We start from the raw sequence: 57,671 nt of genomic DNA, 5'->3' as shown, positions 1-57,671 counted from the left end.
TTTAGAATATGTAGAGCTTCTTCACGACGGTTTTTACTCATTAACCAACGTGGGCTTTCAGGTGCTTTCAACATCCCAAACAATAAGCATAACGCAGGGACAGCTTGAACTAACAACATATAGCGCCAAACTTCGGGTAAATGCCCCCAAACATAACCAATAATGGCATTGATGGCGAAAGCCGCTAATTGGCCAATAACAATAGCAACTTCATTAAGCCCTGTTAACTTACCCCGCATTTCCGTCGGTGCAACTTCAGAAATAAAGGTTGGCGCAGTAACTGAAGCGCCACCGACAGCAAAGCCAAGTAAGAATCGAGCAATTAAAAGTATTTCGATATTCGGCGCGACAGCAGATAACAATGCACCTGCAAGAAAAATAAATGAGAGATATAACAAATAAGTACGACGGCCAAGATAATCAGAAAAACGACCACCACCGATACTACCTAGCGCAGCTCCCACCAACAGAACACTCATGACTAAGCCTTCAGTTGTTGGCGTTAGCCCCATATTTTCTTTTAATGAAGAAAAAGCACCATTAATGACACCAGTATCGTAACCAAAAAGCAATCCACCAAAAGTGGCAACTAGCGTAATTTGATGCAGTCTTTTTCTTTGCTGTTCATTGAGATTCATTATTAATGACATAATTTTTACCTTTTATCTGGATCACTCTGTCGTGCCAAAAGCGCCCTCTTGATTCATTCAAATTACATGTTGTGAAACTACGACGATATTTGGAATAACATCGATACCACGGCGATTTAACCAACCTGAATTATTCTTCTATATTTACATCGCAAACTATGTAAGTTTAAATTTGACGGGTACCGGCTATTTTTTCATTAAGTTAAATAATAAAAATATTATGACACGCTGATTTTAATCATTACCTAGGTAATTTCAGGCCTGAGATAAATAGCTTTTTGAAAGAGTTACACTATTTAGTTTATTAATGAATCCAAACGATACGAATAAAACATCCTGATTGGAGTATAAATGAAAACATGACTTATTCAGGGGCATAACGATAGATAATTTATCTGCATACCTTTGCATTAATTGTAAAGCCAGCATTATTCCTCCGGACTTCTTATTTTAATCATTGTAGAGTTATTAATATTTTTAGAGTTTTTATAAGAACGGGAACCGTAACTCCCGTTCTTTATTTTTATAATCGGATTTATTTTTTATTTTACAGCTGAACTTCTTTACCTGATTTTAATGACTCTAATGCTTTATCTGCCAGATAAAGTGCCAGCTCGCCATCAGTTCCTGTTGTTTCAGATTCTGCGCGTCCTGCAAGAATATCAACAAAGTGATTCCACTCAGCTTTATATGCTTCATGGTAACGTTGTAAAAAGAAGAACTCAGGTTTAGCGGATAAACAACCCACATCACTCAAAAACTCAACACTGTTTTCTTTGATATTGCCTGCGGTTAATAAACCTTTTTCACCATGTAGTTCGATACGCTGATCGTAGCCATATCCAGAACGACGACTATTCGAAATAGTTGCCATCGCACCAGATGGGAATTTTAAAATAATAAATGCGGTATCAATATCACCGGCTTGACCAATTGCTGGATCAACCACATTGCTACCTTGTGCGTAAACTGAACATGGATCTTCACCAATCATAAAGCGCGCCATGTCAAAATCGTGGATCGTCATATCTCTAAACATACCACCTGATACTTTAACGTATTCCGCAGGCGGTGGTGATGGATCCCGTGATGTAATAATTAAAGATTCAGCTTTACCAATTGCACCTTGTTCGAATAAATTTTTCAGGTGACGGAACTGAGGGTCGTAACGGCGATTAAAACCGATAAATAGTGGAACGTTATGTTCTTTGACGCTTTTTAAGCACTGCCTTACGCGCTCAAGATCTAAGTGCACAGGCTTCTCACAAAAAATGACTTTTTTATGTTTTGCTGCCAGCTCTATTAAATCTGCGTGAGTATCTGTTGCAGAAGCAATCAAGACGCCATGAACATTTGGATCTTTCATCGCTTCTTCTGTAGATTGAACTTTCGCTTGGTATTTTTCAGCCAGTGAAAGGGCATTGGGTTGGTATGGGTCAATCACAGAGTAAAGTGTGGTTTCTTTGTGGCCGGCAATATTGACAGCGTGAACCTGTCCGATACGTCCTGCGCCAAATAGTGCTATATTGAACATGTAAATGCTCCTTGAGGCTATAAATCCACTATTAGGATATGATGAAATATAGCAAATAAAACGTTCATTTCAATTTATAATTATTTGGAAATTATATTTTTGAGCGCTAGGTAACAAATGTTATAGGAAAGTGGGTTTTTAGTGTTATTTCGATCACAAAATAACAATGTAAATTAAAAACAATTCGAGGGAAATATAGGCAATACTTTGAGAGTATCTGAGGTGCATTGAAGGCTAGTTAATACAGTGAGTTCCTCGTTATCAGCCAATACGAGATTGAAGAATGAACAGCATAAGATCAATAGATTAAGCTCTCATGGCGCTAAGCCATTACCCGATGAAGGTTTTAAAATAATGTTAAGCAATCACAAACCCATAAATTGAAACATTCATTTCAATTTAACTATTTTTATAACGCTTTCTTAATATTAAAAGTGGTTATTATGAGCTGATAACAGGAATGAAACAGCTTATGTGGAAGTTGGTGTTTAATCTTTATCTAAAGCAGTCATCATTTTACCTATAAATTTTTCCTCATCACTCAAATCTAACTGATTAATCAGTTGAAATGAGATTAATTAAAATTCAAATTGAGTGGTAAGAAAATCATCAATATCAACGTTCTGATACCGATGATATCGCCAATTTATTCGCAAATAGAGCTGCAACGTAGCGTTATAATGCATATTTAATCGTTGTGACATGTCACGTTTTTTGATGCCTTATAGATTGTAAATAACACAAAATAATTCATTATCAATGAGTTATTAATAAAACAAAATCCCCAAGATAAAATATGATTCTATAATTATTAATATATATATAAAATAGTCTGAATGAGTTCCAAGTAATAAATGAGCAGGAACTCACTGTGCAATTTTTAGTCCGTTTTCGATTACCAACCACAGCAATTCATAAAGATAATCACTGCCTTCACCCGCCAAGCCAGACGAGTGATTATCCGGCTGGCTGAAGAAAGTAAGGTAGCCCAGTGATAAACTGGGCTCCTTCCTCAAGAGCTATTCTAAAGCTAATATTTGATAATTATATAGAGGTAACATGCATATAGTCTGACCATCTTTATCACAAAACTCTACTTCATACGCATCTTCAGGCTCAGAATATATATCAACTATAGCTCCAACCATACCCGCTTTAAGGTTGTGCTCTAAAATATCTTCATTTAAAACAATAACATCGAAAAGTTTATATTTCATAATATATTTTATTTCTTTATATAAAGTGTTGTTAATCTAAGCTGAAGTGGTCAATAAAAATTGGTCACCGTTTTAGAGTTTTCCCAATATAATCGTTCTGATTTTGTCCACTCCCCATTGATTGAGACACGCCCATTTTAGGGGAAGTGGATAGTAGATAAAAATCAAACATAGTGGTCATTTAGTGACCGCTATTGAGAATTAGGTTTTATTATGTAACTTTTTTAATTCTGTACTTACTTGAATAAAAAGGTCTTCATCATTGAATTCGTATTCTTCTTTATCTAACTCAGGATTATAAAGATCTACTATACAAAAAATACTAGAAAGATATTCACTCAGCTCTGCATTATCTTTTAGTAATAAATTCTGATCTCTTTCTATCCGGTAAAGCTCAATATAAGCTTCACTAAAAGTTTCAGGTTTAACCCTACCTTGAACATATGATTTTGTGAACTCTAATAGTATAAAACTCATCGTAACACTCCATTTTTCATATAATTATCGAACTGAGCTGTGCCTGATGTAAGCTTAAAACCCGTTACAAAATTACCCGAACTATCAAGCACAACAGCATTATTAGTGTTTGAATTAAAATAAACTTTAGAGTTTATTACAAAACCATAAGTACCTTTAGGGGGAGTTACTTTATCAGTCATATGATTATTAATCGCACTTTCGTATTGCCTAAGAGTTTCTGGGTTTTTCTTCGTTGTCGTTATTCCAAAATCAACAGCATGCTTGAATTTTTTATCGAGCTGTTTTTGTGTTATTCCAATTAATGGATTTGCAACAATATTTGTATTTTGATTATCAGGAAGCTTGTTTACATTATTTCCCTCTATAACCTTTTTATTAGCAGCGATCAGCCTCTGCTCTTTTTCTATAATTGGCGTTAGTGAAATCGTATTTAGCTTTCCACCTGACAACAGTGGCTTAGCGCTTTTTATCATTGAATCGGCTAAAGTTTTGGCAATCTCATCAGAACTTGCAATGACCTTATAGCCCGCACTCCCGATGGCAGTAGCCGCTTCTTCCCTAGCAGAGAACAGAACGAGTAAGACGGCTAAGGAGATCCCAGTATAAAAATGGAGTCTCCCTGCTTCTACTTAATTAAACTAATGGCCTTCCTTTCTATAATAAACACATATTCCAATGGGATGAACAATATCTATAGGATAATCGATTTGTTTAATTATTAAATCAATGTCAAATTCATCATCAAAATCCGCAATAATCTCTGAGGTTACAATAGAAGCATTTTCTTCATCATCATCTTGAATTTCCCCATCGTAATAAAAGTATATTTTAATTTTGTTTTTAATTAGTTCAGCAAGAATTGCTCTAATATTAGGTGTTATAGCCCCCAATAAGGCTCTTTGCATACATAACTGTAAACGATTAACTAATTGAGTATTTTTTTGCTGCATGTTTTTATTACTCCGATGGCCTTGATGGGATAATATGGACACCATTTCCCCATAATGGACAATACCGTTTTTTGTCGGTTTAGATTGACTAGTTTCACGATCTATATAGTTACCAATTACAGCAACGAATAAAGATAATCACTACCTTCACCCGCCAAGCCAGACGAGTGATTATCCGGCTGGCTAAAGCGTAATAAGCCTTCAAAAGAAGATACGAGTGTGGACTGAGATCATGTATAACGTTCTTTAAGCCTAGACATAGAGCGTTCTATTGAGTGTTTATTGCTCGGTTCAAAACTTACATAACTATCTGTTATTACCTGCATTAGCTCAACAAATTTAGGAGGGGATAATGTTGAGCTTTCATAGTCTCCAAGGATAAAACTGACTTCATCAAACTCGTTTGGATCATCTAAATCTTGGTCTAAGACATATTCTAGTCCTTCGGAAACAACACATCCAATCCCCCTCGATGCATCATAAATAAATTGCTGAAAATTCATTTTTTGCTCTTTATACATAACTTCTAATAAACAATATAAATCTCTTCCTCCATTTTCTAAGAGGGATTGTTCTACTTTTTTCAACCAAACTAAATTATTTATCATTTGCTATTCCTCGAGGGCATTGTAATAAAAGCATTGCTTATTTCACCTGTTTTCGAGTCTTTGGTAACTCTAAACCAATATCCATCAACTTTCACATCATATAGACCTTTTGATGGGTTAAACTGAAAGTAACTCTCTGCCTGTTTTGCTGCTTGATTTGACATATTAGTAACTTTTATGTCTGGTAGTACTGCAGGATCATAAGTTGTTTTTGACTCAACTTTCTTATACCCAATAACTTTACCTACACTTGGGCCATTACCTGCTATAGCTGGTAATTGATACTTATACTCTATTAATCCTGGAAAACTATTATCTGTTGTTTTCAAATTAATTTTTGCACCTGCTATTTCTACAGACTCCAAGAAAGCATCTTGTTTATGCGCCCCTGATATTCCTGTTTTTTTAGCATTTAAAACACCTAATTGGGTATTATGCGCTGTAATTTTAGAGATGAAATTTTCAGGAATAAGCTTATTCGCGACTATAGCCTTTTTATTAGCAGCGATCAGCCGCTGCTCTTTTTCTATAATTGGCGTTAATGAAGTCGTATTTAGCTTTCCACCTGCCAACAGTGGCTTAGCGCTTTTTATCATCGAATCGGCTAAAGCTTTTGCTACCTCATCAGAACTTGCAATGACCTTATAGCCCGCACCCCCGATGGCAGCACCTGAAATAGCCGCTTCTGGAACAACAATATCAGCGACACCAATTCCTATTTTGTTAACACAATAAACAAAACTGGCTTTACAACTAGTTAAAGCAACTTGAGCAGTCGCTAATAATTCAGGAGTTGCCGCGACGACAAGTTCACCACCAATAACAAGAACAGCTCCTCCCCCTGCGACTAAGCCAACAAGTGCAGCGGCTTCCTGTCTCGCCTCGACTCGTCGCGCTGCTGCTTTATCCCCTTTAGCGGCTGCAAACATATCTTTATTATTTTCTAATGCTATTTCCGTTAGCATATGATCTGTGTAGTTATAAGAGAAAACGAGCTCAGCACTATTCGCTGCTGAAAAAGCGCCTTCAGGCTTATGTGTTACTAATGCCCCCGCAAATGCGCCTAATACTTTCGTAAACTGTGTTTCCGCCTTATTTCCACTTAATGCATTCTGCATTAACGCAATTTGCTTTTCTTTTTCATTCAGATATGACGGTTTAAATAAATTACTGTCTAGTGTGATCGCAGCAAGCTCCGCAGCTAAAGCTCCCACAACCGCCCCTTTAGCATCACCACCCGATATTTCAGCACTTATCCCCGAAACAACAGCGTGGCTTAAAACTTTTCCTGTATGACCTAAAATCTCACCGTTATTACCAATCAGTTTTGCCCCTTCAGCGTTAATTTGATTGGCCACATTGCTCAGTAAAGCATTTCTAAAATTATCGCTAAAGCTTCCACCCTGAATCGTTGTGTTTAATGTAGAACCAATCACTGAATGAGAAGCAACTCGCTGTGCAACTTTAGTCCAGTCTCCATTACTGAGTAAGGGTAATTTAGCAGCGGCAGGGTTTCCTGATGTCCATCCCATTTTGACATCTAAACCATTTAATGCACCAGAGATAACCATTTGGGTAATAATGGTTTTGACTGTCTCACTTTTACCTAATGTATTAAGTGTTTTAGATAAATCACCTTTATTTTCTGCCAATGCGACGGCTGCTTGGCTCGTGAGCGCTGTCATTCCTGAATAGCCTGCACCCGCAATAACGTCTGCAGTCATTCCAGTCGCGCCCGTAGCAGAAACAGCGCCTTCACCTGCCCATGCCGCTAACCCTGAACCCGATGTTGCAGCCGCAACAACGATCATAATTAATGCTGAAGCTACGGGATCCAAACTTTGGCTTTTATAATCCCAACTATCATAGGCATCTTTTACTAAATTCCACTGCACATCTTTACGATCTTTTAGTCCTGCCAGCCATTTCGTACCTTTTGTTTCACCTAAAACATTCAATGCATTCTGCAAACTTTGATTATTTTTAGCCTTAACATCTGCAGTAATACCTTTTTTAGCGTTAACCGTCAGTTTTCCGCCAATATGAAGTACAGGTAACACCCACTTATCATCTTTATAGCCTTTATTACGCTGTGTAATATAAAAGCCTTTTGAGTTTGAGATGATTTGTTCAAATGTGGTATTTTTAACAGCTTTAAAATTAACTTTGCCAGTTTGACTAATAATTTTTACATTTTTACCCGTATTAATTTTTGTGGCTTCTAATGTCACATCATCTTTGGCGTATAAATTAATATCCTTACCTGCCGTAAATTCAGTGACCTTATTTTTTCTTTCGCTATATGTTTTATTAACACTGTTTTTGGTAATACAAAGTGTCCATTTATTGCATTTCTCTTCTTCTTCTTCATAGTGGCTAGTTTCTTCCATCGCTTGTGCATAGAGATAGCCACCTTTTGCAGCAATGTCCATCATACCTTTAGCGGCAAGGCGAGATGCTTGAAATAAAATACTGCCTTCTGAAACTATTGTTAGATTTTTAGCGCTATTAATATTAGAACCAATTTGACGGTATAAATCTTGTAGCTCGTTACCTTCTTGCTTGCGATAGTGTGTTTTAATTGATTCAAATCGAATATTACCGCCAGCAGAAATATTAATATCATTGAGTGACTTTAATGAGCTTCCCTGAGAGGTAATTGTACTATTAGAGGCCAATGTTAAGCCTTTATCACCAGAAATAGAGGTTGTCACATAACGAGTATCTTGCAAGTCTTCATGACTATCTGGAATAGCGGAATATAAGCTTGCAGTGAGCTTCATATCTCGACCAGATAATATAGTGGTGTTGTTCTTAGATAGAAGTAAGGCTGATTTTAAATCTATATCACGAGCGGCATTAAGCGTAATATTACCGTTTGCTATCAATTGGGATCGCAATTCAGGATAACGATTGGTTTGAAAGAGAGTATCAACATCCTTGATAGCTTTTGAAGCTAAGTTAATATCTTGACCTGCATTAAAAGTCAGAGATTGGCCACTTTTAAAAGTGATACCTTGGCTGAGAATACTTCCTCCAGCTGAAAAACTCATATCACCCAGACTTTCCCATATTCCCACTTTTTTTATTTGTTGATTAACAGTATCTTTTTTTTCTAATTGAGATTCGTTCAAAAACCGAGATTCCTCTCGGGAAATTTTCACATTACCATTTGCAGTAATATTTAACTTACTAAACTTACTTAAAATAATGTTATTTATAAGTATATTCTTACCTGCATTAAAATTAATTGTATCTGAGACATTAATAGCAGAACCTGACAACAAACCTTCTTTATATATATGGGGGGGATTCAATGTATAATTTACCCCTCCATTTTTAGACATAATTAAAGCATTTTTACCAGAAACGTTAACATTATTTAATTTAACATCACCATTTGACAATAGACTTACATTTTCATTTCCCGTTAAATATGAATAATTCAAGTTCATATCTTTACTCGTGATTAATGACAGTTCATTTAATGCATTAATCTTAGCCACTGCATAAATATCACTACTGCTTAATAAAATATTTTTCGCCCTTATATCATATGATTTATTTTCTATTTCATGTAGCTTTTTTATTGGCAAACTTGTTATTGGAGACTTTCTATTTATATTGATTTTGTTTTTAAAATCTAAAGCCAAACTTTTTCCAGCAGAAATAAAGGGGATATCATTTTGATAAACATTCCAAGATGAATATTTATCTACTAATTTGAAAAGTAACGGTTCACTAACATAAAAAATATCATACGTCCCTGTATCCTCTGTTTCATCCGCATAAACACCTAAATCTTGGTACGATGAATGATATTTATTCCATATATTTATCTCGCCAATACCTTGATGAAATAAATTAGCATTATTTCCTGTTAAAATTAAATCACCTTGTGATTCAATTCTGCCATTATCATTTATAAATTCATTGGCATTAACATAAATATTTTTTCCAGAACTAATCTCCCCCAGTTTTTTCGTTAATGAATAGACCTTCCGCTCAACATTAATTTGGTTTCCTTTTTCCATATCTATGGTTCCAAACCATTTTTTATAATTAAATTTCTCTAATTCAGGGTATAAAGTAATAATGGAAACAACTCCCTCCCTACTACCAAAAAATGACGCAACAACATTATTTTTACTTGTTGAGTTAGCAGGAATCACTAGTTCAGAAACTGGATTAGTCAATGTCATATTAGAGAGATTTTTGGTTCTAACAACTAAATCACCAGTATCGGTTTTTATCGTTGCCGATTTATTTTCAATTAGAGTGCTTAAATCCCCCTTTGCATTCTTTTGCATCCATAGATTGTCTTTTGCTTGAATAAGCGCTTTATCCCCTGAATTACTAATGGTATCAGCAAATACACGCATATCCTTTCCAGCGATCACTTGCCCATTATTATTTAAGGTGTTTGCCGCTAAAGTAATATCTTTCTGCCCACTTAATTTTGCATTATTACTGATTTGTAAATTTTTCGTGCTGATATTAATTTCATTTTTCGATTGAATATTGCCTGCTAACGTAATCTTTCCATCGACAGTTAACGTCAAATCATTTTGAGTCGTTTGAATATTACTGAGATTCACTCCTACACCATTTTCGGTGCTAACTAAACGTACTTGATCCGCGTACATCCCCCCAAGTGCTTTTGTATCAACCGAAATACTCGGCTTTTGTCCTTCACCTTTAGCTGGGATGACCGTGCCTTGTTGAATATCAACACGATTAGCCCCCTGCACTAGCATTAAATTTTTTGCTTTAATTTGACCGTTCAGTTCCGTTGCACGGCTGATAATATCGGCATAGCTTTGTGCTTGTACATCCATGCCTTTACCACCAACAATGACACTGCCTTTTTTAACTTCAATCGCGGATAATGCACCTTGTTTATCCATAATGGGCTTACCCGTTGTTAACGTAATGGCTGGGGTATTAATAAAACCACAGCCATTACAGGTAATCCCATTTGGGTTGGCAATTAAAACATTGGCTTGCTTTCCCGCTACCTCTAATATCCCTTGCAATTGTGAATGCCCACTACCTACAACTTCATTAATAATTAAATTAGCAGCGTGAACTTTTAAATTTGCATTCGCCTTAACTTGGCCTGCTAATTGAGAATTAATATTATTTATTGCGTTATTAAGAACAGCACCTTGTTTATCAACATTAAAATTTTGAAATTTATTGTGTGAAACACCAATATTATTCGGTGTTGCAATATTAATGATAGGAACATTATTTTGTTGTGTTATTTGCGTATTTTTATCTGCGGGTGTAATGCCTGCACTCCAAGCAGGATGAAGCGGATAGATAGCAGTGATAAACATAATTCCATAACCTAAAATCCTTTTAGGGAAAGAGGGAATATCATTGGGCATCAAAAAGCTCCTATAAAGTAATTATATCGATAATGAAACTGACCAATACATTGACCAATTGTCAGGGGTTAAATCTGATGGATAGTACAGAGGTTTACTCAGTAGAAATTGAGATGAAAGTTTTGAATTGCCAATGACAGATAATCCTATTGCACCACCCGCAAGTGTATTTTGGACAACATGATATCTATCACCCGCAATATAGCCGTAATCCAACGCAGCAATAAAATCCAATTGACCAATATCAGTACTGGCAATCTTGGTATTTATTTCATTACGCCAATACAAACCACGATTACCACTCAATGACTGCTCTTGATAGCCTCGAACCGAGTATTGACCACCAATGCTAACGCGCTCGATTCCATAAAGATTATCGGGGGAATATTGACCATAAAACGATGTTAAGTACGTCATACCATTAGTAAAATAGTATTGATAACTGCTGCTTAGGCTATATTTACGATAATGGGTACGCGGTGAATCTACCGCAATATAATCAGGCGACGATCCAAATACTGATAGACCCAATTCAAATGCTGGGTTGAACGTAAAATAACCTTGTCCTAGTATTGTGCTGTATTGTGGACTAAAACTGAATGAAGTCAGAGTTGGACTGCTGATGGTCAGTGTCTGCTGTGCTAGCTGTGTTAGTGCTTTTTTATGTTTTAAACTACTTTGTAATGTTAATCGTTGTTTGCCATCCCGATACATTAGCCGACTAACATCAAATTGTTGGTTGGTATTTTTACCTTCATAATCATATATATATACTGTTGATTGAAACGGTTGTCGTGTTTTATTGCGATAAAATTGATAACGATATGACCAATAACCATAAGGTACATTAACGCTGGCAACATAATAACGATTGTAATGTGAATGACTGAAATCAGTGTCCGTGTTAGCAGAAACCGACCACTGCTCACCTAAACCCAGTATAGAATCGAGCCAAAGACGACCTGTTATTAATGTTTTCCCAGTCGATTGAGTACCCGAGTTATCGATAGTGAATTGACTACTTAACGGAATTTTTGTTGATTTTCTACTAATAACAATTCTTGAATATCCATTTGTTTTTCCAGGTTGGATATCAATCGTATATTTTGATGTTGTCGAATGATTTAACTGTTCTAATCCTTGTTCAATATCCCGTAAATTTAATATCCTCCCAACTAAATCAGGGTATATCATCGTTGACAAGTTTGAGGACGAATTTTCAATATCTATAGATTCAATTCTCCCTTCAATAATTTCAATTACCAACTTATGCTGAGCTAAATTTTGTTCTGGAATAAAAGCTTGCGAGGTGATATATCCCTTTTCAATATAATAATTAGTTATTGTTTTAGCCACAGTTTGGATTTCATTGATAGACAGACAACGGTTTTGATGGGGATTAATTATAATTTGTTGTATCTTTAATGAAAGTATCGAAATACCTGATAGATGAATTTTCTCAATTGAAAAACATAATTGATTTGTTTTTTTTAATTCAGGCACATCCTCAGCCTTAATTATACTTTGATTTTCAAGAGCTTCCCTTTGATTCAACTCATACATAAGCCTCTGTTTTTGCTTAAAATAAATACTATCATAACTAGGGGGTAGAATTTTATTTGATCCAAAACTGACATTAATACTAATGAATAATAATATAAAAACCAATAATAATCTTTTGTCGAAAAAAACAGATAATGACATAACAACACCATCAAAATATAAATTTAATTAACGATATAAAATACAAATTCGAAAAACAATTATTAAATTAACTGAATGGTGGTTAATGTTATAACGCACTAAAAACCAAACAAAAAAAATATAAAAATCCAATAAAAAATAATCAACAGATAATTACACCAAATTCAATATTAACTCAGACTTTAATAAAATAAATCATATGATTGACTGATTATTATTGAATGCGCGGTAATAAATAAGCTATTTATCGTTACTTTAATATATAATTGAAAATATTATTTTTAAAAATAATATACTTATTATTCACTAAATGGGTTTTTAAAATAATGACTGCAAATATATTGATAAACCTCATTCATATAACATAAGTAATCATTAACAAACAAAAAAACCCAGCTTTCGCTGGGTGAAAAATATTCTAAACGTGTTAACCACGCCAAAGGACCGACAACCACCAACTCATTCTTACGAGCGTCCTGCTATACCCTACTTCTCCATACTCGATTCACTGACACCAATCCACTTCTAAAGGCACTAAGCCAGCGGTCTTTAGATCACCACTCTCCCTACAGAGTGATGATCTAGTATTGGCGTACGTGATTTGCGACCATTTCCTTAATTTTATCTGCTGCACAGACAATTTCAGGATTCTGAGCAACCTGAGCTGTACCTGTACGCCACCATGCTTCATAACCATTGGTCATTGTTTTAGGTAGCACTTTAATATCAATCAATACACAGCCTGAATGTGACTTGGCATCTTCAATCGCTGCAATCAACTGCGCTTCATCATGAACACGGTAACTTTTACAACCATAACTTTCAGCATTTTTGGCAAAATCAACTTTCACTAACGGTCCATCCATCTTCCCTGTTTTTGGGTTACGATGACGGTTTTCAGTACCAAAACTGCCCATACCTTGACTCATTTGCAGGTTGTTAATGCAACCAAACCCTGCGTTATCAAATAACAGAATGGTTATTTTAAGATTTTCTTGGATAGCAGTTTGTAATTCACTATGCAGCATCAAATAAGAACCATCCCCCACCATCGCATATACGGGTTGCTCTGGTGCGGCAATTTTTGCCCCGACTGCCGCCGCAATCTCATACCCCATACAAGAATAACCATATTCCAGATGATAAGTATCAGGATATTTAGGGAACCAAATACGCTGTAAATCACCCGGTAGAGACCCCGCAGCACCCACAACGATTGCATCATCTTCCATATACTGTTGCATCAGCCCCAACACACGAGTCTGAGTTAACTCAGTTCCCAAAGCTTCACGGTATTCGTCTATTTTATCATCCAGATGACCGGCAATTTCAGGTATGAAATCTAATGGCCTGTATTGAATCGAGAATAATCTTGTTAATTCAGTTTGCCATTGTTGCTTGGCTTGTTGAATGCTATCGCCCCACTGAGCTTGATATCCACTACCTTGCAATAAAGTATCGAGTGCGGTCAGCCCTTCTTTTGCATCGGCTACCAACTTCAATGCATCGAGCTTGCACGCATCAAATTCAGCAACGTTAATATTGAGAAATTCAACATTAGGATGACTAAATAGAGATTTTGATGCCGTAGTAAAATCAGTAAAGCGAGTACCAACACCAATCACTAAGTCAGCTTCTTTTGCCAGTAAATTAGCGGCTAATCCCCCCGTTGTACCAATACCACCCACATTCAATGGGTGACTTGCAACAATTGCACTTTTACCGGCTTGAGTTTCTCCAAATGGAATAGCGAAGTGTTCAGCAAAAATGCGAAAAGCGTCGTGAGCTTCTGAATAACGAACACCGCCACCACACACTAGCAACGGCTTTTGCTTACGGCGAATTAAACTAACAGCTTCTGCTAAACTGACAGTTGTTGCCGGACGGCGTTCAATTCGATGCACTCGTTTAGCAAAGAAATAGTCTGGGTAATCCCAAGCCTCACCTTGAACATCTTGCGGCAAACAAATCGTGACAGCTCCAGTATCCGCAGGATCAGTCAGTACACGCATGGCATTGATCATCGCTGCCATCAATTGTTCAGGGCGCGAAACTCTATCCCAGTAGCGAGATACAGGTCGAAAACAATCATTGGTGCTAAGCGTGCCATCACCATATTGTTCAACTTGTTGTAAAACCGGATCAGGCTGACGCGTTGCAAACGTATCGCCTGGTAGTAGTAAAAGAGGGATACGGTTTGCGGTCGCTGTTGCCGCCGCAGTTACCATATTTGCCGCTCCCGGCCCAACAGAGGATGTAACGGCACAAATTTGCTTACGCTTTTTTTGTTTAGCAAAACCGGTCGCAATATGCGCCATGCCCTGCTCGTTACATCCTTGATAAACCTGTAGGTGTCCAGGCGCCTCTTCCAGCGCCTGCCCTAAACCTACCACGTTACCATGACCGAAGATGGTAAATATTCCCTGAATAAACGGATACTGCTCACCATCAACTTCAACATATTGCTGGTTAAGAAACTTAACTAATGCTTGAGCTGTGGTCATTGTCTGCTTATTCATAGGGACTCCCTTTATTCCATAGTTGGCATTGTGAAACTACTTTCATGATGCTCTAGGCGGACGCTTGCAGGCCAACGGCTGGTCACTGTTTTCATGCGCGTATAGAAACGAACACCATCATTACCGTGAACATTCAATGGTCCAAATATAGAACGTTTCCAACCGCCAAAGCTGTGGAACGCCATTGGGACTGGGATAGGAATGTTAATACCGACCATACCTGCTTGAACATTTTCTTGGAATTCACGCGCAGTTTCACCATCACGCGTAAAAATTGCCGTTCCGTTACCATACTCATGTTGGTTAATTAATTGCAAACCCGTTTCGAAATCTGGGACGCGAACAACCACAAGTACAGGCCCGAAAATTTCTTCTTTATAAATATCCATTTCAGGCGTGACATTATCAAACAATGTTGGGCCAACAAAATAGCCATTTTCAAAACCTGCCACTTTGAAATCACGACCATCAACCAGTAATTTCGCACCTTGCTTTTCACCGCTAGTAATATAGTCACAGATTTTTACTTTATGCTGAGCTGAAATTACTGGCCCCATGTCATTTTCTTTACCTTCGACAATACCTGGACCTACAGTCATTTTGGCAATTTGATCTTTAAGATTTGCAATCAATGTATCTGCGGTTTCATCACCTACAGCCAATACGACTGATAGAGCCATACAACGCTCGCCAGCTGCACCAAATGCAGCTCCCATAATTGCGTTGGTCGCTAGATCCATATCGGCATCAGGCATTAGAATACAGTGATTTTTTGCCCCACCCAATGCTTGACAACGCTTGCCATGTTCGGAAGCTGTTGTATAAATATATTCTGCAATCGGTGTAGAACCGACAAAACTGACGGCTTGCACTTCAGGCGCTCTGAGTAACACATCAACAGATTCTTTGTCACCTTGAACTACGTTAAATACACCATCAGGTAAGCCCGCTTCTTTTAGTAATTTGGCTAATTCAATTGCAAGAGAAGGGTCTTTTTCAGATGGCTTGAGTACAAAAGTATTGCCCGTAGCTAATGCAACAGGGAACATCCACATGGGCACCATAGCAGGAAAGTTAAACGGTGTGACCCCTACGCAAACACCTAAGGGTTGCATTAAAGAATGGCTATCCACCCCCGTTGCAACATTCGCTGAATGCTCACCTTTTTGTAAATGGGGGATACCACAGGCAAACTCGACAACTTCCAAACCTCGAGTCACTTCACCAACGGCATCTGAAAAAACTTTACCATGTTCTTGAGAAATTAAACGCGCTAAGTGATCCATATTTAATTCAAGTAATGCTTTAAATTTGAAAAGGATACGAGCGCGTTTTAGTGGTGAAAGTTTCGACCACTTAGGGAAAGCTTTATGAGCGACCTCTATCGCCTTTTTAGTTTCAGCAGCACTGCTCAATACAACTTTAGCTATTTGTTCACCTGTTGCTGGATTAAAGACGGGTGCAAAACGCCCACTTTGGCTGGAAACGAGTTCACCGCCAATAAAATTCTGAATCTGTTGCATGTTGCCTCTCTTTGACTGATAGAGTTACTTTGTTAATAAAGGTATATGAAATATTCATTTCATTTTCAACTAATATTGAAACAACATTCAATTTCTGTGATCCAGTCAGAATTTTTATGAAATTGTTGCTAGAAGGTAAAGACACTCGTTTCAAAAATCGCTCTAATCATTCTTTAGCGTGAACGCAATATGAATTAATTATTCCATTTTGTAGATTCGTTTTTCAAAATGATTCGACTAATGATCGAAAATAACTACAATTAACAAAGGTTCTTAAGCTTTGATAATCAGTTTATGTTCGAATTAAGAGCCTTGATTTAAGGTAAAAAACAGGAAAGGCGAAAGGTTCGCCGCTTAGTGAACTAGGTAAGATCCCCTCAACGTAGAATAAATGAGTGAAACGTCTTTTAATCGAACCCGAGGGCTGCTTTTAACCATTTTTCATTTGAAATTATGATTATTAAGTTAAATTCATTAAATAATTACATTGAGCGCTTTTTGATCTTTGATTGCTTGCAAGCAACAGAGGTCAACAGCCCCTAGCCTAGTCATGGAGATTTTATGTCAACTGCATCGAACTTGAATGAGTTTCAGGAGCAAGTACGCTCCCGTTATGACGAACTAAGTAAACGGCTACAACAAGTGGCACGATATGTATTGGATAATACGAATAGCGTGGCCTTTGATACTGTTGCTGTCATTGCTAAAGAAGCTAATGTCCCACCATCGACTCTCATTCGCTTTGCAAATGCTTTTAATTTCAGCGGGTTCAATGAAATGAAACAATTATTTCGAATGAACTTAGTTGAAGAAACAGCAAGCTATACAGATAGAGCCAGATTATTTCGCGAAATGGATAGCGAGCAAGAGCTAAGTGACGATCCCTCTCAAATTCTCAAAGAGTTTGCTCACTCCAATGCTCAAGCGTTACAACAAATGGCCGCAAGAACTTCAGCGGAAGATCTTGAAAAGGCTGTTTCTCTACTCGCCGATGCTGAAAATGTTTATATCATTGGTTTGCGTCGTTCTTTTAGTATTGCGACTTATTTAAGCTATGGTCTTAGCCATCTTGAATGCCGTCCTCAATTAATTGATGGACTTGGAGGCATGTTCAAAGAGCAGATTAACCGAATTGGAGAGAAGGATGTCGTTATCTCCATCAGTTTCACACCTTATGCGGAAGAAACCATTATGGTTAGCGAAAAAGCAGCACAAACGGGGGCTAAACAAATCGTCATTACTGATAGTCAAATAAGCCCACTCGCAAGTTTTAGCGATGTGTGTTTTGTTATAAAAGAAGCACAGGTTGATGCGTTTCGCTCTCAATCAGCCACATTGTGTCTCGCTCAATCATTAACTGTAGCATTGGCTTATCGCCAAGGCAGCAAACTGATTTAGTCAAAAAGGGCTTTATTCACAAATACTTCAGTAGTGACTAAGCCCTCAATCTATCGATTGCATAACTATGTGGTCATACAAAATTATCTCTCCCGCATACATCAAGTTACCAATTTCATCATGTTATAGAACTTCTTATACAATAGTGAAATAGCAATATTTTTGCGATTTTTCGCTTCTCGCTTATTGATAACTCGGATTACTTGAGGAATATAAGAAACTGTGAGACTGGTCAGAAAATACAAATTTCAAAAAAATTACCAATGAAATTATTGCATCACACTGTTATGTTGAGATTATGTAAATACCTGAAAGCAGAAATGTCGCTGAGGAAAGCCCATGATGAATACACACTTTCTTTATTTGTTTGGCCATCTTCGCTTACTCGAAGAACAGCATTCTCTTGTTTCACTAAATCGAACAGGTATTGGCTTGATCGGCTCACCAATACATAATTTGTGCTATAGCGAAGCCATATTGCATAGTCAACCGCATTGTGAGCTTAAATCTGTTTGCTCACTTGACTCACCTATACCTTCCGCTTCTTATTACATTTGCCAAAAAAGAAAAATAGAACATCTGATTGATAATGAAACGGTAGATGCGATTATTGTTACTTCTGTATGCAGTGAAGAGTTATTAAAATTTATTATTCAAACAGCAGTAAGTGCAGGTAAAAATATTTTACTGAATAATGTTCCAAATTATGGAACTAATGAACTATCCGATATACTGACGTTAGCTAAACAAAATGACGTTAATATCTGCCAAGATAATGTACTGAGTTTTTCTCAACAGTATGATGAGCTAAAATTAGCACTATCCGATAATAAAACGCGTGATACGGGTTTATTACGTTTGTCTGCTCATCGTATTATTGAGGAAGATAACCATCTCCCCTATAATATGCTACATTCGCTGATAGCAGAAAAAGTCTTGTTATTACTCTGCTTACTCCCTGAATTCAAAATAAATTCTCTTTCCATTCAATACTCTCGCCCACTTGTATACATTGAAGATGGTGATGTACTTATTATTAATCTTCGCAATGAAAATGGCTTTTTAGTTTCGTTCGAATTATTTTTTAACACTGGAAATATTTCCGATAAATTATCATTAAAGCAATCGAAAAATAACTTTCAATTTGAGAATATTCTAATTTCCAATAACCTGAATTCAGAAATTACTGAAAACTCACTTATTATAAAACAACTAGACCATTTCATATTAAGTTTACATAAAACCAAAAAGATAGCGATAACTACACAATTAATGAATATAAATAAAATGACTGTGTCGATTTTAAATCAATTAAAATTTGATAAATTTATTTAATATTTATAAAGCGTTACACTAATTAATCGTTAGGTTAAATATAACCATAATGATTAATTATATGAATTAAAATTAAATAACCTAGTGTATTATTACTTAGAAAACAATCAAGACTGGAAGAAATAGAATCGATCAATTAGTGATCCTACAATTTCTTCCAGTTCGATTATATGGCTCATAGTATCTCTCTATGATTTTCAGTTTTAGTATATTTACTAATTGTGTTTACAAGATAGTATATTACCTTCCCTGCCCTGATGAATTCCTTTTTAATGAATAGTACAACGAGTGCCTACGTTAACGTTAACAACACCATGTAAAAATGCTGTTGGTTCCAAGTTAAATAAACATGCAAATTGAAATAAAGAGTCAATATCAATACAGCTTTCACCGCTTTCAAAACGATTCATTTCGTCTTCGGAAACACCAATTAATCTCGCAGTTTGTTCTAATGTCATTTTATGACTTTCTCTTTGCTTGCGGATCTTAATACCTAACATTTTTGCAATATTGTCTTTTTGCATAATAAACTCCTAAAAAAATAATCAAATTACAGTAATTTTGTGGATGCGTAAATTACCATTCTAACTCGATAAATTAATTGATTTAAATTAAAGAATAGAGCTAAAAAATCATCCATTTACGACTCTCAATAACAGACAAAAACAAAAAAAATACTTAATACATTGAAATAAAAAACTTTTTATAAAATATAATTCTATATATTACATTTTGAATAAGTGACAATCATCACAAAAAAAATGATTTTCATGATAAGAGTAATCAATAAGCAACTATCTTTTTGTGATGTGTTTATATCTGTAATATGAAATTTACTTAGCCTTTTTCACTTAATTTTAGACCGTTTATAAAAAGTAACCATAAGATTAGTTCTATATTCATCTGAATAAAAATTACTTACCGTTAGATTTTATGAAAATTTATGTCTATTCATTTCAATTTTTTTCTTTTATTAATCAAATAACAATCAGGATGTGTTTTAATTCCTAATATTTAGTATATTATTGAATAATAATATAAGATAGATATCGTTATTAGATTTAATAATCATCATTATATGTAATTGTTTTTATACCAGCAGGGGATCTTTAAATAACTGATTGTTTATTTAGGAGAATTGTAAGGTATGTCTCATAATGATATGAACAATATGATGATGTTGGCTCGTCATTTACCTCAAAAAGCCGTCGCTCTTATTCTGGCAGGTGGACGAGGTACTCGCCTACAAGGACTTACACTAAAACGTGCTAAGCCCGCAGTCCATTTTGGTGGTAAATTTCGTATTATCGATTTTGCATTATCTAATTGTCTAAACTCAGGAATTAGACGTATTGGTGTGATCACGCAATATCAATCTCATTCATTAGTACAGCATATACAAAGAGGTTGGTCTTTTTTCAATGAGGAGATGAATGAGTTTGTTGATTTACTTCCAGCACAACAAAGAAAAACGACAGACCATTGGTACAAAGGTACAGCTGATGCTGTGTTTCAAAATATGGATATTATCCGTAGCTATAATGCAGAATATATTGTTGTTCTTGCGGGTGACCATATATATAAAATGGATTATTCACGCATGTTGCTTGACCATGTCAACAACAATGCAAAATTCACTGTTGCTTGTATTAAAGTCAATAAAGAAGAAGCGCACCAATTTGGCGTAATGGAAATTGATGAAAACCGCAGGGTAACTCAATTCCATGAAAAACCGCATAATCCCCCAACTTTAAAGGATTTCCCTGATTTTTGTTTAGCTAGTATGGGGATATATATCTTTAATAGTGATTACCTCTCCCAGATACTGATAGAAGATAGCATTTCTCCTGATTCGAGTAACGATTTTGGTCAAGATATCATCCCTAAAATTGTCGCATCGGGTGAAGCACTCGCACATCCATTTGAATATTCGTGTGTTACAAGTAATCCAGATGTTCCACCTTATTGGCGAGATGTCGGCACATTAGAAGCTTACTGGGCCGCAACTCTTAATCTAGCTTCTGTTACACCTGAATTAGATATGTATGACCGTGACTGGCCTATTCGAACGCATATGGAACCACTACCGCCAGCAAAATTTGTTCAAGACCGCTCAGGAAGTCATGGTATGACAATGAACTCCTTAGTTGCAGGTGGTTGCATTATATCAGGTTCAATTGTTCTGCATTCTGTGCTATTCCCTAGAGTGCGAGTAAATTCATTTTGCACGATTGAATCTTCTATTTTACTTCCTGGTGTAAGTGTTGGGCGTTCATCTCGTCTTCGCCGTTGCATTATCGATAGAGGCTGTGTTATCCCTGAAAATATGGTGATAGGTGAGAATTCAGAAGAAGATAGTCAACGTTTTTACCGTACTGAACAAGGGATCGTTCTCGTCACAAAAGAAATGTTAGATAAGCAAAATAAAGATAAGGAATAAAATTGTGAGCACTAATTTTGTTCGTGAATGTCACTCCCCATTAATGACACAAGAAGCTTTAAAAGATGCAATTATCTATAAATTGAAATTTGTGATAGGTAAAGAACCCTATATTGCAACACAGCGAGAGTGGTTAGAATCCATTTTACTTGCAGCACGCGATCGTATTGTCGAACGTTGGCTGGCAACAAATCGAGCTGAATACTCACAACAGCTCAAGCAAGTCTACTATTTATCGATGGAGTTTTTATTAGGTCGCTCTTTGTCCAACACATTAATTTCGATGGATATGTATAACGATGTTACTCAAGTTGTTTCTGATCTAGGGTTTGATTTTGAGCAACTTGTAGAACAAGAAACAGATCCTGGGCTTGGTAACGGTGGCTTAGGTCGGCTTGCTGCATGTTTTTTAGACTCTTTAGCTACAATGAATCTACCCGGTTATGGTTATGGTATTCGTTATGAATATGGCATGTTCAAGCAAGCGATACGAAATGGACAACAAATTGAATTCCCTGATGATTGGCTAGCTCATGGTAATCCTTGGGAGTTTCCGCGCCCTGAAAATCGCTACCAGATCCAATATGAAGGCCATGTCGTCGAACAAAATGGACGTTATCATTGGGCCGAAACGAACGATATTATTGCAGTAGCTTACGATCAAATCATACCCGGTTATAAGACAGAAGCAACCAATACACTGCGTCTATGGAGTGCAAAAGCTAGCGATGAATTCGATTTACAAATTTTTAATGATGGCGAATATTATTCTGCGATTAAGAAAAAAAATGAATCTGAAAATGTTTCTCGCGTTCTCTATCCAAATGACTCCACATATTCAGGAAAAGAGCTCCGTTTAAAACAAGAATTTTTCCTTGTTTCTGCATCAATTCAAGATATTCTTTCTCGTCATTGGCTGATGTATCAAAATTGGGACAATTTATCGGAGAAAATTGCAATTCATTTAAATGATACCCATCCCGTTCTCGCCATTCCTGAATTAATGCGTTTACTCATCGATAAGCATCAACTCAGTTGGCAAAAAGCACTCGTGCAAGCCGAAAAAATATTCTCTTATACTAACCACACATTAATGAGTGAAGCGCTTGAAGCTTGGCCTGTAGAAATGTTTCGTAAAATACTGCCTCGCCATCTACAAATCATTTATCAAATTAATGAAGCGTTTTTGCAGGATATCAGCAGAAAATTCCCACATGATGATGAATTACTTCGTCGTGTTTCCATCATTAATGAAGAGCATGGGAAGCTTATTCGAATGGCTTGGCTTGCGGCTATTATTTGCCATAAAGTCAATGGAGTATCAGCATTACACTCTGAATTAATGACTGACTCTCTGTTTGCTGACTTTGCCCGAATTTTTCCGAACAAATTTTGTAATATTACCAATGGAATAACACCAAGACGTTGGTTAGCACTCGCAAACCCTGATCTTACAACCATGATTAACAGCTATATTGGTCATCAATGGTTAATCGACATGTCACAACTTTCTGAACTGAAGAAATGGGTTAATTACCCTGAATTTTTGGAAAAATTACAGCACGTTAAGCAATCTAATAAACATAAACTTGCTCACTTTATTGCAGAAACTCAAAATATTGTTATTAACCCAGATGCACTATTTGATGTGCAAATTAAACGTATTCATGAATACAAACGGCAACTATTAAATTTGCTTCATGTGATCACCCGTTATAATCGCATTTTAGCTAACCCAAAACATAATTGGGTTCCCCGTGTTGTTATCTTTTCAGGTAAAGCAGCTTCATCTTATAGTGCTGCAAAAAAAATCATCCATTTAATCAATGATGTTGCAACGGTCATTAATAGTGATGAGCGAATTGGTTGTCGCCTAAAAGTCGTTTTTATTCCTAATTACAATGTTAGTTTGGCTCAAAAAATTATTCCTGCCGCTGATCTTTCTGAACAAATTTCTTTGGCGGGTACTGAAGCATCAGGTACTGGAAATATGAAGTTTGCACTCAATGGAGCACTCACCATAGGTACACTTGATGGTGCGAATATTGAAATACGTGAACATGTAGGCCAAGAAAATATATTTATCTTTGGACATACAATTGATGAGGTAAAACAGATCAAGCAAGGCTATTATCACCCGCGCTGGTATTATGAGAATGATTCGGAATTAAAACAGGTAATAGATCAAATCGCTAATGGGTATTTTAAACCTGAGTTTCCCTCTTTCTATCAAGACTTAACCAATAATTTATTATATGCTGGTGATCAATATTTATTGTTTGCAGATTATCGCAGTTATATCGATACACAAGAGCAAGTCGATAATTTGTACCAAAATTCATTATCTTGGCAATATAAAGTTGCTAATAATATCTGTAATATGAGTTTTTTCTCTGCAGATAGAACAATCCAAACTTATGCAGAACAAATTTGGCATATCAAACCTATCATTTTATGACTGTTTGATTTAGATTTAGAGTTAAAGTCAGCGGGTTTAAGCTAAGTTTCACTTTGGCGAAAACTTACTTAACTTCACAACTTTTTTAAAAAGTTGTCAGTCCGTATGCTACCATGCTGCTGCTGAAATCTATTCCAATATAAGTATAAATACTAATTCGTTTTCTTTTTTATTAATCTCTTGAATTAAATCGATTTAAAAGGGTAACCATGCTTCAAGAAAGTGTAATTAGAGAAATCATTCTCTGGATAGAGCAAAATTTAGAATCTCGACTGTCTTTAGATACTGTTGCTGAAAAATCTGGATATACCAAATGGCATTTTCAGCGCTTATTTAAAAATCAGACTGGGTTAGCTCTTGGCTCCTATATCCGATCAAGACGCCTATCTTGTTCCGCCGTTGCTCTTAGATTTACCAATGACAGCATCATGGATATATCTTTACGATATCGTTTTGATTCGCAACAAACATTTTGCCGTGCCTTTAAAAAGCAATTTAATGCGACACCTTCCGAATATAGAAAGCGCGTGGGTTGGAAGATTGAAGGTTTCTGTCTCCCTATTAGAGAAAATAAAGAGCTGAACGTCGAAGTAAGTTTAGTCAAATTATCTGCAATTACCCTTTTAGGTAAACAACATCGTTATACCAAAGGGATCAATGAATGGAATTTCAAAACCGATGAAGTTAGACGTCACTACTGGATAAACTTCCTTGCCGATATGCAATATGTGACCCAAAATTTATATGCTATCCATGGTATTGACTCAAACGATGCAAAAGAAGGCCAGTTTTTTTATACCACCGCTCTTGATGAAAATGATGTCAACGTGACGCCATTAAATTCAAAAAAGATGCAACTACCTGCTGGCGACTACTTACAAATCAAGTTTAAATTCGATCTTCATGGTATTGATTACAATGACATCATTTATACCGCTTACGGGAAAGTACTCGCAAGTATGGATATTGCTCGAGGCGAAGGATCTGATATTGAAAATTACGTATTAAAATCTAAGCCAAGTTATGATGACTTTATCAAAAACCCACAAGAGTATATTAAAGAACTCAATTACTACATTCCGGTTATCGTCTGATTAAACTAAAGAAGAACTAGCTTAAAATGCTTTTTTGGCTAGTTCATTTTCAACTTGATGAAATCTAATATTTTCCAAGATAATCTATATCATCTACTAGGGTCTGTTTATCTTTGCTGCTGATTTTTACCGTGTTAATCGATTTAAATAACAGCAATATAATCATATCACCCACTTAGATGCCTAAAAAAACATCACCAAAAAGCCTAAACCGTAAATGAAAAGCGCCCTTCGGGTTCGATTAAACATGATTTTTCGCTGTGTTGAGCGGCTATTGCCTAGTTTACTCGGCGGCGAGCCACTCACTTTATTTCTTTTTGTCTTAACTAAAGACGTGTAATTCGAATAAAAATTGACCTTAAAAGTCAACAGCCCCTAGCAACGACTTAAAATTTGATGACTACACTCTCTTTTATAATGATAATTAATTAGTTATTTCTACTTAATTATTATCAAGCATCTCATAGGCTATGATTCGTATATTGATAACTAAATATACATTGATTCAATTAAATTTTTGCTCTATATCAGCCTGATGTTTTAAATATACATTTCTACATTGAATAATAAAACAGATAGCGCTAGCATAAAGGTATATTCCATATCCTAAATAGCTCAAGTTATATCGTGATCCACTCTGTAAATAACAATGTAACTTGAATTATAGTCAGTATATTCCCGATTATGGATAACTACGTTGATAATCTACTTTAACTATAAAGGGATAGAGCTAATGATAGGAAAAAATACTTCAACAAATATGACCGTTATCTTTGTTGGTTTGCTCGCTGCACTAGCGGGTTTGTTTTTTGGGCTTGATACTGGTGTTATTTCTGGTGCACTTCCTTTTATTAGTAAGCAATTCGATATTTCACCAACCCAGCAAGAGATGGTTGTCAGTTCAATGATGTTTGGTGCGGCTGCAGGGGCTATCATTAGTGGCTGGTTATCTTCTTTAGGTGGTAGAAAAAAAAGCTTATTAATTAGTTCGATACTCTTCATTATTGGTGCCATTGGTTCAGCATTTTCACCCAATGCCGAAATTCTTATTTGTTCTCGTGTGGTATTAGGTTTAGCAATTGGTATTTCATCCTTCACTACCCCAGCCTATTTGTCAGAAATTGCACCGAAAAAAATCCGTGGTGGAATGATCTCCATGTATCAATTGATGATCACTATTGGTATTTTACTCGCCTTTATTTCTGATACTGGATTTAGTTATGATCACGCTTGGCGCTGGATGCTAGGTATAACAGCAATTCCAGCGGTGTTATTATTTATTGGTGTTACGTTTCTACCTGAAAGCCCGCGTTGGTTAGCCAGTAAAAATAGAGCAACTGATGCAAAAAGTATTTTATTAAAATTAAGAAGCTCAGAAAAAGAAGCGACTCAAGAATTAGAAGATATTTTTAATAGCTTAAAAATAAAACAATCTGGATTCAGTTTATTTAAGAGTAATAGTAATTTTAGGCGAACCGTCTTTTTAGGTATCGCACTTCAGTTTATGCAACAACTAACGGGGATTAATGTCATCATGTATTATGCCCCTAAAATATTCTCATTAGCTGGTTTTGAAAGTACCGCTCAGCAAATGTATGGCACTGTGCTAATTGGGCTATTTAACGTGATTGCGACTATTCTCGCTATTTCGATAGTTGACCGCTTCGGCCGGAAAAAATTATTAATCTTTGGCTTTACTGTCATGGCAATCAGTATTGGTTTATTAGCTTATCTTTTATCATTCGATGCACATACGTTGCTCATTCAATATGCTAGTGTTGCCTTCTTATTGATTTTCATTATTGGATTTGCGGTAAGTGCGGGGCCAGTGATGTGGGTTTTATGTTCTGAAATACAACCGCTTAGAGGTCGGGATTTCGGGATTACCTGTTCAACCACCTCTAACTGGGTTGCAAATATGATAGTCAGTGCTAGCTTCTTAACCTTGCTAGCAACACTAGGGGATACCAATACTTTCTGGGTCTATGCGGTACTGAACGCTATATTTATCCTTGTGACACTTTATTTTGTGCCTGAAACAAAAAATGTTTCATTGGAGCATATTGAAGAAAATCTGATGAAAGGTAATGCACTAAAAGATATTGGTCGCTAATTAAAATAGCACCAGATAATTGGTAAAATATTACCCGCATATATATGCTATACGTTATATTGTATGGCATATATTTTTTAACTTTATTTCATTCACTAGAATAACATCGACTTTTTAACACTCTATGAATGATGCCGATTTATTCCTCTATCAGAACGTTAAGTTCATTTTAGCCCAGAAGGTTCTACCCGGCTCATTAACCGGATCGTTAGATGAGTAACCAAACCCACTATTACCTGCTAAATTGAGATGTTCACTATAATTTTTATCGAATAAATTATCGACTCCAGCACTGAGTTTCATATGATCATTTACGCGATAAGCTGCATTCAGCGAGAAAATAGTAAAGCCTGCACTACTGCTAAAATCTTTACCTACCACATTTCCATCATTAATCGCGACGCGATGTTGACTACTCACAATGCGTACTAATCCTGTTGTAGTCCAATCATTTTTCTCCCAAGATAAACCAAAGCGGCTTTCTAATGGCGGCATCTGTGGAAGTGGTTGGTTATCACTTCGGTTCTCCCCCCATGCATAGGCAAGGCTTGCATCTGCTTTCCATTCTTCATTCAGTTTATACGCAATCCCCATTTCCCCCCCCATAATCATCGCATTGACATTCCCGACTTGGCTTATTCGTGAATTATGTGCGCTATAACGGAATAAAATAAAATCATCAACGCGACCAATATAGGCTGAGATCCATGCGTTAGTTTTCTCATCACTATACTTAGCTCCAATATCGAGCTGAGTAGTTTTCTCCGTTTTTAATTTATCAAAAACATTAGTGGTACCATCAGGACCATAAGTTGGTGAAAATAGCTCCCAATAGTCAGGGAAACGCTCGGTATAACCCACACCCGCATAGAACATGACAGGCGAGCCTGAAAGTGAATGTTCATAACGAACAAATCCCGCAGGCATAATAGTATTACATCCTGATGAACCCGTATGTGAAATATTATCGACAAGTACCCTGTCTCCTCGAGCTCCTGTAATCACTTTGCTATGATCATTTGCATCCCATGTTAATTCACCAAATACGCCATAATCTTGGAATTGCGCATCTTTGCTCCAATGATTATTACTGTGCGTACGGTGTGTATTACTCTGCATGTCAGTACCAGCACGTAACTCATAATCACTCCATAGCCAAGTTCCCATCATGCGACCGCCAACTGTTTTACGATCAACTCGCATTTTCATTGGCATATTCATCATGCCATGGCCGTTTGCCATCATATGCCCTGAACCATGCCCCATCGAGCCACTCGGCTCACGAAGCGAATAGTTATCCATAATATGGTCAGCATAGTTGTAGTACATATTTGCTTCTACTTTGTCGAGCACATTCCCAATATTTGTTTTTTCAAAACGCATGCCTAAACTTTCGCGTTTAAACTGAGAACCATCCATTCCTCGCCCTGCGTAACGAGCTTCACCATCACCTTTACCCGCGGTTAATTCAAGTAAAGTGTATTCATCTGGTGTCCAACCAACTGCAATATCTGTATTCCATTTATCCCACTTTGATGGCACCTTATGACCATCACCATCTTTGTAATCATTCGAACGTGATTTATTGCCAATTAAACGTAAATAACCTTTGTCATTTCCCATACTGATATCCGCATTTGTATCCCAACGTTGACTTGATGCGGTTAACGCAGTCGCGTTTCCTTTGATACCCGCTTTATCAAATAATGGTTTTTCACGTTCAAAACGGATCGTTCCTGCCGAGTTACCCGGTCCCCATAAAACAGATTGAGGCCCTTTAATCATCGTCAAAACATCAAAATTTTCGGGTGAAATATAGGAAGTCGGTGCATCCATACGCGAGGGACAGGCACCTAACATCTCACTATCATTAGTTAAAATACGCAAACGAGAACCAAACATGCCACGAAATACTGGATCACCATTGGTACCACCATTACGGATTTGTGAAAAACCAGGAATGGTTTTTAAGTAATCAGAACCATCACTAGCGGGTACTGGCTGTCGTGGCGTTTTTGGTGATGTCGTGATGGTTAATGGTGAATCAACAGGTGCGGTCACTATCATGACCGAGCTATCGGAAAATTTGCTTTGATTCTCTTCGTTAGCCAATGCGGTGTTGGAAATAAGTGCGGTCGCAACAAATATGGTAATAGGTGCAAATACAAATTTATCTTTGTTCATTATTTATGCCTAATTCTTTTCTTTATGACGTAGCAATGCCGCCTGAATTGGAAGATCCAAATTCAAAATAAAGAGCATTGCATAACGCTCAATACGGGAAATGCAATTCAACGCTGTTGAAGTTTTGATCTTATCTTTGCAGCAGTTAATTAAGTCATAGCACTGAATACTTGAATTAACTCAAGAAGTGAATGCTGCGCAAAATCAATCAATAAGGTCAATAGCCCTCTATGAATAGAGATTATTTAGAGATTACAAAGAAAAGGCAGTTGGTGGGGCTCGTGCAAAGCGCAATGACCAAGGTCGGAATAAACGTATATGGATACAACGTTCAAGCGGTAAACAACTCGTTAAAATTGCCAGTTGGCGAATAACAATCGCAATAAACAGGATGATAAACGGAAAATGTACCAGTAACTGGCAGTATCCACACGTAATATCTTCCATTGGAGATAATCCCATTCCAGACATCAGCATATGGTTCATTGTGCCGCTGGAATGGCATTCTTCGGACAATGGCATATCGTGATGCTGGTGCATCGAATGTTCTGCCATGCCGTTTATCGGTAAGCAATCTGCCATCTGCATCATTGATTTTGAGGCCAATGGTGCGATAAAAAGCATTGCTACAGCGAGAAGTGCAAGATAGGCGGCAAGTTGTCGAATATTAGCGCGCAGGTGCAACGTTTTTCCATCATATCTATTGTTATTTTATTGCACGAAAGTGTATCCCATTTGCATACTTGTTGTTATCGTTTTTTGTCGATAATGTTAGGCTTGAACTCAAAAATAGGCTTAGAATCTGTGGGTTATAGGGAACCAAAGAAAAAACTTAAATAGAGCCAATAAAAAACGGGAGCTTTCGCTCCCGCCGTTTTATTCACTTTTAGGTAGGTCTTTTTTCTCATGCACGATGATTAACGCTTGCTCAATGCTACGCTCAATCACCGTACGGCGTTGGTCGTTTTCAGGTAATAACTTCAGCATCATCTGCCATACTGAAATAGCTTCTGCATAACGTTCTTGCTCAAAAGCGTGGAAAGCGAAAAGACTCAGCGCTTTCACATTAGTCGGATTTTCTGAAATCAGTTTACGCAGTAGCTCTGTGCCCAAACGGTTATCATCCGGATCGGATGAGCGAATCAGTACTTCTGCATAACCTAATGCTACATTATCATCATCTGGTTTGAGGCGATAAGCTCTTGCAAACGCATCTGTCGCCGTCGTTGCATTATTGAGTACCATGCCAATACGCCCTAACATGACCCATGCATCAACATTTTGTGGCTCTTCCTGTAAACGCGTTCGTAATCCTAATGCTAAATGTTCCATCTCTTCATTATTTAACGGTGGTTCTGATGGGTCTAAAGCCCTATCAAGTAAAGCAGGTGCTTGTTGGTATGCAACATTCCAATCCACCACTTTACTGTAGCTACCAACCTCATAATAGGCTATAGCTCCAACGCCTAATGCAATCACAATACCCGGCACATAGATCCAGCCACTTAAAGGTGGTGACTCAGGAATAGCAGAATCTCCCATCTCACTCTCTGCTAGCTTTTTAATTCGAACGCGTTTTTTAGAGCGAGCAAAAATCACCCATCCGCCAATCACAATTGCTGCAAAAGGTAGCCCCCATAACATTACAGTCAGAGGCGTTAACGGAGGATTATATGTGACAAAATAACCATACCGAGCGACCATGTAATCAATGATTTCATCACGGCTTTTGCCTTCTTGCATCAACTCGTAGACTTTTTGACGTAAGTCTAATGCTATCATCGAGTTTGAATCAGCAATGCTATTGTTCTGGCATTTAGGGCAACGTAGCTCTTCCGTTAATTTACGAAATTGTTGCTCTTGCTGCTCATCATTGAAGGTAAACACATCTGTTGCCGCTAATGTTGTCGTAGCACTCAGTATTAACATCAGTAAGCCAATAAAATATTTCATTGATTGGCCTCCTTACTATAGCGTTCCCATAATGGCTTCACTTCTTTATTCCAAACTTGTTCATCCATAGCACCAGCATGGCGATAACGAATAATGCCATCACCATCAATTAAAAATGTTTCAGGAGCACCATAAACACCAAGGTCAAGGCCTAGCATACCAGCACCATCAAAAAGGCTTAAAGCATAAGGGTTGCCCAACTCACGTAACCACACAATGGCCTTTTGCCTATCATCTTTATAGTTTAAACCGACCACTCGTACCCCTTGTGCAGCAAGTTTATTGAGATATTGATGTTCAGCACGACAGGTTGGGCACCATGTTGCCCAAACATTTAATAAGATAGGTTTGCCCTGGATTAACACGTTCGATTCATAATGCTGCCCGGGGTTTTCAAGTGATTCCAAACGAAATGTTGGAACTGGCTTACCAACTAGAGCGGACTCTAATGAACGAGGGTCATCCCCTTGAGCATTACGCATCAGTTGCCATAATAAAACGGCGGCAATAACGGCAAAAGCAGCCAGAGGGATCAAAAATACTTTACGATTCATGCTACCTCCGATACAGGTTTACGGCGACGATAGCGTGGATCGAAAAGGCAACATAGCGCACCGATAGACATTAAAACACCACCGGACCATATCCAGCGTACGAATGGTTTATAGTAAAGGCGCATTGCCCAAGCATCTTTACCAACCTCTTCACCTAATGCGGCATACAAGTCCCGTGTAATACCACCATCAATCGCGGCTTCAGTCATCACTGCACGGCTGGTATTATAAAAACGTTTTTCTGGTTGTAATTTGGCAATCAACTTACCATTTTCATTCACATCAATATTACCAATAACGCCTTGATAATTAGGGCCAGTGACCTCATGCACCCCATTAAATACAAAGGTATAAGCGCGGATAGTCACACTATCGCCGGGCTTCATTTTGACATCGCGTTCAATACTATAGTTTTGGCTAAAGGCAATGCCCACAATAGTAACTGCTAAGCCTAAATGCGCCAATACCATCCCCCAATAACTGGAAGTCAGTTTGATTTTTTTACTGATGCGAAGACGCATTTCAGCAAAGGCCAGTAATGCTATCCAGCAAGCCATCATCAATCCGAGCACGGTTAGAGCCTCGACACGATCTTGCATCAACCAAGGAAGCAGAAATGACAAAATCAATGTCACGAGTAAAGCAATCAGCAATAAATTCCGAATTGATGATGGGCGATCACGCCCCCAGCGCACTAGTGGCCCAATCCCTAATAACAAGGCAAAAGGCACCATCAAAGCAATAAACATTGTATTAAAGAATGGCTCACCAATTGAGATAGTTCCCAATCCTATTTGTTTATGGATCAACGGGAGTAAGGTGCCTAAAAGCACAACCAACATGGCAGTGATCAGCAGCACATTATTTCCCAGTAGCATCGATTCACGTGACCATAACGAGTTGTTCACCTTTGAACGTACCTTGTGACCTCTGATTGCAAATAGCAGTAGTGAGCCACCAATTACTAGCACCATAAAAGCGAGGATAAACATTCCTCTAGATGGGTCTGATGCGAATGCATGTACTGAAACCAATACTCCCGAACGTACTAAGAAAGTACCGAGTAAACAGAGAGAGAAGGCAAAAATAGATAACAATAATGACCATGCTTTGAAAGTTGCTCGCTGCTCAGTGACAGCTAATGAGTGGATCAGAGCTGTACCAACAAGCCAAGGCATAAATGAAGCATTTTCAACTGGATCCCAGAACCACCAGCCGCCCCAACCTAATTCATAATAAGCCCACACAGAGCCAAGCATGATACCGAGCGTTAAGAAAAACCATGCAGCCATCGTCCAAGGGCGTGCAAAACGCGTTAATGAACTGTCTAATCGACCACATAATAATGAAGCTATAGCAAAGGCAAATGCGACAGAGAAACCAACATAGCCCATATAAAGTAACGGTGGATGGAAGATTAATCCGGGATCTTGTAATAATGGATTTAAGTCGCGACCCTCAATTGGAAAGGCGGGTAATGTGCGCGAAAAGGGGTTAGACGTGAAAATAATAAACAGCAAGAAGCCAACACTCACCATGCCCATCACCGCTAAAACACGTGCGACAATATCCAATGGCATACGATAACTGAAAAGTGCAACCGAGAATGTCCAACCGCTCATTAGTAAGACCCATAATAATAATGAGCCTTCGTGAGCACCCCATGTAGCTGCAACACGATACCAAATAGGTAATTGTGTATTCGAGTTATTTGCAACATAAGTGACAGAGAAATCATTTACAACAAATGCATTCACTAACACTAAAAATGCACCCGCTACAAACAAAAAGAGTAGCCAAGCAAGGGGTCTTGATGAACGCATCAAACGGGCATCGTTACGAGCAACACCCCATAATGGGTAAAACGAAAGTAATACAGCAATGCCCAAAGCGAGGCACAGTAGTATGTTGCCAATCTCTGGGATCATGAGGCATTATCCTTATAAACAGCTGCAGGCCGACGATGATTTTCTTGCATTGCCTGCTCAATTTCTGGCGGTGTGTAATTTTCATCATGTTTGGCGAGCACTTCTTTCGCCACTACACTGTTGTTTTCAGCGAGTTCACCTTGAACAACGACGCCCTGGCCTTCACGGAACAGGTCAGGCAAAATACCTTCGTAGATGACATCAACTTCGCCTTCGGCATCATAAACAGTAAAAGTGACTTTTAGTGACTCAGGATCGCGCTGGACAGTTCCCGGCATGACCATGCCACCAACACGTAAACGTTGCCCAACTTCTGGTATTTGATGTGTTTCCCGTTTGCCATAAAGGATTTCACCGGGAGTATAGAACAGGTCAATACTTGAACGAAGTGCGTACAATATTAAGGCAATGGTTAAGCCTGCACCTACCACCACCCCACAGACTAGCCATAATCTATTTTTACGACGAATATTCATTTTGCCTCCCGACGTGCACGTGCGGCTTTTTGTCTTATTTCTCTTGCCTGTTGGGCAATAATAGAACTAATAATCATTTTGCGTTGCAGACCAGTATGTATGCATAACAATAATAACGGTATCACCGTGAATGCGACCGCGAGCCACACGTAGAATGCATAACCGCCCATCGCGAAAAAATCGGCCCAAGATGCAAATGCGCTAGTCATTATTTACGCCCTTTTTTGTTTACAATATCCAGTACCCATGGACGATTGCGTTCGAGTATTAATAGTTGATTACGCAAACGGACCAATGTCAGTGAAATAAATAAGAATAAGTAACCAAGAATGGCTAAACGCAGTGGTGTACGCATTGCAGGATTAATACTTTGTTGCATTCTGGTTGAAGGCTGATGAAGTGTATTCCACCATTCAACTGAATAATGAATAATCGGGATATTTACCACACCAATTAAAACTAAAATTGCTGCCGCTTTTCCCGCTGTACGACGATCGTCGAAAGCATGCCAAAGTGCAATAATACCCATATACAAGAAAAGCAGGATTAATTCTGAGGTTAAGCGGGCATCCCATACCCACCAAGCTCCCCACATTGGTTTACCCCATGTTGCACCAGTAACTAGTGCAATAAAGGTAAATACAGCACCGATAGGTGCCATCGCTGCAATGGCAAGTTCAGCAACTTTCATTTGCCAAATGAGACCAATGAAAGCAACAATTGCCATTGTCATGTAAATACCCATTGACCACATTGCCGCAGGGACATGAATATACATTATGCGGTAGCTATCACTTTGTTGATAATCTGCTGGTGCGAATCCAAATCCCCACCCCCATCCTAGCGCCAAAAAAACCACACTGAGAACGATAAACCATGGCGTTAACCATCCACAGAACCGATAAAGGTTCACCGGAATGGCGAGTTGGTGAAGTTTTTTCCACATAAACAAGAGCTCCAATACGTATCACGGCAATTTTTCGCAACTGCAATATATCATACACACAATAATATTAGGTTTATTGATTTAACAAACATATTAATTAAAGTAAGTTTTAGTCACTAAGTATTTATTATTCCTTCAAAATCAAAACATCGTACTATCTAATCCCTAAATAACTGGTGTTATGCCTAGGCGAAAAATGAGCAAATCCCTCTGAATATCCTGATACTAAAATTTTCTAAATACCCAACCTTTGCTATTTCATCTAAATAGGATAAGAGCAATATTTCCCTTAATAAGGTGATAAGTATTTCCCTAAATAATTCGCGTTATATCTAGGCGACAAATGAGCGAATCGCTAGGAGCATACATAAGTATGTGACTAGCGTGAGCAAATGCAGTCAACAATGAGACAACGTGAAGTATCTCGGGGAATATTCCCCTAAATAATTCGCGTTATATCTAGGCGACAAGCGAAGCTATCCCAAGGAGCATACATAAGTATGTGACTAGCGTGAGCAAATGCAGTCAACAACGAGACAACGCGAAGTATGACGGGGAATATTCCCTTAAATAATTCGCGTTATATCTAGGCGACAAATGAGCGAATCGCTAGGAGCATACATAAGTATGTGACTAGCGTGAGCAAATGCAGTCAACAACGAGACAACGCGAAGTATGACAGGGAATTAGAAGCCCGGGGTCACGTTCCGCATATCAGGTAACTTATGGGCAATCCCCTTATGACAATCAATACAGGTTTTCCCATCAATGACTGCTTGATCATGCATTTTAGCCGCAACACTTTTTTGGGCTGTGAAATCCATATAATCAAAGTTATGGCAATTGCGGCATTCCTGAGAATTATTGTCCTTCATCCGTCGCCACTCATTTTGCGCCATCGCTAAGCGGTGTTCTTCAAATTTTTGAGGCGTATCGATGATGCCAAGTGCTTTGCCATAAAGCTCTTTGCTAGCCTTAATTTTTCTCACCATTTTTGGCACAAATTCATGAGGCACATGGCAATCTGGACAGGTTGCACGAACACCACTGCGGTTTGTGTAGTGGATCGTATCCATATACTCTTCATACACATTTTCGCGCATCTCATGACAGCTAATACAGAACTCTTCTGTATTAGCCTTTTCCATACCAGTATTAAACCCCCCCCAGAAAATAACGCCACTGACAAAACCAATTATCAGCAATGTGCCTAGAGCCAAACGGCTTGGACGCCACCACCATTGCCATATTCTGCGGATCAAGCCCGGTTTATCGCTATTCTTACTCATGTCGTCACCTTATTTCCCAAAACCTTTGGATGGGGTGAAAGTGTTATCCACAATCGGCGAGGTATCGGACTGTGGTACGTGGCACTGCAAGCAAAAATAACGATTGGGAGCGACTTCCCCTAACACTTTACCTGTTGCATCAACAAAGTGAGTTGGGCTAACACGTGGCGCTCCCGTAGTACGGTAATTTTCAACACCATGGCATTGTAAACAACGATTAGTGTTGGTGGTGATTTGATAACCTTCAACGCTATGTGGGATCATTGGCGGTTGATTAACATAGTTAAGAGCCATTCTTTCTTGTTCTTTCGGAATATGAATACTGCCTTCTTGGGTACCAGAAACTTCAGGCGATTTGGTGAGGTCAACACCATTTGCAGCCCAAGCGAGGCTAGTAGCAATAAGGGCCATTCCGGCCATCCAACAGCACATTGTCTTAATCAGGACATGGGTTTTCATGATTTAGCTCCTGAACTCCATCGTAGTGTTATTTTAAAAACATCCTCAGCACAGACATCAATACAGCGACCACAGGTTATGCAGTCCTTATCGGATATCAGTACTGGAGCTTGTTTATCTAAAACTGGTGCACGCAAAACTTGCGGCTCCGGACAAATGTGGAAACAGTCCATACAGCGAGTACAGTTTTGTTTGTTTATCGCTGCGACTGCGATAGCCCCTTTACAGCCCGTAATGCCATATAACGCGCCGAGCGGGCAAAGGTGGCCACACCAGCCATGCTCCACAACCAATAAATCGAATAAAAACAAGGCGAGCAATAATAATGAACCGCTACCAAAACCGAAAATTAGGCTTCGACCCATTAATGAAACGGGATTAATCCATTCCCATAGCAAAGTGCCTGTTAATGCTGATCCGATTAAAATCACCACCAACAATACATAACGGATATAACGCGGTATGGTTGCGGATTGATTAAAATCGAACTTACGGCGTAACCATGCCGCAGCATCAGTGACCGGATTTACAGGGCATACCCAACTACAGAAAATCCTTTTCCCAAGTAATGCATAAACCAAGAAAACTATCGCAGCACCGATTAACGATGAAATGGCGGGCAGATAGCCACTAGTAAGGCTTTCAAGTGTGATTAACGGGTCTGTTAACGGCACGGTATCAAGCAACAAACTACTGCTATAATTACCATGTAAGATCCAAATCCCACACAATGGTCCACTCAAAAACATCACCAGAACCAGTAGTTGACTTAAACGGCGCATCCATAACCATTTATGACTTTGCCACCAGCCTTTTTTTACTAGAGCCTCACGTCCGGCATCACGTTTACGATTTGCCATCATTCTCCTCCAACCAACCGAAACGGTAATGATGACCCAGCTCCCCTTTTGCAAGGGTTAATGGGAGCACTTTGATAGCCGCTTCTTCTAGTACACAAGCTTGCTCGCACTTACCACAACCTGTACATATGCTGCTATGCACGGTGGGTAAGAAACGAGCATGTTTGCCAGTACGATGGTTTTGCTCCAATTCAAGCGTGATAGCTTCATCAATTAATGGACAGACGCGATAACACACATCACAACGTAACCCTTGAAAATTCAGGCAATTTTCTTGATCAAGTAACACTGCGAGCCCCATACGCGCATCATTGATAGATTCAATGTTTTTATCCAATGCACCACTTGGGCACACTTTCGCACAGGGGATGTCTTCACACATTTCACAAGGATTTTCACGCGCAATAAAGTAAGGTGTACCTGCCGCAAGCCCTGATGCCAATGTGGCTAATTCCAACATGTCATGAGGGCATGCCTGCACACATTGACCACAGCGAACACAAGCATTAGCAAATGCATTTTCATTAACGGCTCCCGGTGGGCGAAGTTGGACCCCGCTTGCTTGAGAAGTTTGTTGCTGTAGCCCCAGAACCACACCAATAGCCGTCAATCCGCCTGCTGCGCGAACAACATCACGCAAAAAACGGCGACGGCTATTTTGGGACTTGGTCAGCTGGGACATGCGCAATTACACCTTTTCCAATTTAACGGCACATTTTTTGTAATCCGTCTCTTTTGATAGAGGATCCGTGGCATCCAACGTCAAGTTATTAACTAACTGAGCAGCATCAAAAAAGGCCATATACACCAAACCTTTTGGCGGGCGGTTACGTCCACGGGTTTCCACTATTGTGGTCACTTCACCACGGCGAGAAACAACTTTGACTTTGTCACCACGGCGTAAACCTTTATCTTTTGCATCGAGAGGATGAATGAACAGTAATGATTCAGGAAATGCACGATGCAATTCAGGAACGCGGCGAGTCATACTGCCTGTATGCCAATGCTCTAACACACGGCCAGTTGATAACCATAAATCGTATTCTTTGTCTGGCACTTCAGCGGCTGGCTCAAATGGCAGTGCAAAAATCACCGCTTTACCATCTGGCTTACCGTAGAATTGATATCCTGTGCCGGCTTTTACATAAGGGTCATTGCCTTCGCTGTAACGCCATTGAGTCTCTTTACCATCAACAACAGGCCAGCGAATTCCACGTACTTTATGGTAGTCGTCAAATGGTGCAAGATCATGACCATGACCCCGTCCAAAACTGGCATATTCTTCAAACAAGCCTTTTTGCAGATAAAATCCCAGCTCTCGTGATTCATCATTTAGCTGATCGTCCGCCAGTTCAGATAACGGAAATTGTGTAACAGCATCATTAGCAAAAAGGACATCGTACAGTGTCTTACCACGGTACTCGGGTTTCTTAGCCAGTAACTCTTCAGGCCAAACATCTTCCGTTTTAAATCGGCGAGAAAACTGTACCATTTGCCATAAATCAGATTTTGCTTCACCCGGCGCTTGAACTTGCTGACGCCAGAACTGAGTGCGGCGTTCTGCATTACCGTACGCACCCTCTTTTTCTACCCACATTGCTGTCGGTAGGATCAAATCAGCAGCAATCGCACTTACGGTTGGATAAGGATCTGAAACAACAATGAAGTTACGCGGATCACGCCAGCCCGGCATGCGCTCTTGATTAATATTTGGGCCAGCTTGCATGTTATTGTTACACATGACCCAATAGAAATTGAGGGTGCCATCTTTTAATGCACGGTCTTGAGCCACTGCATGTAAACCCACTTTTTCGGGAATTGTGCCAGACGGAAGTTGCCAAACTTGTTCAACTTTATCGCGATGTTTTTCGTTGGTCACAACCATGTCAGCAGGAAGGCGATGAGCAAAAGTACCCACTTCTCGTGCTGTACCACAGGCAGAAGGTTGACCTGTCAATGAAAAAGGTCCACAACCCGGTTGTGAAATTTTACCCGTCAATAAATGCAGGTTATAACAAAGATTATTTGCCCAAACACCACGGGTATGCTGGTTAAAGCCCATTGTCCAATAAGAAACGACTTTGGTTTTTGGATCTGCATATAACTTAGCCAGCTCCTCAAGTTGATCTTTTGGCACACCGGTCATTTCAGCTGTTTTGTCTAAGGTATATTCTGCAACGAATGCTTTGTACTCATCCCACGTCATGGGTTCTGACGCGTCAGAACCTGGATTTTTCGCGCTTTGTTCTAATGGGTGAGTTGCGCGTAAGCCATAGCCAATATCTGTTGCGCCTCGACGTAAGTTTACATGTTTATCGAAAAAGTCCTGATTAACCGCATCATTTTGAATAATATAATTGGCAATATAGTTGAGAATGACCAAGTCAGACTGAGGTGTGAAAACAATGCCATTATCCGCTAATTCAAAGCTACGGTGTTTGAAGGTAGAAAGTACAGCGACACGAACGTTAGGATCAGTTAAACGACGGTTTGTGATGCGTGACCATAAAATGGGGTGCATCTCTGCCATATTTGAGCCCCAAAGTACAAAGGCATCCGCCTGCTCAATATCATCATAGCAGCCCATTGGTTCATCCATCCCAAAGGTACGCATAAAGCCAACCACTGCGGATGCCATGCAATGACGTGCATTAGGATCTAAATTATTGGAACGAAATCCGCCTTTAAACAGTTTAGATGCCGCATACCCTTCCCACACAGTCCATTGGCCGGAACCAAACATTCCAACCCCTTCAGGGCCTCTTTCTTTATATGTGGCTTTAAACTTCTCTTCCATGACATCAAAGGCTTTATCCCAAGTAATTGGGGTGAACTCACCATTTTTGTCATATTCGCCATCCTTCATGCGTAGCAATGGCTGAGTTAAACGATCTTTTCCGTACATAATCTTTGGTAAAAAATAACCTTTGATGCAGTTTAATCCACGGTTAACCGGGGCTTCTGGATCACCTTGACTTGCAACAATACGACCATTTTGTGTACCAACGAGAACCCCACACCCCGTACCACAAAAACGGCAAGGTGCTTTGTCCCACTTGATGGCTTCTTGTTGCCCGACAACAGCCTTAGCGATACTTGGTGCGCCAATGCCCGCCGCAGCCGCAGCGGCGGCAACAGCATTGGCTTTCATGAAGCTACGACGACTGAGTTTCATTATTTTCCTCACATTGCTCATCCTGCTGGTGATAAACCAGCGAAACAGCCAGCACGCCATCAACATTACGCACTGAATTCATGGTCTCAATTAGAGTTCCACTGTGTTCTGACTCAATAACAACAATCAATTTTCCTGTTTCTGGTGAACTGATTGCCACCTCACAACCGGGTAATTGATTAAGCTCTGTTATTACAGCGGGAGTCTGTTCTTTTTTTATTTGTACAATCAAACTACATACTTGCCAGCTATTGTGCATTTTCATGCTCCAAGGTAATGGCCGATACAGGGCAGCCAGCAACACAGGCGCCACAACCTGTACAACCCTGTAAATCAATTTTGGGCTGATAAATTCCAACTAATGACGGACTAAAAGAGATGGCTTGTGGCTCACAACTATCTTCACAACGACGGCATTCAATCGATTTATAAGCCAAGCAGGTTTGAGCAATAGAAATAGAAAGATCCCAAGGTTGGGATTTTTGCGGAAGGAAAATAGGCTCGGGGCACGCAGCGGCACAGGCGTAACAAAAAATACATTCACCTTGTTGAAAATCAACAACAGGGTAGCCACCGGGACCTGAAATTAAAATTGAGGCTTCACAATGAGCTAAGCAAACATTGCAGCGTGTGCAATTTTCAATAAAGTGTTGCTCATTACCACCCCATGGCGGTCGAATTGCAGGGGCGGCTCTACGCCATGCACCAGTTAATACTCCACGACGGGTGATATCAACCATGTTCATTTCCTTAACATTGCTCAAACAAAATTAATGCAAAATTTCAATATTAACCATATAAATTATAAGTGTATTGGGGATGGATAATATCTATAAGGAGTGAAGAAATACATACTACCAAGGAGGTAATTAATGACTTAAATATTATTTAAAGTAACTTCATTTATTTATGGTTATTGACTTAACTTGGCAGTAAAATTATTGTCGAATACCCTCAATGCTGGTATTAACAATAAAAACCAACAACTCATATACATTTAAAACTGTATTTCACCGAATAATTTAATAACTAACTAAATTAATAAACAAAAATTAATACCACTAAAGTGGTACATTTGATTACGCGGTATTAGTTTGAAGATTAAAAAATTAGAGCTGCTACACAATTTTCATTAAAATTATCACACCGATTTATAAGTATCTTAATGATGAACTCTAGAGTTTAAAAATAATTATTTATCACCATCAAAAAATGAATAATTCTTTATTCGAAAGAACAAACCTTCAGTTATTCCAATGATTTTAATTTATTTATTACAAATAGAAAATAATTATATCGCATAGAATAAAACTAACATTTTATCTATTTAATTTAATCAACATTAATGATGGCAGTTACAATGATCCTTACTTTTTTTTGGGATGAATACTTGTTAAATCATTAGGATTAGAAAAATCAAGTATTATCCGTCTTATTCAAAAATTAATTAAAAATAACGAAATAACTGAGTTAACCAATCCTGAAGATGGTCGAGTTAAAAAGCTATTACTCACGAGCAAAGGGAAAGAGTTAGTTAATCATATCCATCTTTTTGGGCAACAACAGGTATCTTCAGCTTTAAAACAATTAGCCCTGAAGCAACAACAAACCGTTGCAGATGGTATTACGCTTTATGCTAACGCATCAAAATATTATTAGCTTGGCTAAAACCATTGATAAATCGATGCATTGATATTTTAGAAGGCTATCGCTCCGGTATTTTTACTTCAGGCATGCCGATTTTGGTGCATATTTTGAAAAACTAATTGCCACTGGCCTCAGCGAATTTATTGATAGACTCAAAGAACCCTGCAATAACGTTTAGGCTGCCATACAAAATGGTCAGATCGTCGGATTAATTGCGATTGATTGCCAAGATCTTGACAATAATTATGCATCCTGCACTGGTTTATTCTTGATGAAGAGTGTCGAGAGACAGTCGTTGGAAGGTTATTGTTGAGCAAAGCATTCGCTTTTTGCTAGGCCGAGCAATCGGGGTTTCAGCTCGTGAAAGAAAAAAAAGGCTCACAATATATACTCGTATTTCGTCTAAAATACTAACTATAGACTAGGATAATCTTTATAAAATAAATCAATATCACAAATCACAAATAAAAACTTCAATAATTCATTTAAACCATATACAATTACCCAATCAATATGAAAGGAATTATTATGTTCAGATTTATTGGATCATTTGTGAATGGGTTATCAGACATGATGTCTGTAAATAGCCGGCGTATTATTGTTGTCATTTTAGCAATATCTACTATCGCAACAACAATCACGATACAATCTATTAACATTCATTTTATCTTAGCATTTTTATTTATTAGCATTTCGCTTTATCTGCCTGAAATATATAAATTTATTATGCGAACTGTGGCGTGAACAATAATATCTAAATATAGATTAATAGGTCAACATTAATATTCAAACTTACTCAGCGATACTATTTTTTATATTTACTCGTTAAGTGTTATATTTTAGTTTTATTAACCAATAATCTTTCAGCTATCAAAAAAAAACATAATAGTTTCATTGCGATTTACTATTAAAAATTAAAAATCTAATGATGCCTGTAATCTCAACTTCCTTAATGAAGTTGATTGATTTATTACTGAACCCGCATCATTAATATAACTAAATCTAACCACATTCGAGTTTATTGGGAATTTTTTCCGTAAAGAATATAACCTTTCTGAATTTGGTTTTAATGTCATATCCATTTCTTGTTCTACAGACACGCTATTTTTACTATCGTTTTTAGATGAAACATTCATTCCAGTAAATGAAATATGGTAGCTTGATGTATTTTTAACTAATAAAAAATTATCTTTATTTAACGTAAAAGTGATATATTTTTCAATATCTGAAGGAAACGAATCCAAATGAGACGGTCTTATGAATATTTTATGCTGAGTATTCATAGTTAAATCGACTCTTGATTTATTCATATCATTTATATTGGTGTCTTTAGGTGGGATTTCATAAAGATTGTTCTGCACAACAAAATCAGGACACTTTGATAAAGGAATCTATTCACTTTAAATATAAGATGTCGAAATGAAACGAAAATCACCGCAGCAATATACTGAAGACTTTAAGAAAGAAGCGATTAATTTAATCGTTGAACAAGGCTACAGTGTTTCGCAAGCCGCCAAAGCACTCGGAGTAACAACTAAACTACTCTATGCTTGGCGGCAACGTCATGATTTAACAATTAGGATAACTTTTTGGCGTTATTTTAAAGCACACTTCTGATAATTATTTACCGCGTTATCCCCACAAAAATTAAATTTCGATTAGGCTAAGCTCGCTCCACATTTGCAAAGTATGCATACTATTTTACGTCTATATTCTTTGTTCAAAAATGAGCATGACCTAATAAACCGATGACAAAAGCAATTTGGTATAAGGATGTTGTGGATGCGCAAAAATTTGATCTACATCGCCCATCTCAACGACTTGGCCTGATTTCATGATAACGATTCGGTGGCTAATATGTTGTACCACGCCTAAATCATGAGAAATAAATACCATCGCAAGCCCCAGTTTTTGTTGCAATGATAACAACAAATCTAAAACTTGAGCTTGAGTTGTCACATCTAATGCTGAAACTGGCTCATCACAAATTAGAATATCCGGCTCACAAGCCAGTGCTTGAGCAATAGAAACTCGTTGGCGTTGCCCACCTGAAAGTGATGTAGGACGACGTTTTAATAATTTACTATCCAGCGATACCAACGCTAAAAGCTCGGAGATCCGTTGCTGTTTTTCATTGGTCGATAATTTGGAATGCAGCTCAAGCGGTTGTAATAACAGTTGTTCAACCGTTTGCTGCGGATCAAATGAGCTGAGTGGATCTTGCACTATTGTTTGAATGCGTGGCCGCAGCGGCCTACGTTGGCGCTCTTTCAATGTGCTCCACGATTGGTTTAATAACTGAATATTCCCTGCATCTGGCGTTTGTAAGGCAAGAATAAGTTTACCGAGCGTGGTTTTTCCTGAACCTGACTCTCCTACAATACCTAATGTCTCGCCTTTTGCCACCGTCAACGAAATATCATCAACCGCTTGTAGTTTCTGACCATTTGGTAAACGAAAGGCTCTTGATACATTTTCTACCGCTAAAACAGTTTCAGGAATGGCTGAAATAGGTGTCGTCGATGCAGACCAGTTGAATAGCGGATCACGACCAGTTAGCCATGTACCACGCGAGTGCCTTGTTGGTACTGATGATAATAGTTTTATGGTATACGGATCTTTTGGCGATTTGAGCACCTGTTGTACATCGCCAGTTTCTCGCTGTCGGCCGTGTTGCATCACGATGACACGATCCGCAATATCGGCAACAACTGATAAATCATGGGTAATCAATAAAATACCAATACCTAACTTCGCTAACGATTTAAATTCGTCCAATATTTGTTTTTGTACCGTGGCATCGAGTGCGGTTGTCGGTTCATCTGCGATCAATATACGCGGTTGGCCTGCTAACGCAGAGGCAATCAAGGCACGCTGACGTAAACCACCAGATAATTGATGTGGGTACATGTCGGCACGATTAACCGGATCGGGTATACCGACAGTTTTGAGTAATCCATTGACTTTATTCGGTATTTCTCGACGAGTGGCAAGTCGATGAGTTAATATTGGTTCAGCAATTTCTTGACCAATCTTTCTCAGTGGATCTAATGACGTCAAAGCATCTTGCAACACAAAGCCAATTTCGCGCCCACGTATTTTTCGCCAATCAGCTTCACTGCATTGAGTAAGGTCAATTTCATTATTTGAGCGGATAAGTGACAAGCGTTTTGCAGATATTTTGGCATTTTTACCTGTCAGTCCGACCAGTGTGCGTGCTGTCACGGATTTTCCCGAACCAGACTCCCCCACTAGCGCGACTATCTCTCCTGCATGAAGAGTGAAAGATACCCCTGCAACAGCATGAAAATCAGCATCTTGCAAAGCAAAACGAACATGTAAGTCTTCAACCTGCAAAACAGGCGTTCCCTGCGTAACTTGCCGAACGTCCATTAGAATTCTCCTCGTGCAATCAATTGCTGTATCTTTCTACCCAATAAAGTAATAACAATCACTGATAGGGCAATCACTGTTGCTGGCATCAAACTCACCCACGGTGCAACATCCAAATAATTACGACCATCAGCCAATAAAGCCCCCCACTCCGCAACAGGTGGTGTCACACCCAATCCAAGAAAACTCAACGCAGATGCGGCTAATACCGCATGCCCAACACCAATAGTGGCAAGAATAACCAATGGGCGAAGTGTATTCGGAATAATATGACGAAAAATAATGCGTGTTGCTGGCGTACCTAACGCGACTGCATGCTCGACATATCCCGAAGATTTAACTAATAAAACTTGTGATCTCACTAAACGAGCATAGCCCGCGATGGCTGCCACCCCAACCGCCAGCATGGTGTTTTCTGGACCGCGTCCTAATACGGCAATCACCAATAATGCCAGCAATAAATCGGGGAAAGCCAACATGATATCCAGTAAACGAACCAATGGCTGCTTGATAAAATTCGGCGCTAATACCGCGGCATTACCCAGTAAAACTCCACCTATACACGCAATTAATGTAGCCCCAAGCCCAATACTTAACGATAGCGACGTGCCATAGACCACTCGCGAATACACATCACGCCCTAACTGATCCGTACCAAACCAATGCTGTGCACTTGGCGGCTGCAAAATTGCGGTCAAATCGACTTCATCTGGCGCATAGTGCGTAAACCAAGTCGGAAAAAACATGGCAAGAAACAAGATGGCAACGACGAGAGCGGGTAGCCATAAGCCGCTATATTTAAATAAATAACCAAGTTGAAACCTTGTTCGATTAGTATTTATTTCAAACGTTTCACTGCTCATGCGATAGCCTCCTGTTTCCGTAAGCGAGGGTCAATCAATAAATAAAGTCCATCTATCAATAAATTAATTACCACAAATAAAAAAGCAGAAAACATGACTAGACCAAGTACTAACGGCATATCACGATTCTCAATGGCACTTAACATCACTTGACCAATACCCGCGCGACCAAAAACCGTTTCCGTTAAAACAGAGCCGCCAAGAACAGAGGCTAAAAGCGTCCCCGTTAAGGTTGAGATCGCAAGTGCAGCATGGCGTAAGACATGACGAGCACGAAGCGTAAACTCGCTCACTCCACGAGTTCTAACTGTCGTGGCAAAAGGTTGTGATAAGGCTTCCTCCATGCCATCCCGTAACACCTGACTCAACACCGCAATTAAAGGTAAACTCAACGTGATAATCGGTAGGATCAGCGACATAAAGCCATCATTTCCTGTGACAGGAAACCACTGCAATGAAAAGCTGAAAATACTTAACAGTAAAATACCAATCCAATAAACCGGTGTGCTCAGTAAAATCAGCTCTAGCCCAACCACCAAATCACGAGCCCGATGTCGACGTCCTGCGGTTAAAACAGCGTTAATAATTGAAACAAACAGAGCAAACCCTAATCCACCTAATGCCAGTGGTAATGTCTCTTTTAATCCATTACTGATCACAGAAATCACAGGTTGACGGTATAAATAACTCTGCCCCAAATCACCGACTAATGCATGCCCTGAATAGCTAATGTACTGTTGCCATAAGGGTTTATCTAACCCAAACTGCTGAATAATTTCAGCTCGTACAGCTTCATCAACGACTCCTTCACCGCCCGTTATCACACTAACAGGGTCGCCAGGAATAAACTTAACCACAGCGAAAGAGAGGGTTGCCGCCCCCCAGAGAACGGCAATGATCATGAATAAGCGATGACTAATAAGTCGTAACTTAAGGTTTAATCCAGGTGTCATAGAAGTTTGGCTTCGCATTAGTGGCCCAGTTGATACCATGAACTTGCTTAGATACGCCTAGCTGAAATGCCGGAATATACAGTGGTACAACATAAGCTTCGTCTATAATTTTGTGTTGAACTTCATGGTAAAGACGCTCACGCTCTTTATCACTGGTTCCCACCGCTTCTGATAATTGCTTATCTAATGTTTTGACACGAGAATGATTTTTTCCTTGAGGCGGAAGAAAATCAGAATGGAATACGGTACGCAAGATATCCGGCTCAGGGCGAACAAAGAAATTAGAGGCAATATCATAATTACTAGTCGCGGTGCGATCATCAAATACGCCAGCATCAACAGGATCAAATTTCAGGTTAAAGCCTGCTTTTTTCACTTGTTGTTGCACTGCTTGGAACAGCGTGACATCTGCTGCCTCTACGTTAGTCGGCACATAAGTAAAACTTACAGATAACTGCTGACCATCTTTAACTCGATAGCCGTCTTTATCTCGCTGAGTCCAGCCCGCTTCATCTAATAGGCGATTGGCTTTTTCTGGGTCATAGCCCCATGAATTAGCGACTGTTGGATCGTAATATAATGTCGATGGACCAAGCACGTTATCAGCTGCTCGTAATGACCCGAAGAAAGCAGCATTAACAGCAACAGCAGGATCAATAGCACTTTGGAATGCTTGGCGTAATTTCACATCTGAAAACACGCCTTTTTCCGTATTCAAATACAGTACACGGTTCACGCCGGGGTTTTCTTGAGTAATGACATTGAGTCGCGGATTGTTTTTGACTTGTTTAAAATTGACAGGCGGAACCGCATCAATCACTTGTATTTGTCCACTGTTCAGGGCACCTAAACGAACTGATGATTCCGGTAAATATTTAAATTCAATGTGATCTAAATAAGCTGGGCCTTTATGGGTTGCGTAGCCCGGTCCCCAATTATAATCAGGACGTTTAGTTAGCTTACTGCCACTACCTTTTACAAATGAATCTAATAAGAATGGTCCTGAGCCTACCAATGTAAAACTGGTATTGGGGGTATTTTTCAAATAGGTTGGAGATTGTATACCAAGATATGGCAGACTTAGTCCTTGTAATAAGGGAGCAAAAGGTTCTTCATATTCGATCACTAGCGTATAATCATCTGGTGTCGTGATCGATTTAACTGGTCCTAATAACGATTTTGAATAATGTGAGATTGTTTTTGGATCTAAAATACGGTCGAAGTTGTATTTCACTGCTTCAGCATTCAAAGGCGTTCCATCGCTAAATGTCACGTCTTTACGTAAATGAAAAACATATTCTCTATTGTTGTTGTTAATTTCCCAGCTTTCAGCCAACCAAGGTGTAAAGCTATTGTCTTCCGCCTGCCCGACTAATGAATCTACGACATTACGTGCGACAACTGCCGCCACTGAATAGGCAGTTAGCGAAGGGTCAATAATTGGCGTGTCACTCCCCAAACCAACAGTTAATGTCCCACCACTGACGGGGGTTTCTGTATCTTGTGCGGCAGAACCTATAGTTGGAGCAAGAAGGCCTATTGCAAAGGTTGCGGCAGTTAAAATACCCACATTATGCTTTTCTAGGCGAGTTTGTCGTTTATCCATTTTTTTTCCTATTTAAGAATTAGCCGCAAAGTTTGCGTTAGCTCTACTCTATGAAGCCGTTCTTAAAGAGAGAAAGAATAAAAAAAACTGACTTATTTATTTTTATTATAAGTATGATTTGTTTTTTATTAATAAACAGTAAATACACTGCTTTAAATAGCTAAACATAAGGATATAACAATTAATTACTATAAATTTAAAATGGATATATATAGCTTTCATTTTGACGAAAATTAAACTTGAGTTTTTTATACACATAATTAATAAGTTTATTAATTTTAATTACCCCAAAACCTATTCAATACACTTACTTATTGAAATACATGTAAATTACATTCATAACAAATCATGGTTTCATAAAAACCACTCACAATAAGCATCATTACTTATTCACTATTTATTATATTCTATATTTTTTAATTCTTATCGCTTTATAACCAAAATGCTATTTTATAAAAAAAACATCTTCCCAAATAAATTTAGTTATAAGGCAGAAAAAAATGGCCTCACATCTCATCGACTTTGTTTTAATTGGTAATAACTTTGGTACCGAGGAAATGCGTCATATCTGGTCGGAACACAACCGATTAAAAAGCCAGATAGCAGTTGAAGTTGCGTTGGCAAAAGCAGAAGGAGAATTAGGCTTAATCCCTGCAGAAGCTGCGCAATATATCGAAGAACATGCTGACGCAGATAAACTTGATATTGAAGAAATCGCTAGCCAAGGCGCACAAATGAAGCATTCACTAATGCCAACCTTGATTGCATTACAAAAGCAATGCGGAGCGGCAGGTGAATACATTCATTATGGTGCAACGACACAAGATATCGTCGATACGGCAACCATGTTACAGCTGAATAGTGCTTTTAATATTATCGAGCGTGATGCCAAAGCATTGGTCAAGGCACTAGCCGATAGCGCCAAAAGATACCAGCACACACCAATGGTAGGAAGAACGCATGGTATGCAAGCATTACCCACTACATTTGGTTTTAAAGTCGCTGTTTGGTTAGACGAATTCTTACGCCATAACCAACGTTTAAGTGAAATAAAATCACGTGTTTTAACGGGAAATATTAACGGTGCTATCTCAACTTATGCCGCTTTTGGTGAATCAGGTCCTGCGATAGAAAAACGTACCTTAGATATCCTCGGCTTAACCACCCCAGATATTGGTTGGCAATCTGCACGTGATCGGTTTAGTGAATTTGCCTCTGTATGTGCATTGATCAGTGGCACGCTAGGCAAAATCGGCAATGAATTGTACAACTTAATGCGCACCGAAATTAATGAGATTGAAGAGCCTTTTTCCGCTGGAAAAATTGGTTCTACAACCATGCCGCATAAACGTAACCCTGCGGCACTGGAAGGATTGGCTAGCCTCACCCACCCTGTGCTCAAGAGTGTGTCACTGATTTACGAATCAATGCATGTCGAACATGAACGAGATGCCATGAGCTGGCGTGCTGAATGGATAGCACTACCTGAAATTTGTATCTATCTATCCGCACAGCTAAAAAATGCGATCACTGTAATTGAAGGTTTAACCGTCAATGAAAAACAGATGCGCCGTAATCTTGATTTACAAGGTGGCTTATTACTTTCTGAAAAAGTGATGTTTGAACTAGGTAAAAAAATTGGCAAGCAAACAGCTCACCATATCGTTTATGAATGTGCAATGGATGCTTATGAACAACAACGTCCATTTAAAGAAGTGCTGCAAGCCAACAACCAACTCAGTGGATTGATTAGCGAACAGGAACTCGATAGCTGGCTTGATCCAATTAATTATCTGGGTGCTGCACCTCAAAAAGTTGATCAAGTTCTTAAAAAAGCACACGAAAGTGGCTTATTGCCTGAATAACAACGAGGTTTGCTATGTACCAATACCGTCAGCTAATGCCTGATGAAGCAACTGAATATTATCAATTGCTTCATACGGGTTACGCAGAAATTAAACATTTAGGTATTCGTTTTGATGCGGCAACAGCAGACCTGCAAACTATGACTCAACATCTCAATGACCATGCCGTTTATGGGATGTTTGAAAACGATAGATTAATTGCATCAGTAACCTTGCGTTACCCATGGGGTAAGCAACCTGGCCCATTTGGACTTCCTCATATTGGCTGGTTTGCCACTGCACCGGAATATCGAGGTAAAGGGCTAGGTGAAAAAATATTAGCTTGGCTTGAAAAGTATGTTTTACAACAGCAATTGCGTGCTCCTGCCTATTCATTAGGGACAGCTGAAAGCCACCCTTGGTTAGCAAGCTATTACCAAAAATTAGGTTTTCAGCTAATCGATAAAAGAGATCTAGGCAAAGGCCATATCACACTTTACATGCAAAAAATCATTGATGAGCATAGATATACACAATGGTTAGCAATTTCCCGACAACAGGAGAATTAATTATGAAGAAATACATTACGATCATCGCAGGTCTTGTCGCGGCAACATTGCTGACCGCATGTGATAACAAAACTGAAAAAGCCCCTGATGCTCAAGCAAGCCAAGAAATTCGTATTGGTGCTACAGGGTTAAGCTTCCCAAGTGCCTATAAAAAAGATGGACAATTAACCGGTTTCGACGTGGAAATAGCCGAGACAATTGCCAAAGATCTTAATTATAAAGTTGTTTGGGTGACCTCAGACTTTAGTGGGTTAATGGGCCAACTTGAAGCGAAGAAATTAGATACCGTGGCGAACGTAGTTTCAATTACCCCTGCTCGTCAGGAGAAATATGATTTTACTGCACCTTATAGCTACTACGGCAGCCAATTAGTCACCAATAAACAAAACACCGATATTAATACTACCGACGATTTAAAGGGTAAAACCGTTGCAGGGGTTTTAGGGTCTAACCACCTTGTGAACTTGAAAAAAGCTTATGGTGAAAATGGAGTGACCATAAAAACTTATGAAAGCCGTGATGCGGCGATGAATGATGCTATCAGCAATCGAGTACAGGCTTATATCAACTCACGCCCTATTTTACTGGCAGAAATTAAAGAAAATAACCTACCACTGAAATTAGTCGGTGAACCTTTAGTTGTTGAAGCGGTTGGCTTCCCTTTTCAAAAAGATGAAAAAGGCAATCAACTTAAAGTCGCATTTGATAAAGAACTCCAAGTCATGCGTGAAGATGGGCGTTTAAAAGCAATTTCAGAAAAATATTTTGGTGAAGATATTACGGCTAAAAAAGCTAACTAATAAGTAATCCTCGGTTTATCAGCCTGAATGATTAAGGCTGATAAACATTTCCAAGGCAATAATTATGAATTTAGATATCGACTATATATTGCGGATATTCCCGCAAATCTTAAGCTATCTTCCCGTCACATTATTTTTGGCGATTGTTTCAATGGCCTGTGCGATGGCGTTAGGATTAATGCTCGCATTGCTGCGGATCAGCGGAATTAAGGTTATTGTCAAATTAGTTGATTTGTATGTTTCTATATTTCGCGGCGTTCCGACACTGGTACAGCTATTTATTATTTATTTTGGCCTACCGCAAGTCTTTCCAATATTAAATGGAATGGATGCTTTTACGGCGGCAATTCTGGCTTTTAGCCTAAAAAACTCCGCTTATATGGCTGAAATTTATCGTGCTGGTTTAACATCCGTCGATTTTGGTCAAATGGAAGCGGGATTATCAATTGGAATGCATAAGCGCCAAATATACCGTCGCATTATTCTTCCCCAAGCAATGCTAAATACATTACCCGCAACGGGTAATACCTTTATTTCATTAATCAAAGATACGTCTGTTGCTTTCGCATTGGGTGTTACTGAACTCTTTGCAGAAGGTAAAATGATCGCTGCTGAATCATTACGTTACTTCGAAACATTCATCGTTGTTGGGCTGATTTACTGGCTCACCGTGCTTATCTACAGCCGTTTACAAACTTTGTTAGAAAAACGGTTAAGTCGCTCATTACAACGATAAGGAATAATTATGATCCGTGTATCGCAATTAAATAAAAGTTTCGGCGATAAAACTGTCTTAAATAATATTTCGCTCGATATCCAAGAAGGTGAAGTTGTCGCAATTATTGGTCCTTCTGGTTCAGGAAAATCGACATTATTACGTTGCTTAAACCTGTTAGAACAGCCTGAATCCGGCACCATCCAGATTGGTGATGTCACACTGGATACTCACAAGCATAGCGTCAAAGAAGCTTATGCCTTGCGCGGGCAAACTGCCATGGTATTTCAAAACTACAACCTATTTAAAAATAAGACGGCGCTCGAAAACGTGACCGAAGGGCTGATTACAGTTAAAAAAGTAGACAAAAGCCAAGCAGATAAAATTGGGCACGCACTCTTAGAAACAGTCGGTCTTGCTGAGCATGCTCATCAATATCCAGTGACCCTTTCTGGCGGCCAACAGCAGCGTGTCAGCATCGCTCGCGCATTGGCGGTGAAACCGTTAGCGATATTATTTGATGAGCCGACTTCCGCACTTGACCCAGAACGCGTTTTTGAAGTTTTGCAGGTCATTAAATCTTTAGCCCAGCAAAAAACCACCATGGTGATTGTCACCCATGAAATGGAATTTGCCAAAGAAGTGGCTGACAGAGTGATCTTTATGGCTGATGGTCACATCGTTGAACAGGGCCCAGCAGAACAAATTATTCGTTTTTCTGAGAATCCACAAACTCGCCGTTTTTTACGACAGCTAACCAGTATCGAACCTATAGATGAGTTCAATATATAAACCTGAGGCTGTTGATCTTTGCTGCTTATTTTTAGCGTAGATACTGATTGAAATAATAAAAAATCATATCGCAGATTAACACGACTAAAAATCGATCTTCAAAGATCAACAGCCCTAACAAAAAATAAAAGTAGGCACCTGCGCCTTAATGAGGAGAACTTAATGAATATTAGTAGCCATGAGCAACCACTAGCGGACAAAATTCAAGCATTTCGCCACGAGATGCACCGTTTTCCTGAATTATCTAATCAGGAATTCCAAACCACACAGCGCATTCGTGATGCTTTAACAGAAGCTGGAATTGATATTCTTCCTCTACCGCTAGCGACGGGTCTGATCGCCGAAATTAAAGGCCAACAAGATGGTCCATTGATTGTGCTACGTGCGGATATTGATGCTCTACCAATTGAAGAAGAATCTGGCGTTGAATTTAGCTCTGAAAATAAAGGTGTGATGCATGCATGTGGTCATGACTTTCATACCTCTGCCGCACTTGGCGCCGCAATACTGTTACAGCAAAATGCCGCTAAATTACCGGGGACAGTTAGAGTATTATTTCAAGCTGCGGAAGAAACGGGTGTAGGTGCGCTTGATCTGATAGCAACGGGGGCATTGGATGAAGCAATTGCCATTTTTGGTTTTCATAATGACCCTACACTGCCCGTTGGTGTTCTTGGAAGTAAAGAAGGTGCATTAACGGCTGGGGTTGATCGCTTTGAAATCAAAATCGCCGCAAAAGGTTCACATGCGGCTAAACCACATGAAGGAAATGATCCGCTGATTATCATCGCGCAAATTATTAATGCAACGCAATCAATCATTAGCAGAAATGTTTCTTCCGATCAAAACGCCGTATTTTCCATTACCCAAGTCCATAGTGGAAGTACGTGGAATGTCATCCCAGATACCGCCTATTTAGAAGGTACTGTACGAACATTTAACCAAGCTACACGTGAACAAATTGAACAGCGTTTACGCCAAATATTAACTGGAATTGCAGCAACATTTGATGCAAGTATTGAATTACTCTGGCACCAAGGTCCACCTTCTGTCGTCAATACAGCAAAATGGGTTGATTTAGCCCTTATACAAGCAGAAAAATCAGGATTTGAAGCATTAAGAGTCGAAGCTAGCCCAATTGGTGAAGACTTTGCATGCTATCAACAAAAAATTCCTGGTGCATTTATGATGGTAGGTTCTGGTGGTCCTTATGCTCTACACCATCCGAAATTCCGTGTTGATGATAAAGCGCTCTACCCAACTGCGCGCTATCTCGCACAGTTAGCTCAAACTGCGCTGGAAGAAATCAACGGAAAAGCATAATGAACAGTGACCTAACAATCGCGCTGGCGGAGAAAATTATTGGAGCATCTCCGCCTTCCTCAGCCCAAAAAGCGGCTCGTGATGGTATCAAAGATTATCTTGCCGTGACGCTCTCTGTCACGGAAGGTCACATCAATGATGAAGGCTGGCTTCAACTTTGTAAGCTATGGCCTGAGCGTGATCCTCGCAGTCTAGCACTGCTTCTTGGCTATGCAGGTCATGCGCTTGATTTTGATGATTTTCATGCACATTTTCGTGGCCATCCATCAACAGTTATATTACCGGCTCTATTTGCAGTATTCCCATCGCAAGCAGTCATTGATAATGGACGTTTTTTAAATGCCTATTGTGTTGGTATTGAAGTTGCTGGGCGTTTAGGGTTAGCAATGACTCATCAACATTACCAATTAGGTTTCCATTCGACCGGAAGTCTGGGGGTTATCGCCGCAACAGCCGCGTTATGCTATTTACTTGAAGCCGACGTTGATACAACTGCATGTTCATTGGGTCTTGCCGCAACACAAGCTAGTGCACTACGAGCACAATTCGGTTCAGCCGCAAAGCCACTTCATGCAGGTCTTGCCGCGCAATCCGCGGTGACCTCTTATCAGCTCGCGTCAGCAGGTTTTTCTTCGCGCCCTCATGGGGTAATTGATGCTTTTTTAGATGCGATGAGTAGTAAACAAGCAATACCTGAACTGTTAATAAAAGATTGGGGTAATCCGTGGCGCATTGAGACCCCGGGGCTTGAGTTTAAACCTTACCCCACTTGTGCAGGAACCCATTCCGCCGCAGCTGTCACGCAAATTTTACGTGATCGTTGGTTAAGCAGTGGTAAAACCTTAGCTGGCTTGATTGATAATATTTATCGGATTGATGTTGCATTTCCACTTGGAGGGGATATTGCCGCCAATATTAGGATTCCAGAAAATGGTATAGAAGCACGTTTTTGTCTTGAATATATCATTGCGGCAATGCTAATAAAAGGCGACCTATTACTGGGGGATTTCACCGAACCACAACTAGATCCGCAAATTATGGCATTGGCACAACGCGTATTTCGTAATCCTGATCGAAGTGTTCCTCCTGACGTACTTGCGCCAGAAAAACGTTTTCATCAGATCACATTGCTCCTTTCAGGTTCAATGCAACTCAGCCACCGTTTAGATCGCCAACAATTTTTGCAATTACCTGTCGATTTAAAGCAAAAATGGCATAACTCGCTACCAAACGCATCTTATCAAGAAATAGAAACTTGGCTTGATTTATGTCTTTTTGATGCCCCAGATAGCGCGATGTCTATTCGTCAAAAATTGATTGCAAGTTTGAATTAAATTTATTCATTACTATACCCAAAATACTTCAAGTCGCATATAAGCAATCTCCATGCAACTTGAAGTATCACAGGCATAACTTTGGTTATCATCGCTCATGATAATTAGCTAAAAAAGCCTGACCGAGTGAGCTCTGCTATACCGGTGATAATAAATTGTACGCCCATGCAAACTAATAAAAATCCCATTAACCTTGAAATTGCATCGATGCCCGATTTACCAAAAAACTTCATGATAATATTCGAGCTTTTTAAGCATCCCCACAGAATTATTGAAAAAATAATGAATACTAGTGGTGGGGCAACCAACATTACCCAATGTGGGTAGGCATGTTCATTTGTAATTACTGAAGATGCCATACTGATAATCATCGCAATAGTACCCGGTCCCGCAGTGCTTGGCATTGCTAATGGAACGAATGCAACACTGGAATTATTATCACTACTTTTTTTATTATCATCATTTGTATTATTTTCAACAACAGGAAATAGCATTCTGAAGCCAATATAAGCAACAATAAAACCACCTGCTATCCGTAATCCCGGAATTGAAACGCCAAAAGTATTCATAATAGCTTGGCCTGAATACCATG

47 protein-coding genes (2 of these 47 only partly in view) are annotated in these 57,671 nt (G+C 38.9%); 14 read left to right on the top strand and 33 right to left on the bottom strand.

Translation table 11 applies throughout. The features are described 5' to 3' along the window. From OOA_RS01245 to OOA_RS01195, 11 genes are all read right to left on the bottom strand, one after another. Window positions 1-650, bottom strand: the 5' end (the start) of a protein-coding gene (locus OOA_RS01245; RefSeq protein ID WP_008910298.1) for a sugar porter family MFS transporter. The gene continues 757 nt to the left of window position 1, outside the view; 650 of the gene's 1,407 nt are visible here — the first part of the coding sequence; its start codon is at window positions 648-650; its stop codon lies off the left edge, out of view. A gap of 547 nt (window positions 651-1,197) precedes the next feature. Further along, window positions 1,198-2,184: an inositol 2-dehydrogenase gene (gene iolG, locus OOA_RS01240; RefSeq protein ID WP_008910297.1), complete on the bottom strand. Its 987-nt coding sequence runs from the start codon at window positions 2,182-2,184 to the stop codon at window positions 1,198-1,200. A 1,019-nt stretch (window positions 2,185-3,203) separates the two neighbouring features. Then, window positions 3,204-3,401 carry a DUF4926 domain-containing protein gene (locus OOA_RS01235; RefSeq protein ID WP_008910296.1) on the bottom strand — a complete coding sequence of 66 codons (198 nt, stop codon included), beginning with the start codon at window positions 3,399-3,401 and terminating at the stop codon, window positions 3,204-3,206. Between the two features lie 201 nt (window positions 3,402-3,602). After that, the gene (locus tag OOA_RS01230; RefSeq protein ID WP_008910295.1) at window positions 3,603-3,878 is read right to left on the bottom strand and encodes a colicin immunity domain-containing protein; all 276 of its coding nucleotides are present in this window, start codon (window positions 3,876-3,878) and stop codon (window positions 3,603-3,605) included. After that, entirely contained in the window at window positions 3,875-4,354 is a 480-nt protein-coding gene (locus OOA_RS19685; protein WP_008910294.1) for a colicin D domain-containing protein, read from the bottom strand. Before OOA_RS19685 ends, OOA_RS01230 begins: the two co-directional genes overlap by 4 nt. A gap of 165 nt (window positions 4,355-4,519) precedes the next feature. Then, entirely contained in the window at window positions 4,520-4,831 is a 312-nt protein-coding gene (locus OOA_RS01220; protein ID WP_008910293.1) for a MafI2 family immunity protein, read from the bottom strand. Window positions 4,832-5,061: 230 nt separating this feature from the next. Then, window positions 5,062-5,439 carry a hypothetical protein gene (locus tag OOA_RS01215; protein WP_008910292.1) on the bottom strand — a complete coding sequence of 126 codons (378 nt, stop codon included), beginning with the start codon at window positions 5,437-5,439 and terminating at the stop codon, window positions 5,062-5,064. Beyond that, entirely contained in the window at window positions 5,436-10,832 is a 5,397-nt protein-coding gene (locus OOA_RS01210; RefSeq protein ID WP_008910291.1) for a DUF637 domain-containing protein, read from the bottom strand. Before OOA_RS01210 ends, OOA_RS01215 begins: the two co-directional genes overlap by 4 nt. A 21-nt stretch (window positions 10,833-10,853) precedes the next feature. Then, on the bottom strand, window positions 10,854-12,395 hold the full coding sequence (locus OOA_RS19885) for a ShlB/FhaC/HecB family hemolysin secretion/activation protein (RefSeq protein WP_236611154.1): 1,542 nt from the start codon (window positions 12,393-12,395) through the stop codon (window positions 10,854-10,856). 722 nt (window positions 12,396-13,117) lie between these two features. Then, on the bottom strand, window positions 13,118-15,055 hold the full coding sequence (gene iolD / locus OOA_RS01200) for a 3D-(3,5/4)-trihydroxycyclohexane-1,2-dione acylhydrolase (decyclizing) (protein ID WP_008910289.1): 1,938 nt from the start codon (window positions 15,053-15,055) through the stop codon (window positions 13,118-13,120). Window positions 15,056-15,066: 11 nt separating this feature from the next. Further along, on the bottom strand, window positions 15,067-16,578 hold the full coding sequence (locus tag OOA_RS01195) for a CoA-acylating methylmalonate-semialdehyde dehydrogenase (protein WP_008910288.1): 1,512 nt from the start codon (window positions 16,576-16,578) through the stop codon (window positions 15,067-15,069). Between the two features lie 561 nt (window positions 16,579-17,139). Between OOA_RS01195 and OOA_RS01190 the strand changes: the two genes are divergently transcribed. Then, window positions 17,140-17,976, top strand: coding sequence for a MurR/RpiR family transcriptional regulator (locus OOA_RS01190; protein WP_008910287.1), 837 nt, complete (start codon window positions 17,140-17,142; stop codon window positions 17,974-17,976). A gap of 339 nt (window positions 17,977-18,315) precedes the next feature. Continuing rightward, window positions 18,316-19,311 carry a hypothetical protein gene (locus OOA_RS01185; protein ID WP_236611153.1) on the top strand — a complete coding sequence of 332 codons (996 nt, stop codon included), beginning with the start codon at window positions 18,316-18,318 and terminating at the stop codon, window positions 19,309-19,311. Window positions 19,312-19,580: 269 nt separating this feature from the next. Here OOA_RS01185 and OOA_RS01180 read toward each other — a convergent pair whose 3' ends face one another. Next, complete coding sequence (locus tag OOA_RS01180) at window positions 19,581-19,835, bottom strand: helix-turn-helix domain-containing protein (protein ID WP_008910285.1); 255 nt, start codon at window positions 19,833-19,835, stop codon at window positions 19,581-19,583. A gap of 623 nt (window positions 19,836-20,458) precedes the next feature. Here OOA_RS01180 and glgC point away from each other — a divergent pair. The 4 genes from glgC to OOA_RS01160 all read left to right on the top strand — a co-directional run bounded on the left by glgC (window position 20,459) and on the right by OOA_RS01160 (window position 27,416). Then, window positions 20,459-21,751 carry a glucose-1-phosphate adenylyltransferase gene (glgC, locus tag OOA_RS01175; protein WP_008910284.1) on the top strand — a complete coding sequence of 431 codons (1,293 nt, stop codon included), beginning with the start codon at window positions 20,459-20,461 and terminating at the stop codon, window positions 21,749-21,751. 43 nt (window positions 21,752-21,794) lie between these two features. Continuing rightward, a complete protein-coding gene (gene glgP / locus OOA_RS01170) occupies window positions 21,795-24,209 on the top strand; it encodes a glycogen/starch/alpha-glucan family phosphorylase (protein WP_148284509.1) in 2,415 nt (804 codons plus the stop codon). A 209-nt stretch (window positions 24,210-24,418) separates the two neighbouring features. Beyond that, on the top strand, window positions 24,419-25,303 hold the full coding sequence (locus tag OOA_RS01165) for a helix-turn-helix domain-containing protein (protein ID WP_008910282.1): 885 nt from the start codon (window positions 24,419-24,421) through the stop codon (window positions 25,301-25,303). Between the two features lie 733 nt (window positions 25,304-26,036). Then, complete coding sequence (locus OOA_RS01160) at window positions 26,037-27,416, top strand: sugar porter family MFS transporter (protein ID WP_008910281.1); 1,380 nt, start codon at window positions 26,037-26,039, stop codon at window positions 27,414-27,416. A 150-nt stretch (window positions 27,417-27,566) separates the two neighbouring features. On the opposite strand, the gene OOA_RS01155 is transcribed toward OOA_RS01160, so the two are convergent. The 16 genes from OOA_RS01155 to OOA_RS01075 form a co-directional block, all read right to left on the bottom strand. Further along, window positions 27,567-29,600: a TonB-dependent copper receptor gene (locus OOA_RS01155; RefSeq protein ID WP_008910280.1), complete on the bottom strand. Its 2,034-nt coding sequence runs from the start codon at window positions 29,598-29,600 to the stop codon at window positions 27,567-27,569. A 252-nt stretch (window positions 29,601-29,852) separates the two neighbouring features. Further along, on the bottom strand, window positions 29,853-30,284 hold the full coding sequence (locus OOA_RS01150) for a DUF2946 domain-containing protein (protein ID WP_008910279.1): 432 nt from the start codon (window positions 30,282-30,284) through the stop codon (window positions 29,853-29,855). A gap of 192 nt (window positions 30,285-30,476) precedes the next feature. After that, the gene (locus tag OOA_RS01145) at window positions 30,477-31,553 is read right to left on the bottom strand and encodes a cytochrome c-type biogenesis protein CcmH (protein ID WP_008910278.1); all 1,077 of its coding nucleotides are present in this window, start codon (window positions 31,551-31,553) and stop codon (window positions 30,477-30,479) included. Then, window positions 31,550-32,107, bottom strand: coding sequence for a thiol:disulfide interchange protein DsbE (dsbE, locus tag OOA_RS01140; RefSeq protein WP_008910277.1), 558 nt, complete (start codon window positions 32,105-32,107; stop codon window positions 31,550-31,552). The genes OOA_RS01145 and dsbE overlap by 4 nt, the downstream gene beginning before the upstream one ends. Beyond that, window positions 32,104-34,035, bottom strand: coding sequence for a heme lyase CcmF/NrfE family subunit (locus OOA_RS01135; protein ID WP_008910276.1), 1,932 nt, complete (start codon window positions 34,033-34,035; stop codon window positions 32,104-32,106). The genes dsbE and OOA_RS01135 overlap by 4 nt, the downstream gene beginning before the upstream one ends. Then, window positions 34,032-34,511, bottom strand: a complete 480-nt coding sequence (ccmE, locus tag OOA_RS01130) for a cytochrome c maturation protein CcmE (RefSeq protein ID WP_008910275.1) — start codon at window positions 34,509-34,511, stop codon at window positions 34,032-34,034. The genes OOA_RS01135 and ccmE overlap by 4 nt, the downstream gene beginning before the upstream one ends. Then, on the bottom strand, window positions 34,508-34,720 hold the full coding sequence (ccmD, locus tag OOA_RS01125) for a heme exporter protein CcmD (protein ID WP_008910274.1): 213 nt from the start codon (window positions 34,718-34,720) through the stop codon (window positions 34,508-34,510). Before ccmD ends, ccmE begins: the two co-directional genes overlap by 4 nt. Continuing rightward, a complete protein-coding gene (locus OOA_RS01120) occupies window positions 34,720-35,457 on the bottom strand; it encodes a heme ABC transporter permease (RefSeq protein WP_008910273.1) in 738 nt (245 codons plus the stop codon). Before OOA_RS01120 ends, ccmD begins: the two co-directional genes overlap by 1 nt. A 686-nt stretch (window positions 35,458-36,143) precedes the next feature. Then, window positions 36,144-36,746 (bottom strand): cytochrome c-type protein NapC, encoded by a 603-nt coding sequence (gene napC, locus OOA_RS01115; protein ID WP_008910272.1) that lies wholly within the window; start codon window positions 36,744-36,746, stop codon window positions 36,144-36,146. Between the two features lie 9 nt (window positions 36,747-36,755). Next, the gene (gene napB, locus OOA_RS01110; RefSeq protein ID WP_008910271.1) at window positions 36,756-37,205 is read right to left on the bottom strand and encodes a nitrate reductase cytochrome c-type subunit; all 450 of its coding nucleotides are present in this window, start codon (window positions 37,203-37,205) and stop codon (window positions 36,756-36,758) included. Then, window positions 37,202-38,065 carry a quinol dehydrogenase ferredoxin subunit NapH gene (gene napH, locus OOA_RS01105; protein ID WP_008910270.1) on the bottom strand — a complete coding sequence of 288 codons (864 nt, stop codon included), beginning with the start codon at window positions 38,063-38,065 and terminating at the stop codon, window positions 37,202-37,204. Before napH ends, napB begins: the two co-directional genes overlap by 4 nt. Beyond that, window positions 38,052-38,747, bottom strand: a complete 696-nt coding sequence (napG, locus tag OOA_RS01100) for a ferredoxin-type protein NapG (RefSeq protein ID WP_008910269.1) — start codon at window positions 38,745-38,747, stop codon at window positions 38,052-38,054. Before napG ends, napH begins: the two co-directional genes overlap by 14 nt. A gap of 6 nt (window positions 38,748-38,753) precedes the next feature. Continuing rightward, window positions 38,754-41,240: a nitrate reductase catalytic subunit NapA gene (napA, locus tag OOA_RS01095; protein WP_008910268.1), complete on the bottom strand. Its 2,487-nt coding sequence runs from the start codon at window positions 41,238-41,240 to the stop codon at window positions 38,754-38,756. Continuing rightward, a complete protein-coding gene (gene napD, locus OOA_RS01090) occupies window positions 41,221-41,499 on the bottom strand; it encodes a chaperone NapD (protein ID WP_008910267.1) in 279 nt (92 codons plus the stop codon). The genes napA and napD overlap by 20 nt, the downstream gene beginning before the upstream one ends. Further along, on the bottom strand, window positions 41,489-41,980 hold the full coding sequence (napF, locus tag OOA_RS01085) for a ferredoxin-type protein NapF (RefSeq protein ID WP_008910266.1): 492 nt from the start codon (window positions 41,978-41,980) through the stop codon (window positions 41,489-41,491). Before napF ends, napD begins: the two co-directional genes overlap by 11 nt. Before the next feature lie 1,821 nt (window positions 41,981-43,801). Beyond that, on the bottom strand, window positions 43,802-44,248 hold the full coding sequence (locus OOA_RS01075; protein WP_008910264.1) for a fimbrial biogenesis chaperone: 447 nt from the start codon (window positions 44,246-44,248) through the stop codon (window positions 43,802-43,804). A gap of 58 nt (window positions 44,249-44,306) precedes the next feature. On the opposite strand from OOA_RS01075, the gene OOA_RS01070 reads away from it, so the two are divergent. Continuing rightward, window positions 44,307-44,504 (top strand): transposase, encoded by a 198-nt coding sequence (locus tag OOA_RS01070; protein WP_008910263.1) that lies wholly within the window; start codon window positions 44,307-44,309, stop codon window positions 44,502-44,504. 120 nt (window positions 44,505-44,624) lie between these two features. Here OOA_RS01070 and OOA_RS01065 read toward each other — a convergent pair whose 3' ends face one another. The 4 genes from OOA_RS01065 to OOA_RS01050 are packed head-to-tail and all read right to left on the bottom strand — an operon-like array spanning window position 44,625 to window position 49,702. Beyond that, entirely contained in the window at window positions 44,625-46,280 is a 1,656-nt protein-coding gene (locus OOA_RS01065) for a dipeptide ABC transporter ATP-binding protein (protein WP_008910262.1), read from the bottom strand. Next, window positions 46,280-47,143 (bottom strand): ABC transporter permease, encoded by an 864-nt coding sequence (locus tag OOA_RS01060; RefSeq protein WP_008910261.1) that lies wholly within the window; start codon window positions 47,141-47,143, stop codon window positions 46,280-46,282. Before OOA_RS01060 ends, OOA_RS01065 begins: the two co-directional genes overlap by 1 nt. Continuing rightward, window positions 47,140-48,096 (bottom strand): ABC transporter permease, encoded by a 957-nt coding sequence (locus OOA_RS01055; RefSeq protein ID WP_008910260.1) that lies wholly within the window; start codon window positions 48,094-48,096, stop codon window positions 47,140-47,142. The genes OOA_RS01060 and OOA_RS01055 overlap by 4 nt, the downstream gene beginning before the upstream one ends. Beyond that, window positions 48,074-49,702, bottom strand: coding sequence for an ABC transporter substrate-binding protein (locus OOA_RS01050; protein WP_008910259.1), 1,629 nt, complete (start codon window positions 49,700-49,702; stop codon window positions 48,074-48,076). Before OOA_RS01050 ends, OOA_RS01055 begins: the two co-directional genes overlap by 23 nt. A gap of 500 nt (window positions 49,703-50,202) precedes the next feature. On the opposite strand from OOA_RS01050, the gene purB reads away from it, so the two are divergent. From purB to OOA_RS01015, 7 genes are all read left to right on the top strand, one after another. Further along, complete coding sequence (gene purB, locus OOA_RS01045) at window positions 50,203-51,567, top strand: adenylosuccinate lyase (protein ID WP_008910258.1); 1,365 nt, start codon at window positions 50,203-50,205, stop codon at window positions 51,565-51,567. A 14-nt stretch (window positions 51,568-51,581) separates the two neighbouring features. Then, a complete protein-coding gene (locus OOA_RS01040; RefSeq protein WP_008910257.1) occupies window positions 51,582-52,115 on the top strand; it encodes a GNAT family N-acetyltransferase in 534 nt (177 codons plus the stop codon). 2 nt (window positions 52,116-52,117) lie between these two features. Continuing rightward, window positions 52,118-52,915, top strand: coding sequence for an amino acid ABC transporter substrate-binding protein (locus OOA_RS01035; protein WP_008910256.1), 798 nt, complete (start codon window positions 52,118-52,120; stop codon window positions 52,913-52,915). A gap of 64 nt (window positions 52,916-52,979) precedes the next feature. Further along, a complete protein-coding gene (locus tag OOA_RS01030; RefSeq protein ID WP_008910255.1) occupies window positions 52,980-53,651 on the top strand; it encodes an amino acid ABC transporter permease in 672 nt (223 codons plus the stop codon). Window positions 53,652-53,654: 3 nt separating this feature from the next. Next, entirely contained in the window at window positions 53,655-54,422 is a 768-nt protein-coding gene (locus OOA_RS01025; RefSeq protein WP_419177162.1) for an amino acid ABC transporter ATP-binding protein, read from the top strand. A 162-nt stretch (window positions 54,423-54,584) separates the two neighbouring features. Then, a complete protein-coding gene (locus OOA_RS01020; RefSeq protein WP_008910253.1) occupies window positions 54,585-55,745 on the top strand; it encodes an amidohydrolase in 1,161 nt (386 codons plus the stop codon). Next, on the top strand, window positions 55,745-57,079 hold the full coding sequence (locus tag OOA_RS01015) for an MmgE/PrpD family protein (protein WP_008910252.1): 1,335 nt from the start codon (window positions 55,745-55,747) through the stop codon (window positions 57,077-57,079). The genes OOA_RS01020 and OOA_RS01015 overlap by 1 nt, the downstream gene beginning before the upstream one ends. A 104-nt stretch (window positions 57,080-57,183) precedes the next feature. On the opposite strand, the gene OOA_RS01010 is transcribed toward OOA_RS01015, so the two are convergent. Next, a protein-coding gene (locus OOA_RS01010; RefSeq protein WP_008910251.1) for a MarC family NAAT transporter crosses the window boundary here: on the bottom strand, window positions 57,184-57,671 show its 3' portion. The gene runs 172 nt beyond the window's last position; only the last 488 of its 660 coding nucleotides appear in the window; its start codon lies off the right edge, out of view — the gene reads right to left on this strand; it ends in the stop codon at window positions 57,184-57,186.

The organism is Providencia burhodogranariea DSM 19968 (genome assembly GCF_000314855.2).
In the GTDB taxonomy this organism is placed as follows: domain Bacteria; phylum Pseudomonadota; class Gammaproteobacteria; order Enterobacterales; family Enterobacteriaceae; genus Providencia; species Providencia burhodogranariea.
The sequence above is the reverse complement of the archived record's forward strand: the minus strand, read 5'-3'. Positions and strand labels throughout refer to the sequence as shown.

Bases quoted from the DNA above. Each gene is read 5' to 3' on its own strand.
- glgP (WP_148284509.1), top strand. From the start codon at position 21,795: ATGACACAAGAAGCTTTAAAAGATGCAATTATCTATAAATTGAAATTT.
- OOA_RS01210 (WP_008910291.1), bottom strand. From the start codon at position 10,832: ATGCCCAATGATATTCCCTCTTTCCCTAAAAGGATTTTAGGTTATGGA.
- ccmD (WP_008910274.1), bottom strand. From the start codon at position 34,720: ATGACTAGCGCATTTGCATCTTGGGCCGATTTTTTCGCGATGGGCGGT.
- OOA_RS01145 (WP_008910278.1), bottom strand. From the start codon at position 31,553: ATGAAATATTTTATTGGCTTACTGATGTTAATACTGAGTGCTACGACA.
- OOA_RS01180 (WP_008910285.1), bottom strand. From the start codon at position 19,835: ATGCAAAAAGACAATATTGCAAAAATGTTAGGTATTAAGATCCGCAAG.
- OOA_RS01185 (WP_236611153.1), top strand. From the start codon at position 18,316: ATGATGAATACACACTTTCTTTATTTGTTTGGCCATCTTCGCTTACTC.
- napF (WP_008910266.1), bottom strand. From the start codon at position 41,980: ATGGTTGATATCACCCGTCGTGGAGTATTAACTGGTGCATGGCGTAGA.
- OOA_RS01235 (WP_008910296.1), bottom strand. From the start codon at position 3,401: ATGAAATATAAACTTTTCGATGTTATTGTTTTAAATGAAGATATTTTA.
- OOA_RS19685 (WP_008910294.1), bottom strand. From the start codon at position 4,354: ATGATAAAAAGCGCTAAGCCACTGTTGTCAGGTGGAAAGCTAAATACG.
- OOA_RS01220 (WP_008910293.1), bottom strand. From the start codon at position 4,831: ATGCAGCAAAAAAATACTCAATTAGTTAATCGTTTACAGTTATGTATG.
- OOA_RS01060 (WP_008910261.1), bottom strand. From the start codon at position 47,143: ATGAGCAGTGAAACGTTTGAAATAAATACTAATCGAACAAGGTTTCAA.
- napH (WP_008910270.1), bottom strand. From the start codon at position 38,065: ATGGCAAATCGTAAACGTGATGCCGGACGTGAGGCTCTAGTAAAAAAA.
- OOA_RS01055 (WP_008910260.1), bottom strand. From the start codon at position 48,096: ATGACACCTGGATTAAACCTTAAGTTACGACTTATTAGTCATCGCTTA.
- OOA_RS01020 (WP_008910253.1), top strand. From the start codon at position 54,585: ATGAATATTAGTAGCCATGAGCAACCACTAGCGGACAAAATTCAAGCA.
- OOA_RS01050 (WP_008910259.1), bottom strand. From the start codon at position 49,702: ATGGATAAACGACAAACTCGCCTAGAAAAGCATAATGTGGGTATTTTA.
- OOA_RS01030 (WP_008910255.1), top strand. From the start codon at position 52,980: ATGAATTTAGATATCGACTATATATTGCGGATATTCCCGCAAATCTTA.
- OOA_RS01120 (WP_008910273.1), bottom strand. From the start codon at position 35,457: ATGTGGAAAAAACTTCACCAACTCGCCATTCCGGTGAACCTTTATCGG.
- napD (WP_008910267.1), bottom strand. From the start codon at position 41,499: ATGCACAATAGCTGGCAAGTATGTAGTTTGATTGTACAAATAAAAAAA.
- napC (WP_008910272.1), bottom strand. From the start codon at position 36,746: ATGAGTAAGAATAGCGATAAACCGGGCTTGATCCGCAGAATATGGCAA.
- OOA_RS01035 (WP_008910256.1), top strand. From the start codon at position 52,118: ATGAAGAAATACATTACGATCATCGCAGGTCTTGTCGCGGCAACATTG.
- OOA_RS01135 (WP_008910276.1), bottom strand. From the start codon at position 34,035: ATGATCCCAGAGATTGGCAACATACTACTGTGCCTCGCTTTGGGCATT.
- iolG (WP_008910297.1), bottom strand. From the start codon at position 2,184: ATGTTCAATATAGCACTATTTGGCGCAGGACGTATCGGACAGGTTCAC.
- napA (WP_008910268.1), bottom strand. From the start codon at position 41,240: ATGAAACTCAGTCGTCGTAGCTTCATGAAAGCCAATGCTGTTGCCGCC.
- OOA_RS01155 (WP_008910280.1), bottom strand. From the start codon at position 29,600: ATGAACAAAGATAAATTTGTATTTGCACCTATTACCATATTTGTTGCG.
- napG (WP_008910269.1), bottom strand. From the start codon at position 38,747: ATGTCCCAGCTGACCAAGTCCCAAAATAGCCGTCGCCGTTTTTTGCGT.
- OOA_RS01040 (WP_008910257.1), top strand. From the start codon at position 51,582: ATGTACCAATACCGTCAGCTAATGCCTGATGAAGCAACTGAATATTAT.
- napB (WP_008910271.1), bottom strand. From the start codon at position 37,205: ATGAAAACCCATGTCCTGATTAAGACAATGTGCTGTTGGATGGCCGGA.
- OOA_RS01190 (WP_008910287.1), top strand. From the start codon at position 17,140: ATGTCAACTGCATCGAACTTGAATGAGTTTCAGGAGCAAGTACGCTCC.
- purB (WP_008910258.1), top strand. From the start codon at position 50,203: ATGGCCTCACATCTCATCGACTTTGTTTTAATTGGTAATAACTTTGGT.
- OOA_RS01160 (WP_008910281.1), top strand. From the start codon at position 26,037: ATGATAGGAAAAAATACTTCAACAAATATGACCGTTATCTTTGTTGGT.
- OOA_RS01195 (WP_008910288.1), bottom strand. From the start codon at position 16,578: ATGCAACAGATTCAGAATTTTATTGGCGGTGAACTCGTTTCCAGCCAA.
- OOA_RS01230 (WP_008910295.1), bottom strand. From the start codon at position 3,878: ATGAGTTTTATACTATTAGAGTTCACAAAATCATATGTTCAAGGTAGG.
- OOA_RS01065 (WP_008910262.1), bottom strand. From the start codon at position 46,280: ATGGACGTTCGGCAAGTTACGCAGGGAACGCCTGTTTTGCAGGTTGAA.
- glgC (WP_008910284.1), top strand. From the start codon at position 20,459: ATGTCTCATAATGATATGAACAATATGATGATGTTGGCTCGTCATTTA.
- OOA_RS01015 (WP_008910252.1), top strand. From the start codon at position 55,745: ATGAACAGTGACCTAACAATCGCGCTGGCGGAGAAAATTATTGGAGCA.
- iolD (WP_008910289.1), bottom strand. From the start codon at position 15,055: ATGAATAAGCAGACAATGACCACAGCTCAAGCATTAGTTAAGTTTCTT.
- OOA_RS19885 (WP_236611154.1), bottom strand. From the start codon at position 12,395: ATGTATGAGTTGAATCAAAGGGAAGCTCTTGAAAATCAAAGTATAATT.
- dsbE (WP_008910277.1), bottom strand. From the start codon at position 32,107: ATGAATCGTAAAGTATTTTTGATCCCTCTGGCTGCTTTTGCCGTTATT.
- OOA_RS01165 (WP_008910282.1), top strand. From the start codon at position 24,419: ATGCTTCAAGAAAGTGTAATTAGAGAAATCATTCTCTGGATAGAGCAA.
- OOA_RS01070 (WP_008910263.1), top strand. From the start codon at position 44,307: ATGAAACGAAAATCACCGCAGCAATATACTGAAGACTTTAAGAAAGAA.
- ccmE (WP_008910275.1), bottom strand. From the start codon at position 34,511: ATGAATATTCGTCGTAAAAATAGATTATGGCTAGTCTGTGGGGTGGTG.
- OOA_RS01215 (WP_008910292.1), bottom strand. From the start codon at position 5,439: ATGATAAATAATTTAGTTTGGTTGAAAAAAGTAGAACAATCCCTCTTA.